The sequence below is a fragment of the Bartonella sp. AA16NXGY genome (assembly GCF_042197325.1).
Classification (GTDB): domain Bacteria; phylum Pseudomonadota; class Alphaproteobacteria; order Rhizobiales; family Rhizobiaceae; genus Bartonella.
This window is the reverse complement of sequence record NZ_JBHIRR010000009.1, coordinates 1-57,671: the sequence shown is the minus strand read 5'-3', so window position 1 is coordinate 57,671 and position 57,671 is coordinate 1. Positions and strand designations below refer to the sequence as shown.

Genomic DNA, 57,671 nt, shown 5'->3' with positions numbered 1-57,671 from the left:
CACCCAGAGATGATCCTGTACCCGCCATACTTGTTTAACCCCCTAATGCAATTTTCAAAAGAGAAAAAATAATGATACCACCTATGAGAAAACAAAATAAAATATTTAACGTCAAAAAGAATATCCGAAAACCTTCACGTGGAATATAATCTTCAATCACTACCTGCATACCAAGTTTCATATGATAAAGGACCGAAAAAGTCATCAATCCCATCAAAATAGCAACAATAGGATGTGCAAGTCTTGCACGCACAATACTATAATCCTTTCCCACAAGCGAAAGAATAAGAACAATAAAAAATATCAAAAGTGGTAGATTGATAAACCCCGTCAAACGTTCTAGCCAAAAATGCTCTGTTCCTTCATGAGCACTGCCACGCCCCCGTACTTTTCCAAGTTCCGTTCGAAAATCTTTTTTCATGTCTCTTTTCACCCCCAGCTAAACAACGGTATATCCAATAATCCAAATCGCAAAAGTAACAATAAGAGAAATAAACACTGTCGCCCAAGCAGTGACTGTTGCCTTTTCTTTTGCCAAAAGGCAAGGCTTCAGATCCCAAACAATGTGGCGAACACCACCAACCATGTGATGAACCCCTGCCAAAGTATAAAGAAACAAAATACACAATCCAAACCAAGAACTATAAATTTCGTAAACTGTTCTAAATGTCTCCTCGCCACACGCAATAGCAATTAACCAAACAGCAAGAAAAACCGTTCCAACATAAAGTGCCATACCCGTAATGCGGTGTGCAATGGACATGGCCATAGTAATTGTCCAACGATAAATACTTATATGAGGGGAACGAGGGCGCTCTTTTATCCTAGTTGTCTCTATCATAAAATATCCTGACCTGGTTTATCATAAAATATCCTGACCTGGTTTTTGCAACCGCAATGAACGAGAAAGTTCGCGCAAAACGACTAAACATACTCTCTCGTTTTTACTTGTTTGGCATCTCAAGATACCGATATTACAGGTCGGTTGTCTCAAATAACGGATTAAAGGTCACGCATAAAAAAACCGATTACTCTCCGGATATGATCCGCAAAACTCGCCTTAATCTAATACACTTTTATCTTCACGTCAAAGGTCTAAAATCTTTTCCAAATATAAACAGACATTTTTTCAGATTAAACTTATCCTTTTGAGTATTCACGATATATGCAATAGTCTCTTAAACTGCACCCATAATTAAGAATAAAAAGAGGAAAAATTGATAGATTGAACATTTTTATGTCCACTCCAAGCCTTTTAAAAGGCAAAACGAATCAAGAAAGACACAAATAAGCGGCATAAAAGCCGCTTTTGCATAAAGTTTAGCCGATATAATCTTTACTCAGAAACTTGCTTTTCAACATCTGTGCTGACAGATGCTGCTTCTACTTTCTCAACAACCTTTTCAGCTTTTTTCCGATAATCTCTCTTTTCAGCGATACGTGCAGCTTTACCTCTCAAGCCACGTAGATAATAGAGTTTTGCACGGCGCACTTTACCACGGCGCACCAGCTCAACACCTTCAATCAAAGGAGAATAAACAGGAAATACCCTCTCCACCCCTTCACCATAAGAAATCTTGCGTACTGTAAAGGTCTCATTCAACCCACCGCCTGAACGCGCAATACAGACACCTTCATAAGCCTGAACACGCGTCCGTGTACCTTCTGTCACACGCACCATAACACGGACTGTATCTCCTGGCTGAAATGCTGGAAATTGGCGCTTTTCTTCAATTTTTGCACATTGTTCAGCTTCAAGCTGTGCGATAATATTCATTTCTTTTATCCTTCATGTTCTTTATCGAACAGTCAGAGCGCTCAACTCTTACCAAAAAAGCCTTTATTAAGAATAAGGAGCTCTTTAGGCTATGTCTTACACAGGAGCGAATACACCATTCCTTCATTTTAATTTTGGAACTACAGAAAACCTTTTATAAAAAACTCTCTAAAAAGAGAGCCATGCAATACACCACCTTATCATATGAATCAAGTTTTCTGATGATTTTTATTATAACGCGCATAAAGATCAGGGCGACGTTGACGTGTTAACAATTCGGCTTGGCTTTGACGCCAATCTGCGATCGCTTTGTGATGACCTGAGAGCAATACAGGCGGAATACCCCGCCCTTCGAAAAGAGAAGGGCGGGTATATTGCGGATGTTCCAGCAAGTCATTTTCAAAACTTTCACACCTTGCAGAAGCTGCATTCCCCATCACTCCAGGCAGAAGACGTATAATAGCATCTAAGATAACCAATGCAGCTGTTTCACCCCCTGAAAGAATATAATCACCAATAGAAACTTCTTCTAATTCTCGTGCTTCTATGACTCGCTCATCAACCCCTTCAAAACGTCCACAAACTAACGTTACACCCGTATCACGAGCCAAGCTATGCGCGTAAGCTTGGTCAAAAGGACGCCCACGTGGACTCATCAACAATCTTGGCGAATCCTGTGGACAGCAGTCAAGAGCAGCCGCCAATACATCCGCCCGCATTACCATACCAGCTCCCCCACCAGCAGGTTTATCATCAACGCTATGGTGTTTGTCTAAAGCAAAATCCCTAATCTGTACCGTCTCCAGTGACCAAATTCCACGCTCTAAAGCTTGCCCTGCTAAAGAATACCCTAAAAAACCAGGAAACATTTCAGGATAAAGGGTTAAAACGCGCGCCTGAAATTTCATTTTATTTCTTATCCTTATTTTCTTAAACAGACTCTTAATAGCAAAAATAGCACAAACAAGACTTTTAACGCCATAGCGTTAATCTGAGTCTTCTTGATCTGCGCCATATTCAATACGATCCTTCTAAATACTTGCACTAAAAAAGACTCTAAAAATTCAGGACTATTTCGAGATAAAGTGCTTACAATATCTGCTCAAAAGAGCATTTTTAATATTTTCACACATTCCACTTTTTATTGACGAAATTCATCTGTTGTTTTTTACCTTCATCTTTATTTTAGATTCAAGCTATTTCCTTTTTCTCATTGTCTCCCCCATCAATTAAACCAGCGGCCATGGGATCAACAACAAGAAAACCAGAATCCATACAAATTTCTGGTACCGCCGCCTTACTAAAGGGAATAAGAACTCTTTTACCTGTATTCAAACGTATTTCAAGCAAATCACCAGCCCCGAAATTAAAAAAACCACACACTTCACCTAAGATTTTCCCCCCACAATCTTGGACACACAAGCCTATTAAATCGACTTGATAAAACTCATCCTCCATCAAATCATCAATTAATTGATCACGCGTCACATAAAGGCGAATACCTTTTAAAGACTCAGCCGCATTACGATTTTCTACCCCTTTAAAACGTACAATCGCCTTATTTTTTTGTATGCGAAGAGTTACAATTTCATAAGAACGCCCCATATCATCATAAAGAGTGCTGTAAAACTTGAAACGCTGTGGCTCAGCACTTAGAATTTTAACAAAAACATCTCCTTTTATACCATGAGGCATACCAATAATGGCAAGATAGACTTTATTTTTAAGCTTTTCTTTATTATACTTCATGCAAAAATATTATCTCTCAAAAATGAACCCTTCAATCTTATAGTTTTCTATTCAATCTTGTTGCCATATGAGACAATCTTCTAAAAGACCTTTCTTGGTAACAAAAAACAAATTAATAAAGGAGAAAGTCTTATGGCAAATATTATGCTATTTTACAAAGATATCACACCAATCAACAAAATTTCCCATAAAAATCTAAAATTTGCTCCTCCAACTGATATGTCTTTTGCCAAGGATACTCATTGGGTTCCTTTAGCAAGTACTGAATATTTTCAAGCAGCGCTAGACTATCCTATTTTATTTATGTGCGCCGAAGATGAACAAAAAAAACGGCACTACACATCCGCAGCTCTTGTCGGTCTTTCTAATGACGAAAATGACTATATCGCTTCTGATAAAAGTTGGAAAAACAATACTTATGTTCCAGCTTTTGTCCGTCGCTATCCTTTTGTTTTGGCACAAATTAGCAATGAAAAAGAACTTTCTGTCTGCTTTGATCAACAGTCCGGTATGTTTAATGAAGTTGCAGGAACAGAACTTTTTAATTCCGATGGCTCTATTTCTCCTTTTATGGAAGAACGTATTCGCTTTCTTGAAAGTTTTAAAATCGCTATGGAGAAAACCTCTGAGTTTATTGATGCTCTTGTAGAAATGGATCTTCTAAGCCAAAAATCCATCAATGTGAAAAACGATAAAGGTCTCTCAGCGCAATTGGAACATTTTTGGGTTGTTGATGAAGAAAAATTGAATAAATTATCAGCAAGCCAACTTGCCAAACTTCATAAAAATGGCTTTTTAGGATTAATTTTTGCGCATTTGATGTCAACACACAATCTTGTGAAAATACTCTCTCTCAAAGGTGAAAAGCAACTTATCAATCGTGAAGAGCAACCCCAAAACAAGAATGGTCATTCTAACGATGAAAAATCTAAAAAGAAAGAAACTCTCAACTAGATAATGCCCATCAAAAACGACAAGAGAAAAGATGAAAATATTCCTCTCATTCCAGCAGACCATGCAATTTTAAACGCAAGGAAAAATTGGTTAGAGTGTCTTACCCAAACACGTCGTATGTCAGCACAAACAGTGCAAGCCTATGAACGTGATACGCGGCAATTTTTGTCTTTTCTCTGTCAACACTTAAGCCATACACCAACCCTTACAGATCTTGCTCATTTACGCATCAGTGACTTGCGTGCTTATCTTGCTTATCGGCGTACAAACAATGTAAGTGCGCGCTCTTTAAGCCGCGGAGTAGCAGGCATCCGTTCTTTTTTCAAATACTTATCACGTGAAGGAATCGTCAATGTTCCCGCAGCTCAACTTATCCGAAGCCCCAAACACCCCAAATTGCTCCCAAAACCTTTAGCGATAAAATCAGCACTTCACATAGTCAAACAAGAAAATCAACTGGAAAATGAACCTTGGATTAGCGCTCGTAATGCTGCTGTCCTCATGCTTCTTTATGGCTGTGGAATGCGAATATCAGAAGCCTTAAGCCTCACACCAGAACAATTTTCTGATCCTAAAAAAACAAGTTTATTTATAACAGGAAAAGGCGGCAAAACACGCCTTGTTCCTCTCATCAAAATTGTTTACGAAGCTGTACAAAATTATCTCAAATGTTGCCCATATCCTTTATTGGATAACCAACCCATATTTCGTGGGGCGCGAGGCGGTCCCCTACAGCCTGCCATTATTCAAAAAGCTGTCCGTAATTTACGTGCAAGCCTTGGTTTACCAGAAACTGCAACGCCTCATACACTGCGCCATTCTTTTGCCACCCATCTTTTATCACGGGGGGGAGATTTGCGCACGATTCAAGAACTTCTTGGGCACGCTAGTCTTTCCACCACACAAATCTATACCCACGTCGATACAGACCATTTGTTAAAAATCTATCAAAAGGCCCATCCCCGTTCCTAAAAACGTCTCATCAAAAAATTAGAGTGTTTCAACCTCAAGTGCCAAAGCATGAACACAAGTAGCTAACTCTTCTTGTAAAACTTTATAAATCGCTCGATGTATTTCTACGCGTGTCATATTAGAAAAAGAAGAAGATAAAATTTTCACTCGAAAATGTGTTTCTCCTTTACCATCAAAAGCATGTTCATTATGAGGATGCCCCTCATGAAGATGACTTTCGTTAATCACTTCAAGCTTTTGCGGATGAAAAGCATCCTGAAGCTTTCTCTGAATTATTGTTTCTATAAACATTTTTCATTCCTCAAACAAAATGAACGTGCAAAGATACACCTTTTTCATAATAGAATAAGTGTGAAAACAAATTTTTCAAAAGTCAATTCTTGTAAAATTAATCAATTTTGCATAAACCAATAATATGACAATAACATCTAAATTATTCGATTCAATTCGCATAAGCTCAAATAAAAAACAAAAAGCTGAGCCAGAAGCACAACAGTGTCAGTGGGAAGGTTGTGAAAAAACAGGGTCCCATAAAGCACCAGCAGGTCGAAATCACGAAGGACAATATTTATATTTTTGTATTGAACACGTACGCGCCTATAATAAAAATTTTAATTACTTCTCTGGTCTTAGCAATAAAGATATCGCAAAATTTCAAAAGGATGCTCTCACAGGACATCGTCCGACATGGCCTACAGATCTGAGCAATGGTACATCGAAAAAAACAGCCGCGAATTATGCAAAGATTCGCTCTGGAACAGCTGCCTATCAAAATCGCATGCGCGATCCCTTCACGCTTTTTACTGGGCAGCATTCAAACAATAAGTTCTCACGAAAATTAAAGCCCTTAGAAGCAAAAGCTTTTGATACACTGGGACTACAGGCAAACGCTTCAGCAGAAGACATCAAAATGAAATATAAAGAGTTGGTAAAAAAGCACCATCCTGATTCCAATGGTGGTAATCGTGCTTCAGAAGAGCGCTTTCGTGATGTTTTACATGCTTACAATTTGCTAAAAAAGTCTGGTTTGTGCTGAAAACATGCGCTTATATGAGTCTATTTTCATTTAGACCATCATTATTTGCGCAAAATGTTACTTTTTTTGCAAAACATTATAGAATATGTAAAAAAATCTTTCTTCAATATCTAAGGCTCTCATTATAGAGCATTGCATAAATACTTTAACTCTTGTATCGTTTCTAATGAATAAATAGCGTCCTCTCCCTTCCAGAAACATAATGACAAATCTTACCGTTGAAAATTTGCCCGATATTACACTTTGTGCTCGCGATCTATTTCATATTGAAACAGATCTGAAAGTCCCTGCTTTTAGCACAAAAAGTCCCCATGTTCCTGATATCGATCCTGATTATCTTTTTGATCAGCAAACAACTTTAGCGATTCTCGCAGGTTTTACCTTTAACCGCCGTGTAATGGTTTCTGGCTATCACGGTACAGGGAAATCAACGCATATTGAACAAGTTGCTGCACGTCTTAACTGGCCTTGTCTTCGCATTAATCTCGATAGTCATGTAAGTCGTATCGATCTTGTAGGAAAAGATGCTATCGTTTTAAAAGATGGCTTACAAATCACTGAATTTAAAGAGGGCATTTTGCCATGGGCTTATCAAAATAATATTGCTCTTGTTTTCGACGAATATGATGCGGGGCGTCCCGATGTTATGTTTGTCATCCAACGCGTTCTTGAAACCTCTGGAAAACTAAGCTTACTTGATCAAAGCCGTGTCATCTCTCCACACCCAGCATTTCGTCTTTTTGCAACGGCAAACACCATTGGTCTTGGTGATACAACCGGTCTCTATCATGGTACCCAACAGATCAATCAAGCTCAAATGGACCGCTGGTCTATTGTTACGATACTCAATTATTTACCCCATGATAAAGAGGTTAATATCATTTGTTCAAAGGTCAAATCTTTTCAAACGGCTGAGGGAAAAAAGACAATTTCACAAATGGTTCATGTTGCTGATATGGTACGCCAATCTTTTATCAATGGAGATCTTTCAACTGTCATGAGTCCACGTACCGTCATTACTTGGGCAGAAAATACAACAATTTTTCAAGATGTCGGCTTTGCCTTCCGATTAACCTTTCTCAATAAATGTGATGAACTCGAACGTGCCACTGTTGCAGAATTTTATCAACGCGCCTTTGGACAAGAGCTTCCCGAATCACTCATTCATGGTGTTTCGCCTTAAGGAATCTGTCACTCATGGCTACCGATATTGGCGACAACAAAAATCCGGCAAAAGATTCTTCCAACAACACTCTTAATGCTGAAGCTTTTAAAAAAGCACTTTCCACCTGTATGCGTGCGATTGCAGGCACAAACAACCTTGAAGTTTCCTTTAGTCATAACCGACCATCTTTAAGCGAAAGTTGCGCGCGTTTACCAGAATTACCTCAATACGCAACAAATAAAGACATCACTATTACCCGCGGACTAGGTGATTCCATGGCTCTGCGCAAAGCATGGCATGACAACCGCATTCACATGCAATTTTCTCCACTAGAATCAGAAGCACGTGCTGTCTTTGATGCCCTCGAACAAACACGTGTTGAAGCAATTGGTACTTTAGCCATGGAGGGACTTGCAAAAAATCTTGATGTCATGCTCGCCGATAAATACAAAAGAGCCCATTATCATAAAATTAGCAACCAAAGTGAAGCCCCCATCCAAGAAGCGATTGCACTTTTATTGCGTGAAAAAATAACAAAGCGCGCAGCTCCAAGAGAAGCGGGTTCTGTCTTAGAATTGTGGCGTAAAGAACTCGAACAAAAAGCAGCATCACAACTCAATGAACTCCCACATCATATTTACAACCAACAAGCTTTTGCACAGATTGTTCGCCAAATGCTTGTTACACTCAAAATGACAGTGCAACAAGCTGAAGCTTCTAACAGTGAAAACAATAAAAAATTAAAAAATGCGTGTGAACCTCAAGACCAAAGAGAAGAAGAGAGTAAAAACAAAAAACACGCTCAAAGTGAAGAACAAACCAGCACTGAACAAGAAAGTGATGTGCAAGATGATGGAAAAACACAAGCGACACAATCAAACAACAATGATCAAGCTGACGGCGAGCAAAAAAATGGACCTTGGCAAGAAAAGCCGAGCAAACCCAAACACCTTTTTTCTGATTCGGAACAAATGCAAAGACTTGGCAATTATAAAATCTTCACCCGTCAATTTGATGAAATTTTGGAAGCAACAGATTTTTGTTCTGAAAACGAGTTAGATCACTTACGCCGTTATCTTGATAAGCAAATCAATCATCTGCAAAACATCGTTGGACGTTTAGCAAACCGTCTCCAGCGCCGCTTGATGGCGCAACAAAATCGCAACTGGAACTTTGACCTTGAAGAAGGATATCTTGATACAACACGGCTTCCACGTCTAATTATTGACCCCATGCAACCCCTTTCTTTTAAAATGGAAAGCAACACCCAATTTCGGGACACAGTTGTTTCACTCCTCATTGATAATTCTGGCTCAATGCGCGGACGCCCCATTAGCGTTGCTGCAAGTTGTGCTGATATTTTGGCACAAACTCTTGAACGTTGTGGTGTCAAAGTTGAAATTTTAGGTTTTACCACCAAAACTTGGAAAGGGGGAAAATCGCGCGAACAATGGCTTACCCAAAACAAACTCCATAATCCTGGACGCCTCAATGATTTATGCCATATCATCTATAAAAGTGCTGATACCCCATGGCGTCGCGCACGACGCAATTTAGGTTTAATGATGCAAGAAGGATTATTAAAAGAAAATATCGACGGAGAAGCTTTAATTTGGGCTCATCAACGCCTTTTATCACGGCGTGAACAACGTCGTATCCTCATGGTCATTTCTGATGGCGCTCCTGTTGACGATTCGACACTATCGGTCAACTCCAGCAATTATTTAGAAAAACACTTACGCGCAGTGATTCAAGAAATCCAAACACACTCCCCTATTGAACTCATTGCCATTGGAATTGGTCATGACGTCACACGTTATTACCAACGTGCTGTAACAATTATGAATGCTGAAGAACTTGCCGACGCCATAACAAAACAATTAGAAATACTTTTTAGTGATAAAAGAACTCATATTCATAAGAAATAAACCTGCCTTGAATCAGCAACGATTACATTTAAAAAATTATTTCTATCATTAAACCATTGGAATTTGATGGCTAACAACCTGAGAAGATAATCCCACAAATTGAATATCGAATTTTAAAGAAGCTTCTACTTTACTGGATGCATTATGAGCTCTAAAAGAAATGCTCCAACCATCTTCAAAAATTGTAATGAGTTTGTTTTTACTTTCTGGTTATATTGCGACTGATAAAGTTTTGCTTAGAACTTTCCATTTACGACCATATCCCAGAGTACCATTCAAATTCAAAGACTGAATAATCACCCATTTTTGTCTCGATCTTGTGTTATTTCATTATATTGAAATACACGTATATAGAAAAATATCTCCACTAGACATAGCTCTAAAATGCTGCTCTCACAGAAAATATAATACCTAAACTTTCACCTTCAGTAATACAAAAAGATAAAAGTTGTATTTATTATACGAAAAAAAAGAGGATATTTTAAACACTAAGAATTTCTTTATAAAAGAATCGGCATAAATGGATTCATAGCAATTTTTCGGCAAAAATTGCTAAAGCAAGCGAAAGCCAACCTGTCCCCTAACCTTCCCAAAACAGTACTCACCACGGGTGATCTATCAACATAAGCTCCCATCTCATGGATAAAAGAAAAAATCTTTACTCACATAAAATATAAGAAAAACACGAAAAAAAATATTACTTCATTCACGAAAAAGAACACACCATTATATATCTTATCCGCACTCCTACATTCTTCCTTGCTTCCAAGCTTATTTCACAACAGCGCCCATATATGGCATAATGCAAAATCCAGAATCATCCTTTACTTTACAAGCTACAAGCCAAAAGCAGAATCCTACTTTCAAGTTTCCAATGTTTTTAAGATAAATCAATATACTTTCAGCGCCTAATATTGCACTTTTATTGCATTAAAGCTCTTCATAAGAAGTATTTCTTTCTCAAATGACGTTGTCCGCACGCCAATTCCTCTTATAACATAGGCAAGCAAATGATTTTTATTAACTCAATATAAGAGTATTTAAAACGCGTAAAATTTTATGATATTGGGCTCTTTCACTCAAATGAAAAATATAAGTTATCATTTTAAATCAATCTATTAATAAACATCAGTTGCAATTTCTGTCACATTGAATCATTTGTAAAAGCATATTTAGCCCCTTCTCAAACAAATGACTTTATCTTTTCCTCACAAGAGAATTTTGAAATAAAAAAGCGTTTTGTGTTGGAGTTCTTACTTAAGTTGGTAAATGATAAAGTATCCATTATAACTAACGTGTCACACCAAGCATAGCGTACAATTTTCTTGGCTTCAGGAAAACAAAAAGACAAAAATCCTTATTTGTGACAAACAAAAGAGGAATCATCTTTTGAATGACATTGATAAAGAGGAAGCTTTACGATGTTAAGAATTGTCCCATAAGGAATCAACATCAACAGACTCATAATAATTTTTACCGAAAAATCACCAAAAGCAAGCGATAGCCAAACTGGCATGCCTATCCCTCCCAAAACAGTACTCTCCACCAGTGAACTATCTGCATACCCTGTTATCTTATCAAAAACAGCAAACGAGCTAGAAAAAGCAAGAGCAAAAAACAGCACTGTATCCAAAGCTGAACCAACCAACGCTGCTGCTAAAGGTGCTTTCCACCATGTTTTACGTCGCAAAGGAGTAAAAACCACAATATCAAGGAGTTGCCCAAATAAAAATGCAAAACTAGAAGCAAGTGCAAGCCGTGGTGTCGCCAATATCCAAGAAACAAAGACACCCGTAAAAAAACCAGCATAAACCACACGCCGCGCAGCAGATGGACCATAAAAACGATTGGTCAAATCATTGATTAGAAAAGCAAATGGATAGGTAAAAGCCCCGTAAGTCAACAGCTCATTCAAATCAAACCAATAGACAGGATATTGAACTAAAATATTAGAAGCCGTGACAGCAAGGCACATTGCAAAAATAGAAAAAACAACATACCTTTTCTTTTGCTGTTCTAATAAAAGACCGCTTGAAGACATTTTTTTTAACCTGGGATATGGAACCAATAAAATGAAACGATCAACCTGCAAAAAACTTAACTTCTAGAACAGAAAACCGAAATCAAAGCATTAATAAACCAAAAAGAATGGCGCTAACAATTATGCTGCCTGTTCAGCCTTTTGCTCACCTTCTTGCTCAGCTTTTTTCTTAATGATTTGGCGTTTTAGCAAACGCGCACGTTGCGACAACTCTTTATCGTCTGCTTTAATCAAAAAACCATCAAGACCACCGCGGTGCTCAACAGAACGCAATGCATTTGCTGAAATACGCAAGCGATAACTTTGCTGTAACACCTCTGAAATCAATGTCACATTGCAAAGATTTGGTAAAAAACGACGCCGAGTCTTATTATTCGCATGGCTAACATTATTACCATACAGAACCGTCTTCCCTGTCAATTCACATGCACGAGACATAAACTTCACCCTTAAACTCTAAGAAACTTTCAAATCCCCATACCCAAAGGACACAATGAACGCAAAACACGCGCAATGCAACCTTGAACGGGCATCATTGGGAAGTTTCTTTCTAATAGGGGGTCGACAACAAAAGGTCAAGTCTTTTATAAAACCTTTTTCATCTCTTGTTGGCTCATTTTTCATCTTTTTCCTCAATAAGGCGTGCAAATTCTGCCAAAAAGCGTACAAAATGTTTCTTTTAATATATACCATGTTAGAATAAAAGCCTATTGTCCCGAAAGGAAGCACAAATCATGAGCAAAAAAGACCCCCCCATGACAAAGCTTCAGGGAAATTCTTGCCGTTTTTCTTCTTTTTTATTTGGAACTTTATGTATTTGTTTTTTTCTTCTCTTCAGTGCATTAGGTATATGGCAAGTACAACGGTTAAACTGGAAAACAAATCTTATCACCAGTACCAATCAGCGCATTCATTTACCCCCCATAAAAGCCCCTCCAAAAAATCAATGGTCAGATGTTACTTTTGAAAAATATGAATATCAACCTGTTATTATCACAGGAAAATTTTTAACAGATAAAAATATTTTAGTCACTGCTGCCGCTCAAAATACTACAGGCTATTGGGTTTTGACTCCCTTACAAACTGCTGATAATATACTGATCTTTATCAACCGTGGCTTTATCCCTATGGATGAACGTAACAATTTTCAAAACACAGAGCAATCGCATACAAATGCCTTATCTCAGCAAAATTCTACCACGGACACAGAACAAACAACGATTATAGGTTTATTACGCATGAGTGAAAAAAATGGATTTTTCCCGCGTAAAAATAATCCTGACAAAAATTTATGGTATACGCGCGATCTCCCCGCTATGGCACAAAAACTTGGTTTGTCCACTGTTGCCCCTTATTTCATTGATGCCAGAAAAACATCTCCACAAGCAAAACTTCCCGTCGTTGGTCTTACGATTATCCATTTTCGAAATAATCATCTCGTTTATGCAATCACGTGGTTTATTTTAGCTGCTGGTGTGTTAGGAGGTTTTCTTTTTCTGCTACGGCAAAAAAACTAAAAAAATACCTCTTCCATCTCAAGTAACAAAAATTTTTAGAATCTTGAAAACTGATAAAGAGAATAAAATCTACCAACTTGCGCCTTTGTTAAATAAAGATCATAGGCATACAATAGATCTTTATACCATCCACAAAAGATTTACGCGACACTCTTTAAAAAATCATCATAAAACGAGGGTTTATTCATTAAAAATGTAATGCCCAAAAATGTGAAGCAATGCATTATCTCCACTCTATAAAAAATTCACTCTTAAAAAACATTGTCATAAACGCTTTTGAAAAATATAAAGTTAAATTTAAAAATGATAGGAAAGATGAGCACTCATTTTTGCCTTTATAATTTTATATTCTTGCTTCATTAGATTATTTCCCATTTCAGAGATTACTCCAATTGATATACGCAATACTTTCGCCTTCATCTAGTATAAAGGCTAATATAGCAGAGAACATACGGATGCATTTTTTGTTTCAAAACTGCTATGAAGATGAGATATTGAGTTATAAGCAACAAAAAAATATTTAATGTCTCAATGAGACTTTTATACCTATCACCACACCTCAAATGAGAGGTTTTTACAGGATAATAGAAAAAGGTGAATCATCCTATATTCTAAAAAGACAGTTTATCCTTTCAGTGTATTTTGCTAAAGGCTTATGCTATAAACGTATAAGCGTGTTTTACTAGAATTTTAACTCTTTCATTTTTAAGGCTTCTGTTATGGGTGTTGTTGCCAAAAATTTTCCCATACCTGATCTTCATCGGGTTCGTCGTGTTCTCTTTTCTGTGTCTGATAAAACGGGTGTGGTTGCTTTTGCACAAGCCCTTCATGCTACTTACAATGTTGAATTAATTTCAACAGGAGGAACAGCAAAAACCCTCATAGCAGCTGGTTTACCCGTAAAAGATGTTGCTGAAGTTACCGGATTTCCTGAAATAATGGATGGGCGTGTAAAAACACTCCATCCTTTGATTCATGGTGCTTTGTTAGGGGTAAGAGAAGATCCTAACCATAGGGAAGCTATGGAAAAGAACAGCATTCATGGAATTGATCTTTTAGTGGTGAATCTTTACCCTTTTGAAGAGACGATCCTTTCGGGAGCTGATGGGCAAACGACTCTTGAAAATATTGATATCGGTGGACCGGCGATGATTCGCGCTGCGGCAAAAAATTATGCTTATACCGGTGTTGTAACAGCGATAAAAGATTATGATTCGATTCTAGCTGAATTAAAGCAGCATAATGGATGTTTAAGCTTATCTATGCGTCATCAGCTAGCAATGCGCGCTTATGCACACACCGCTGCCTATGATACGGCAATAGCATCGTGGTTTGCACGGGATTTAAAAATTGAAACTCCATCATGGCAGAGTTTTTCCGGTCATCTTGAAAGTGTTATGCGCTATGGGGAAAATCCACATCAACAGGCAGCATTTTATCGCAATAATGAAAAACGTTTTGGTATTGCAACAGCAAAACTTTTACAAGGCAAAGCGCTTTCTTATAACAATCTGAATGATACAGATGCAGCCTTTGAACTTGTGGCAGAATTTGATCCGCAAAAAACCGCTGCTGTCGCTCTTATTAAACATGCCAATCCTTGTGGTGTTGCGGAAGGAGAAAATTTGAAAGACGCTTATTTGAAAGCTCTTATGTGTGATAATGTATCGGCATTTGGTGGAATTGTTGCTTTAAATCAAACCCTTGATGAGGAATGTGCTGAAGAAATTGTTAAAATTTTCACAGAAGTGATTATTGCTCCTGATGCCACAATGGCGGCACGTGAAATTATTGCCAAGAAAAAAAATCTTCGTTTGCTCATTACAGGTGGAGTTCCTGATCCACGCTGTGGAGGACTTCTTGCGAAAACACTTGCAGGAGGCATTTTAGTACAATCACGTGATAACGTGGTAGTCGATGATCTTAAATTGCAAGTAGTGACAAAGCGGGCACCAACTCAAGATGAAATGCGTGATCTTCAATTTGCTTTTCGTGTAGCAAAGCACGTTAAATCAAATGCTATTGTGTACGCGAAAAATAGCGCAACAGTTGGAATTGGAGCCGGACAAATGAGCCGCATCGATTCAGCAAAAATTGCTGCAAGTAAAGCAGCAGAAAGTGCGCAAAGAGCAGGCTTAACAGAAACTCTCACAAAAGGATCTGTTGTTGCATCAGATGCATTTTTTCCTTTTGCTGATGGTTTATTAGCAGCAGCTGAAGCAGGAGCAACAGCAGTTATTCAACCAGGAGGCTCCATGCGTGATGAAGAAGTTATCGCCGCTGCTGATGCACAGGGGTTAGCGATGGTTTTTACAGGAACACGTCACTTCCGCCATTAATAATTTTGCTGCTTTTCTTTTCGTATGAGACAAATGTTTCAAGGAATTTTTCATAATTATCGTATGACTATTGATAACTGTTGAAATGGAAGCAGTTATTCAATCCAAAGAAGCTACACGTGAAGAAGTTTATCACCGCAGAAAATGCACATAATTTAGCCATTGGTTAGGGATAAGATGTTCTTGTTGATATTTTTAATGGTTACCCTTTCGCATGAGGAAAATGTTAAAGGGACATTATCTTGTATGTAGATGCATACCTGCTATGATATTATAACACAACTCTTTTTAGTAATATACTCTATTCTTAAACTAAAGAGTGTAATGAAAAGTTTGAGTAGGGGATATGAATATTCTACGTTTTTATAGTAATTGGCGCCGTTATCGTCGAACCGTTAATGCGTTAAGTCGTCTTTCAACATATGAACTTAGTGATCTTGGAATTTGTCGAGGTGATATTGATTCAATTGCACGACGTTATTCGCGTAAATCTTTATGAAAATTGTTTAAGATATTTGAGAGAATGCTTTGCTATAAAAAAGCGCGCATTTTGTGGTTTGTTATTATAACTTCATTTTTAGTATAATAACAAAGAGCAGAAGAGTTATTTTTCTCGGCCATTGTTATGTATTGTTTCTCGAATTTTCAATGCTTCTGTGATGTACAACATTTGATTTGTAATAATAATTTAGCGTTATTCATATTAAATTAGAACCCCGAATACCGTAAGATTCTCTCATTTCAAATCTGTGTATGTTGAATCAACAAAAACCATTCGCCTGCACGTTACAAGCGGGGAGAGCTGTATGGATAAAAGCTATTAAGAAAAGGCTAAAAATGCCTCTTATGAACCATCTCTAGTGCCAAGAACTGTTACAAACATTGGGCACTGATAAATAGTGTGATAGTGCCGAACTGCTCCTTCATAAGCATAAAGATGGGGGGTGCTTAATGGATTTACCGTTATACCCATCACGGGCATCGTCGCAAAATAGGCTTGGAAGCGTTAAGGGATTTTTCTTTAAAATAAGTCCGTGAATACAATACAATAGCGCTCTGTTTTTCGTGAAGAGCGTAATCCTATTAATGCAACTCTCTCAGAGAGAAATATTGATCCCAACAGCACACTTAAAAACTTATAGAAGATAAGCAACGGCTTAATTTTCTCTCCATATCTTTAAAGGATCAAAATCCTTAACTAGTACTCATCTGTCAACAATGGTCTTTCAAAAAACCTTTTTTCTGGAGCCAATCCCTTTTAGCATCACCTCATGAGATTCTATGAGCAAACCTTGCCTAAAAACATCCAACCCATACTCTAACAAAACTCTTCGTGTATAAAATTGATATGATCTTCAAATTTTGAGAATATTACCACAATAAACGATGATGTTTTGCGACACGCAAGATAAAACGCAATATACTATGGGTTGGAACAATGTTCTAATTTTTTATCAAACGCTTTACGGATAAAACGCCAACGAACTTTTTCCTGAAATGCAGGACGAAAATATAAAACAATCTGTTGTGTCCGTTGTGGACCTGTTAATTCTGCAAAATCAATCGAATCTTCAAGACAAATATCTGCGTCAGGCGATATAAAATACCATATTTGTTCACTCTTCACGTTCTCATTCTTTACGGCTAAACACACACGTTTGCCATCATAGTTAACTTCAACTTGTGGATGAAGATGAAACCGAACAGCAACATGATTTTGTTCATTTTGCACACTCTTGTGTCTCTTTCCCCCTTTATTTGGCATAAAAAAGCGATCAAAACCTTCAATCGTATCTCCATTTGTCGCCAAAATAAGACCACGCTCATGAATAAGATTAAAGGGTCGCATATAACCATTATGACTCGCAATAAAACCCGTCTTCTCTGAATCCTCTATACGGCACACTTGAACGTCTGTTGGTCCATCAAACAAAAATGGCGCGCCATTTTTGTTTTTATGATAAAAAGCACCCACTGAACAATCATTAAGCGTAGCTGTTGAATGTGCTGCAGTAACACGCCCTAAATGTCGATACTCTTCCCGCCCATCAGGATTAACACCGGCATTGATAATAAAACGGTGCCCTTGTGAAGACATTTCAAAAGACAAACACCCCGAACAAGCCTGCTGTGCTACAGAGCGAGGTGGAAACTTTCCTGTATCTGCAAGCACTGTTGTTTGATTGGCTTTTAAGCGCTGAAATCCTGAATAACGGGCATAACTAAAAGGATGTCCTCCTGTTTCATCAAGCTCCAAAAGTGATGATAACCGTTCCGATACAAGGGGACCAACCCCATTAAAATGGGCCAACGTTTGATCCTCATGGATAAAGAATCGTAAAGCTGGCAACATACGCTCAACAGAATCAATCAAAATACGGGGTGCTGTTTCATTGCTACGCATAAAAAGATGCCGTAACGACAATAAATCCGATAACAAATTCAGCAAAATAACAGGACTACGGGAAATATGCCCACCATCAACTAGGATTTGACGGGAAAGCTCCTCTATAAGTGTGGTTTGTACCTTTTTTTTCACTGCCGCAGAAACAGGCAAAGCAAGAGATGCAAACGTCAAAGCTACAGCTGCTTGTAAACGTTGATCATTGTGCTCCATACTACAAATTGTTACGCGCAAATAACGAAATTGCAAACCAAGTGCACACAAAAAGCGTTTTTCAAACCGCTCACTTGCCCCTTCTAACAACATTTTCGAATGACAAATCCATGAAATCAAACGCCGCGCCACAACAGGACCACTCCAAGCAAGTCCTTTTACCTTCTTGCCAGCATGGTCAAACCAATCTTCTAAAAGAGAGCGTGCATGTGCAGAAGCTAAATCACTTCCTGCTGCCTCCATATGGCGCAACCAATGAAAATCATGTAGAGCCGCTTCCCATTCTAGCGTTGGTGGAACCAATGAAAACGGCGAAACAGCACCAGAATGAACAATGTGACCAGCAAAAGCAAAACGACCATGATAAAATTCATGCGCCATCATCGGATCAGCTACATGCAAATCTATGGGATGCGCTAAAATTTTATGAGGACGAAACCCTGAAAACCGCCAACGAAACAATGGTCCAACCCATAAACGCCGCATAACATTCTGTATCGTATCGATACAGGCTGCCACTTTTACCTGAGGAGCTTTTACCGCAACCGCCAAAATTTCATCTCCATTTATGCTGAATCAAATACAATTTCGACCATTTTTGTAAATGAAGCGTTAATTAAGCAATTTTTCGTAAGCGCGCAGCAAAAAAACCATCCATTCCTAAAAATACGGTTTTCTCAGCATCAAAATTTTTATGACAAAAATCCGCAGGCGTTGTCCGTAACATCCCCCCACAAAGCAAATGTTCCAGTGCTCCCATTTCCTCTGGATAAATAGGGTCTAAAACAATGTCATTGCGTATCGATAAAATTTTCTCAATAAGATCTTCACCTTCTTCTCTTGCCAATGAACAATTGGAAAAAACAATCCGCCCCCCCTCCTTTACCAAAGAAATTGCTGCGACAAGCAAATCATATTGCAACGCCGCTAACTTGACGATATCTTCCCTCGATTTCGTCCATAAAATATCTGGATGACGACGGATTGTTCCTGTAGAAGAACAAGGAGCATCAAGAAGAACCGCATCAAAAAGCTGTGTTGAATGGAAATTTTTCACATCGCCCTGCCAAATATGAACTGAAAAATGAAGCCGTTCCATATTTTCTTTTAAACGCTTTATGCGGTTAGCAGAAAGCTCAATTGCAGTCACCTCAGCCCCTTGCAAAGCCAATTGTGCTGTTTTTCCTCCAGGGCTCGCACAAAGATCAGCAACGCGTTTACCCTCAATACTCCCAAGTAAACAAGCAGGCAAAGCTGCTGCAAAATCTTGGACCCACCAAGACCCTTCACGATAGCCTGGTAAATCAGAAACAGAACACTCCAGACGCTTCAATCGAACAGAACCATTGGGCAATACCACACCGCCAAGCCTTTCAGCCCATCCACCACTATCAGATTTCACTGTCAAATCGAAAGGAGGTTCCACACTTTGAATTGCGATAATCTGATGTACCTTTTCTGTTCCATAAGCTGATATTAAAAGCTGTCCAAACCACGCTGGCACACCTTCAATGGTAGGAACTTGTTGGCGTAAAGGCTCTGCCTCACGTGCAACATTGCGCAAAAGAGCATTCACCACCCCTGAAAAACGGCGCATTCGAGGATCAAGTTTCGCCACACGCACAGCTAAATCAATAGCCGCATGATCGGGAATATCAAGATAAAGAATTTGTGCAACACTGATATGCAAAAGATGCTGAAGTGAAAGTGCTTGTGAAGGCAAAGGACGCGCCAAAAAGCGTGAGAGAGCCGCCATAATCTGCCCTCGATGACGCAATGAAGCTGTTAAAATAGCCCGACATAACAAACGATCTCGTTGTGAAAGCTTCAAATATTGTGGATGTCCGTGTTCATTATCCGTCAAACCAGACAGAGGCGTGTACTTATCAACTACCGCCCCCAAAAGACGCACACACACCTGTCGAACAGCTAATCCTGGAACATTTTTTTCAGACACATGCCCCGCTTTTTTGTGTTTCAAAACACCACCTTTATATCACAGTTTTCTCAAGAGCTCTCTCAATAATTCTATGAACGAGATCTTTTTGAATTTTCATAACGAAGCCAAGAAGGACGTTTTGTAACACGCTGAAAAGAACTGTTTTCTTGCTCACCTAATGCATGAGCCTGACCACTATGAAAATCTCCATAGTTCATCCCGCTGCTTTTTTCATGTATAGCGTCTTCTTTATTCCATCCCACACTTTTGGCAAGAGCCCCTTTCATCTCTTCTGCTTGCTGATAAAGAGCAGCGATACGATTTGCAGTTGCTGGATGTGTCGAAAAAAGACTATCCGCTCCCTCACCGCTCAAAGGATTAATAATAAACAGATGCGCGGTTGCTGGATTATGCTCTGCTTCTTCATTATATACCCCACGTCCTCCATCAGCAATCTTACGCAATGCCGAAGCCAACCATAAAGGATTACCACATATTTCAGCCCCTCTACGATCCGCAGCATATTCCCGTGTACGGCTAATCGCCATTTGCACCAGCATCGCTGCAAAAGGCGCCACGAGCAATGCAATAAATCCTCCAATTGCCCCAGCGCCATGAGAATCTTCTGAAGAATTACGCTGTCCTCCCATAAAGAAAGCAAAATTACCAAGCATCGAAATTGCCCCTGCAATCGTTGCGGTTAGAGTCATTGTTAACGTATCACGATGCTCAATATGTGCGAGCTCATGCGCCATAACGCCGGCAATTTCCTCAGCGCTTAACCGCTCTAACAACCCAGTACTTGCAGCAACAGCTGCATTTTGCGGATTACGTCCCGTCGCAAAAGCATTTGGCTGTGCATTCTCAATAACATAAACCTTTGGTTGAGGAAGAGAAGCTTTTTTAGCTAAATCGCTTACAATCTTATAATAAACTGGTGCTGAATGCTGATCAACTTCACGCGCCCCGTACATGCGTAAAACGATTTTATCTGAATTCCAATAAGAAAAAAAGTTTAAACCACTTGCCATCAAAAGAGCAATGACCATGCCACCGCCCCCTCCAACAAGATAACCAACTCCCATAAAGAGAGCAGTTAAAAAAGCCAAAAGCATAGCTGTACGCATTATATTCATTACTCAAAAAACTCCATGATAAAAGTCAATCAATACTATATGATGGTGTTTTCTTTCTGCTTCTTCAATGGAATAGGTGTAAAATGAATAAAAAAGATGAGAAAACAAGCAAAAAAAATGCAACTGTCGTTAAACAGCAATCTCTTTCTCCCGCAGCACAACGCGCCCTTAAAGAAGCTGAAGAAAGACGAAAACGCGCAGCAAAAAAGGAACAACCTTTAGAAAACGGCGGACGCGGCGGCAAAGACCCTTCCCGCTATGGAGACTGGGAAATTAAAGGCCGCGCCATTGATTTTTAAAACCATTGATTTAAAAAAAAAAACGGCGCAATTTAAACAAGCAGCTTTTTAATGAAAATCCGTTTTTGATAGACAAAAACGGATAATATTTATTTTTCTAAAGCTTTTAAAACACATTGATTAAACAACCATGCTTCTTATGCTGAAGCAGATTCTGCTTCAGCCGCTGCCGCTGCTTCTTCTGCTGCTTGCTTTGCTGCTGCTATACGTTCTTGTGCTTTTTTACCCGGTTCACCTTTATGTGGATTATTACGAGTTGGACGCTTTTTCAAGCCAGCTGCATCTAAAAACCGTAAAACGCGATCTGTTGGTTGAGCCCCTTGCCCAAGCCAATATTGGATACGTTCTTCATTAAGTTTCACCCTCGGTCCATCTTTAGGCAACATTGGATCCCATGCACCAACACGTTCAAGAAACCGCCCATCGCGCGGACTACGAACATCTGCAACGACGATATGATAGTAAGGACGTTTTTTTGAACCTCCACGGGACAAACGAATTTTCAATGCCATATTTTATCTCCTATTGTCAGCTCTGGCTTTCGTTTAAATTGACTTTTTTTATTTTTTGCTCTTCAGCAATAACTTCATGATGACTCACAACTTCTTTAATAATAAATTTTAAAAATCTTTCAGCAAAATCAGGATCAAGATCACTATCCATAGCCAATTGCCGCAAACGCGCTACCTGATATTGCTCACGCAGAGGATCTACTTTAGGCAAATCATAACGCGCTTTTAAGCGCCCAACAGCTTTCGTACAACGAAACCGCTCTGCTAAGATATGAATCAAGGTTGCATCAAAATTATCAATGGATGCTCGTAAATGTGCCAATTCGTTTAATACTGTTTCCTGCATTATATTCCTTTCCCTCTTTACATCTTATTTTTTCTTAGGATGCTGAGGAAAATTTCCCCCATCGACAATGCCATTGGAAAGACCAGGAAATGTAGGTCCACGCTTAGGAAGTCCGGGCAAGAGCTTCCCTCCATTACCATTTTCAATTTGCTTTTGAAGCATTGAGAATTGCTTTGGATCCAATCCCGACAAATCCGGCATAGCTGGAGAATCCCCTCCCAAGTTTCCCATACCACCCAAACCCATTTTGGAACCAAGGCCTCCCAACATTTTTCCCATAAAACCACTTTTTCCTTTACCACCCATGGCTTTCATCATATCAGCCATTTGGCGATACATCTTCAAAAGTTTATTAATATCAGCCGCTGTCGTACCAGACCCCTTAGCAATTCGTTGTTTGCGGCTATGTTTTAAAAGCTCTGGATTCGCCCGCTCTTTGGGTGTCATAGATGAAATAATGGCCAATTGACGATCAAACAAACGATCATCAAACCCCGCAGCCGCAATCTGCTCTTTGACCTTCCCCATTCCTGGCAACATGCCCATAATACCGCCCATTCCACCCAGTTTTTTCATTTTCTGCAACTGTTCTGCAAGATCATTCAGATCAAATTTTCCAGCTTGCATTTTTTTTGCAAAAGCAGCAGCTTTCTCGTGATCCATTGTTTCAGCAGCTTTTTCAACCAAAGAAACAATATCCCCCATTCCGAGAATACGATCAGCAATACGACTGGGATGAAATTCTTCTAAAGCATCTATTTTTTCACCAGTTCCAATTGCTTTAATTGGTTTACCTGTAACAGCACGCATAGAAAGAGCAGCGCCACCACGCCCATCACTATCCATCCGTGTTAAAATAATCCCCGTAATCCCTACACGCTCATCAAAAGAACGAGCAAGATGAACGGCATCTTGCCCCGTCAAACTATCAGCCACCAACATAATCTCATGAGGAAGGGAACATGCTTTAATTTCAGCCAATTCGAGCATCAAAGCTTCATCAATATGATTACGTCCTGCTGTGTCAAGAAGAAGCACGTCATAACCACCCAATTTAGCAGCCTGTACGGCACGTGATGCAATATCAACAGGCAGCTGACCCGCAATAATAGGCAAGCTTGCAAGTTTTGCCTGTTCTCCCAATTGGCGCAATTGCTCCTGTGCAGCGGGACGGCGTGTATCTAATGACGCCATGAGAACTTTTTTATTGTGCTTATCAGTAAAACGTTTTGCAAGCTTTGCTGTTGTAGTTGTTTTTCCAGAACCTTGCAAACCAGTCATCATGATAACAACTGGAGCTGGTGCATTTAAATCACTCAGAACGCTTTCATTTCCAAGAATATGAACCAATTCATCATGAACAATTTTAACCACCATTTGGCCTGGTTTAATTGATTTAACGATTTCGGCCCCAACAGCTTTTTCCCGAACTCTATCGGTAAAAGAGCGCACAACATCAAGAGCAACATCAGCTTCCAATAAAGCGCGACGAATTTCACGCAGCGCCTCTACAACATCCTGATCCGATAAAGCGCCACGTCCCGTCAAATGAGACAGGATAGAACCAAGTCGCTCTTGCAAGGATTCAAACATCATTTACCTCATTGTTGCATAACAAACAAACCAAAATAGCATCCGAGAACGCATCGCGCCGTCGGATGTTGACCTCTGAGATCTCTTTATACCCTTAAACTGGGGTCTCAGTCGGTGGCTCCAAGTTAATTTTGTCACTGAAAGCTTGCTCCTTCAAACAATAAAACCCCAGCTTTGTCAAGTTTTATCATAAAATATCTTTTTATACGAAGAAATAAAAACAACAAATACTATACTTCAAAACTTTCAACTTCAACACGCATAAAACAACCTGTTTCCTGTTCCATGCTCCATAATTTTCCGCTAGAGATATCAAACCAAACCCCATGCAATGTCAAAAAACCTTGATCTTTGCGAAGCTTTATCCACGGAAACGTCTCTAAATTTCTCAACGAATGGCGAATAGAAAGCTGCTCTAATGCCGTCTGTTTTTCTGGCCAAGACAACGACTTATTATTCAAAACGATTTCTGCTGCTGGTGCTAAGAGACTTATCCATTGACCGATAAAATCATTTGATAATAAAGATTTATATGTCTCATTAAGAGCAGTACGAATGCCTCCACAATGGGCATGACCAAAAACGACAATATGTCTCACCTCAAGCAATTGCACAGCATATTCAAGAGCTGCTGATGTTGCGTGATATTGGTCATCAGGAGAAAAAGGAGGAACCACATTGGCCACGTTGCGCAGGGTGAAAATTTCCCCTGGCTTAGCATCAAAAATCATTTCTGGTACTGCACGCGAATCACAACAAGCAATGACCAAAACTTCAGGTTTCTGCCCCTCAATCGCCAATTGCTGATAATCTGCTATTTTATATAAAAAATGATTGTTTATAAAGTTTTGGTAACCACTTAAAAGTCTTTCTGGTAAATGCGCCATTCTCTCTTTACTTTTGCTTATTTTTTTACTTTTATTTTGTATATTTAAAAAAACAAACTATTAACATACAAAAATACTAAAAGTGCCCTTTCCTTGAAGCAAAATATTTCTTTAAAGTACAAAATATTACTAAAAAATAGCAAAAACAAACTCATTCTTTCCAAATAAAGAGCTATTTTCTTTAGAAAGAAGGTGTTACAGTATATAAAAAATATAATGGTCTGCTTTTAATAAAGACCCCTTAAGAGCAAAAAGGGAGAGTGAATGTGTTGCAACAAAAAAAAACAGAGACAAAAAACACCCAAGATAAAATAGAACAAATCCTTTTTGCCCAAACCGATAAAGAAGATATTGCTTATTACGAAAATGAAGAACTTCAAAAAGCCACAGCCATCGCGGTAAAAGCTTTTAATCTCCATCAGACGGGAAAAAATACCATCTGCTTTGAGCAAAATTTAACCCGTAGTAACAGACCTATAACCGTTATCACGCTTGTCAATGATAACAAACCCTTCCTTCTCGATTCTATTTTAAATGTTTTTAATCAACACAAAAACCATATCTATTTGATTGCACACCCCATTATTGATTGTGCTTCTGGAAAACGCATCAGTCTGATGCAAATTCACATCGAGTCATTAAACAAACAGCAAATACAAAAACTTGAAAATGAACTCACCTTAGTTCTTGAACAGGTTAATGCTGCTGTACAAGACTGGAAACCTATGCTTGAAGAAGTTGAAAAGCAGATTCATGCCTACCAAATAAGTCTTCCCCCACACTACAAACAAGAAGGCGAAAAAGCTATTGAATTTCTTCACTGGCTAATGGATGATAATTTCATTTTCCTTGGTATGCGCACTTACAACTTCATCAAAGACCAAAAACCCCTAAAATCCTTTACAGCGAGTAATATTGAGCTTGGTATACTCACGGATGCTTCTATTCATATTGTTGACGATAAAAGCATGAAAGAACCTCCTCAAGAAGTTTTATCCTTCATGGAAAGCGATAATCTGTTTATCGTGACAAAAGCGAACAGCCGCTCCAAAATTCACCGTTCTGTTTGGCTCGATTATATTGGTCTTAAAATCTTTGATAAAGAAAACCAACTCTGTGGAGAATTACGCATTGTAGGGCTTTTTACCTCCTCAGCTTATACACGTTCTATTTTGCAAATTCCTTTCTTAAAAGAAAAAGCCCGAACTATTATTCAACGTCTTGGACACAATCACGCCGATTATTCAGGTAAAGCACTCATCAGTGCTTTAGAAACCTATCCAAGAGATGAAATGTTTCGCTCTGATGTTGATACATTGACAGAAAACACTAAGCTTATTCTACAATTAGATGAGCGCCCACGTTTACGAGTTCTTGCCCACACTGATTCTTTTGGACGCTTTGTTTCTATCCTTGTCTACGTACCGCGTGACCAATATAGCAGCAGCCTGCGTGAAAAAGTTGGCGAACATTTTGTTGAGCTTTATAAAGGTGACTTTTTTGAATCTTATCCGCTATTTTTGGAAAGCCCCCTTATACGTGTCTATTATATCATCCATCGCAAAGGAAACGAAACTGTTCCCCTTCATGAGCGCTCCACACTTGAACAACATGTACGTTCGATTGCACGAAGTTGGGAAGACAGGGTTCAAGCCATCGCTCTTACCCAGAAAATAACAGAGCAACAAACACGTCTAGCCAGCGAATTCCCCAACAGCTATCGTGATTTATTTTCAGCTGAAGACGCTATTAACGATGCCGGACATATTCTAAGTCTTCATGATGAAAAGCCGCTTTTCGTGATCTTTTATCACGCACAAAACAAAGAAAAACAGTACATTTCTCTTCGGCTTTTTCACCGCCACGAAGCTCTTGCCCTTTCCAAACGTGTACCACTCCTTGAAAATATGGGGTTTCGCGTTATTGCTGAACAAACCCTTGAATTACCAGATGGCAATGGGCGCTCTGTGTATCTTCATGATATGCAGCTGGAAAGTACTTTCCAACGCTGTATCAATTTTGAAAAAGACGGTCAAAAACACGCCGAAACCTTTGAAGCCATTTGGGCACAAAATGCTGATAATGACGGCTTTAATGCTCTCACCCAAACAGCTGAGCTTGATTGGCATGAAATTGTTATTTTGCGCCATTATGGGCGCTATCTCCAACAAGCTGGAATTCCTTATTCGCAAGATCGCGTTGCCCAAACTTTAAATGCTTATCCTGACATTACCCAAGATCTTTATGCTTTATTTCATTTAAAATTTCATCAAAGCCATACAGAAAAAGAACGAAAAAAAAACCAACAAGTTATTCAAAAGCGCATTGAAGAAAAATTACGGAAAGTCTCTGGTTTAGATGATGATCTCATTTTACGCCGTTATTGTAACCTTATCGAGGCGAGTTTACGAACGAATGCCTTTACGCCTCTTCCTGATGGAAGTCCACGGCGTATTTTAGCCACCAAATTAAATCCACGCCAGATTGAAGGTTTGCCTGAACCGCGCCCTTACCGAGAAATTTTTGTTTATGGACCAGAAGTTGAAGGGGTCCATTTGCGTTTTGGACCTATCGCTCGTGGCGGCATTCGTTGGTCTGACCGTGCATTAGATTACCGCACCGAAGTGCTTAGCTTAGTCAAAGCCCAACAAGTTAAAAATGCGGTTATCGTTCCTGCAGGTGCAAAAGGTGGATTCTATCCCCATCGGCTTCCCCAAACAAATGACCGTGCTGTCATCATAGAAGCAGCACGACAAGCTTATACAGACTTTATAACAGCTTTGCTCTCCATTACAGACAATCTGATTAACGGCAAAATAAGTTCTCCCCACAATGTCATCTGTCATGATGACCCTGACCCCTATTTTGTTGTTGCAGCGGACAAAGGAACAGCAACTTTTTCTGATACAGCCAACGCCATCAGCCAAGCAAACCACTTTTGGCTTGATGATGCTTTTGCCTCTGGAGGTTCAGCAGGTTACGACCACAAAGACATTGGTATTACAGCTAAAGGTGCATGGGAAGCCGTCAAAAGACATTTTAGAGAATCATTTAATCACGATATTCAAACAACGCCCTTCACCTGTGTCGGTGTTGGCGATATGTCTGGTGATGTCTTTGGCAATGGAATGCTGCTTTCCAAACAAACAAAATTGATTGCCGCTTTTGATCACCGCGATATCTTTATTGATCCAGATCCGAACATAGACGAAAGCTATGTAGAGCGTACGCGTCTCTTCAGACTACCTCGCTCAAGCTGGCAGGATTACGATAAAACCAAATTATCAAAGGGCGGTGGTATCTTCTCACGAAAAGAAAAAACCATTACCCTCTCACCTGAAGCAGCACAAGCCATTGGTTTCGAAAAACAAACAGGAACACCCTTTGAAATTATCTCTGCTCTTCTCAAAGCCCCTGTTGATCTTTTATGGTTCGGTGGCATTGGTACTTATATCCGTGCTGCAACAGAAAATGATGCCCAAGTAGGTGATCGCGCAAATGATGCAATACGCATTACCGGAGAACAAGTGCGTGCAAAAATTATTGGTGAAGGAGCTAATCTTGGTGTTACACAACGTGGACGGATTGAATATGTCTTAAATGGTGGTCGATGCAATACGGATGCCATTGACAATTCTGCTGGTGTGAATTGTTCTGATATTGAGGTCAATCTCAAAATTGTTCTTGCATCAGCACTACGTGCCAAAACGTTAACTCGCGAAGAACGCAATAAGCTCTTGAAAAAAATGACGCCTCAAGTCGAGCAACTCGTCTTGCGCAACAATTATCTACAACCTCTTGCGCTTTCTTTGGCGGAAAACCAGAGCACTGCTGATTTGCCCTATCAAATACGCTTTATGCACGACTTGGAACAAAAAAAGCTTCTAGATCGCAGAGTTGAAATACTCCCTGATGAGCAAATTTTACGACAAAGAACAACCCAAGGCAAAGGTCTTCTCCGTCCAGAACTCGCCGTTATTTTTGCCTATGCTAAATTGACCTTAAAAGAAGAAATTGCTAATAGCCCCATTGTTGATGATCACTATTTCAATACAGCCCTGCTGAACTATTTTCCAACCCAAATTCAAGAAAATTTTAAGAAGGAAGTTATTAACCATCAATTGCGTCGTAATATTATCGCAACGCTGATTGCCAACGATATTGTAAATCGTGGAGGCCCCACTTTTGTTAATAGACTACACGATGCAACAGAACAAAAGACTGAAAATATTATTCGCGTTTTTATTGCCATCCGCGATGGTTTCGAAATTCCTCAATTGTCTGAGCAAATTGATAAGCTTGATAATAAAATACCCGGTCTTGTCCAAAATAAATTCTACGCAACAATGACCCCAATGCTCTTTGAAACAACCAATTGGGGTTTGCATAACATAGATCTCTCACGTCCATTAGAAGAAATTGTAAAAACAATAAAGCAAGCCCGTAGCATTATTGAAAAAGAGCTTATGCATTCTCACGACAACGATATTAAGCAAAAGATTGAAGAAAAAGCATTACACTACAGCGAAGAGGGAGCACCAAAAGCATTAGCGAAACAATTAGCTCTCTTGGAAGCTGCTTCAACAATCTGTGATATTTCTTTAATTGCAAAAAAAAGCAACAGTGATCTTATTAAAACCGCAGAGATCTACTTTTCACTTGCGCAAATCATTCGTATAAACCGTATTAACGAAGCAATTCGTATAATCCCTGTAGTAGATTATTATGATAGTATGGCTTTAAGCCAAGCCAAAGAAAATGTTTCTGAAAGCTTTCGGCAAATCGTTATGAAAATTCTCAAAAATTATGGAAAGAAAAAAGATCCTTTTGACACTTGGAAAAAAACAGAAGAAGATCATATTCACAACATTACAAACCGCATTAGCGCCCTTATTGAAAATGATCTCAATATTTCTCGTTTTACTTTTGCAGCAGGATTGATTTCTCAGCTTCAAAATATTGGCTTTCAAACCTAAAGTAAATACAAAATGACCCACTCAATCTCCCGTTCTATCCCACCACCACAACAAACTAACAAAAATAGAGAGCGGGAGTTTGCATTTTTAGGCAAGGTTCCAAAAATAAAAATCTCGCTATCTATCATAATAGAATTGTTTGCAACAATTTCAAAAAAACAACAGGATTGATTTTTCACCCTAAAACATAAACTTTCAGACTTAAAAGCAGTACAAAACAGCTAAGCTTTTGCTCTGTTCTATCCATCCGTGACTAATCAGCAAGGGAAGAACGGAAACCCTATCCCGCATTTTTAGACAGAACACTCAAAATAAAAAATAAATTCAAATTTTACTGTCAAATATCCTTCATCATAAAAATATAATATATTGATTTACAATCATAATTTTATCATTTTTATGATAACTGATATTCTAAATTTGTCTCATTTAAAATCTATTTATATTCAATTAATTAACCCCATTTCCCCTTGCATATTGCAAATGGGAAAGCCGAATAGATAAAAACAGTAAAGAAAGGACTAAAAATGCCCCTCATAAACCGCCTCAAGTGCCAAAAGCTGCAGTAACATTGGGAGTTAGCAAATATAATATGATGATGTTTTCCCCTAGCTTGTTACTCCGTAACCGAAAAGATGATGGTGCTTAATGGCTTTATCCTTATACCATTCATAGGCGACATCGTGAAATAAGAAGCACTGAGAAATATTGTTTTAATAAATACGTAAATATGCAATACAAATATATTCTGTTTTACGTGGAAGACATATGGCTTCATTAAAAAATATCAGAAATAAAAGGATAAGCTTAATCCATTATTTAAAAGATATAACTATAACTGCTTTTGAAATGCGTAAAATCGAATAAAAAATGACAGTAAAGATGGATGTTGATTTTCCCCTTTACAACTTCATATCTTCCTCCAACTAGGCTATTTACTTGTTTTAAGAGGTTACACCCAAACAGATATATGCAATATGCTCATTCCATATATAAAGAAAAAGGTTCCTAACAAGTACCACACCACCTGTATAAAAAGGCAATTCAGCATACTTTAAAATGCCACTTTTTCCATAGAAACACTGTTGCTATATGTAGTTTGACATAAGATTTTGTACTAAGTGAAAAGAGGTTGGACGAGTTAGGAGTAAGTGGTAATTTTTTATTTTTATAGCTATTTTTTTACCATTAAATACGCATTTTGTTAAAATAGATTTTGACACTCTAAAATTGCAAAAAAGTGTGAAAATCAGAAAAAGTCGAAATTTGATAGTAAAGATGAAAAAAGGCTTTGGTACAACACCTAAAGTGGAGCAAGACGACCAAGTTTTAAAAATCCCAGTTTTACCCACCCATTGTTAATGAGCAAAGAAAGAACGGGAGCGCCGTCCGCATTTTTAGGCAAAGCACTCAAAATAAAAAATAACGCTTGAAGATTATTGGCTTGCGTGGGAAATAAGCGCTGCAGAGTGTCAAGAAGCTTCATGGACTGAATAAGGACAAGTTCAAATTTTGCTGTCAAATATCCTTCATCATCAAAAGAAAAAGGTCCACTAATACGCACTGCACCACCTGTATGAAAAGTCAATTCACCTTGCTTTAAAAGTCCACTTTTTCCATACAGTCGCTGTTTCCAATTTTTTTCTTCATCTTCAGACAAAAAAGAAATGTCATTTAAAATCCATTTCAAATTGCCATCAATTTTAGGAATATCAACAAAAGAAGATTTTAAAAAAGGAGAAGCATCAAAACCGTCAAAAGTTATATGTCCCGATAAATCATTCTTTTCATGTTTTAGATCAAAACGCAAAAATTCTGCCGTTATTTTTGGGGAAGCTTCTTTTGGCTCTAACGGCTGAATAATCACGTCATGCGTATTTTGCAAAGATGCCGGATCTTCAATATTTTCTTGTGTCGTTTTTTTATCTATCGTTTGTGCTCTTAATGCTTCTTGAAGCTTTTGATCTTCAGGGGAAGAGGAAAAAGATGAAATCTCAAGCCCTTCAGCTATAAACTTCAATGTTTTACCCGTTTTCCAATAAGGCTCTGTTTCAATCACCAAATTGCGCCAATGCGATACTATGGGAGTTTTTCCGGAAAAAACAATTAATGCAGGAGAATGAACATTAAACTCGACCAAATGAGGTGCGTAAATTGGTGCACCAGCTGTCAAACGCCCCGTCGATAAAGAAAACCCATGTAAAGGCCAAGAAAATTGAAACTTGTCACAAACAACACCGACACGTAAAGGATAACCATCCTTGTGCACATTCTCACATACCGCCGCCATATTATGGGAAGATACTTTTGTGAATATATCAGAAACATAGTCTTCTATTTTACGTGAAAAAAAAACCAGAGTGCGCTATAAATAAATATCAGAGCAAGACAAAAGAGCCCACAAATTAAATAACTCAAAGAAAAACTTTTTTGTGATGATGGTATTTGAAAGGATTTAGACAATATTCAAACTTTCTTTATCTCTTAACTTCCTCCCCACCCTAAAAAGGATAAAGATTCCCAACCACGTTCAGTTTATACACAATCCAACTTCTTAATCGACCGGATTTTATCTACTGATCACTTCAAGAAGTCCCTATACATCGTTCTAAAGTACAGTATCTCATAAGCTCAATAAACAAGATTTTCTTAAAAAAAAACCCATTACACCCTTTAACAAAAAACACCTCATGTGTAAAGTTTTACATAGATTTTCTACCTCTAGCTTAAACCATACTGTTTTACAGCACAACAAAAATGATAATGAATAGTGTTTCTTAACGATAAAGCCATTGAGCCCCCCATCTTTACGCTTATGGAGACCCCAAAGCCAGCACCATCATTATATTTGGCTAGCCCCCAAATGTTGCGACAGCCCTTGGCACTTAAGACAGTTCATAAGAAGCATTTTTAGTCTTTTCTTATACAGTTTTTGCCCACACGCCAGCCCTACTTGTGACATGCAAACAAGAGGTTTTTATTGAGTCAACATACACAGGTTTGGAATGAAAAAACCTTACTATATTCGGGGTTCTCATTCAATATACAAAACCGTGAATTACCTATATAAATCAATTCGTTGTCAACAATCACACAAGTACGGGCGGTGTACAAAAAATCCGGTGTAATGCGCTTTCAAACCATTGGCTCAAAGCTCGATCATAGATTAAACGACCTTTCAAATGTGCACAAGCAGGTTGAGCACCTTTTTCAGTCAATTTATGTGCCGAACGCACGACCAAACGCCGCATCATAGCGCGTGTAAATTCAGCATGGAACTGCAAGCCCCATGCATTGTTTCCATAACGAAAAGCTTGTGTAGGATATGTATTCCCTGTTGCCAAAAGCATTGCCTCTTTCGGTAAATCATAAATACCTTCATCATGGAAATGGTAGACCATCTCTGGCCAATTCATCAATTCCTTCCCTTGTGGGGTTGCTTCTAGTGGATACCAGCCGACTTCAACAGTCCCATCACTTCTTGTACCAACGCGCCCCCCTAGATTTCGCGCTAACATTTGTGCTCCAAGACAAATACCCAAAAAAGGCTTATTTTCCTTTAGTGATAACGAAATCCAATCAATTTCCTCACCAATATAGGCTTCGCTGTCATTCACACTCATCGGTCCCCCTAAAATAACAACGCCGGCATAATGCTCTAATGTATCAGGGAGTTTTTGTCCAAAAATAGGACGATAAATATCAAGAACAAAACCATTTTGTTGTAAAAATTTTCCCAACCGACCAGTATAGGTAGAGCGCCGATGAATAACGACAGCAATCCTTGGTTTGTTATTTTTTTGTTTTTTATCAAGACATCTCTGATTTAAAAACATTTTTTAACCAATCACCTCTGCTACCAAGCAAAACTTTATTTTTAAAGCATAAGAGAATAATTTTATTGGACAAGACTAACGATATTTTTTCTTCTAGGTCAATTGTTTCTTCTGAGAAAACATTCGTATTATCACATTGGTGCAATTTAAAATAAACGAAATTTTTTCCTCAATAAAGATGTTTCTTCTTCTGTTTTAACCCCTGGATCATCAACATTTAAGTGAGTTTGACTGAACATTTTTACATCTTTTTCTTTTATATCTTGTTTCTCCACCTGCACATTATGCAAACGAGAATCATCTATAGGTGTTAATTTTTTAAGCTTCTTATCTCCAACATCATCACTTTTTCCCATAACATACTCTTTGTCTTGCCTTTTCGACACAATATTGTCCGCCTCTAATGTGAGAGAAGGCATACAAGGAGGCGCCTTCCATTCAAAACAGCCCAAACGTCCACTGATTGGAGAAACCACTGACCAAGAAGAAAAAATGGCCCCATCACACATCCACACTGGATCACGTTCAGCACGAAGTGCTAAAGAAAGCCATTGACGCACAGCACCTTGATTGTTTCCCTGTGCCTCTTCAATATCTGCCAACAATAAATAAACACTTTCCCGTGGATGACATTGTAATGCTTTTTGTGCCTTCTCTCTTGCTAATGCTGTTTCACCAGCATCCAAAGCTGCTTTAGCAATAAGGAAAGCCGACTCAAATGCATCTTTATTATAAGAAGCAAGTGTCTTAGCCCTTTTCAATCGCCCAATGGCTCCTTCTTCTCTTTCAAGATAAAGCGCTCCCAAGTCAGGATGAGGCTCCTTTTGCCAAGCCGCTATAATCATTTTATCCGCTTTACGCGTTTCGTTTAATTTATAAAGAATATCAGCAGCAATAACTATTATTGGAACAAAATCAGGCGCCAATTTATGGGCTTTCAAAATAGCTTCACGTGCTTGTACAGGATGTGTATCAAACAAAGAAAGTGCCTGCCCACTTAGTAGTAAAACCTGTATATGCTGCCGCTCTGGAATCGCGCGAATAGAACGCGGGAGAGCTTTTTGCGTTCTTTCAAAAATAGTAAGTGCCTTATCCCATTTACCCTCAGTACTTAACCGATCAAGCACCGCCTGATGCGCCCATAAAAGTGCTGGCGATAAAGTCAGTGCCTCTTCAGCATATTGTTGCGCTGCCTCATAAGCTTTACTCTTCATTGCTTCACGAAACAAACCATAAAGTCCAACCAGTTTTGTCGGATCTTCCTTTCTCATCTCTTCATAAAGACCGATGGCGCGAACAGAGTCATTTTGTAAAGACAAGGTTTGCGCTTGTAAGAGTTTTACCAATGGCTCTTGTTTCCCTGCAAGATATTTAGCAACACGTGCTTCCATTTTTTGCGCAACCATACTATCACCAGCAAAAGTTGCAAGAATCCCCTTTGAAAGAGCTTCGTAACCACGCTTTTGATGGCGTTTATAAAAATAATTGGAAAGAGCATTCGGTATGGAAAAAAAGAAAGACAATAACCACCATAAAAGCACCAGCGTTACAAAAAATAAAATAAGCACACTTAACACTGTAAGAAATGAAGCAGAAAATCTGAAATGCAAAAATGTGAGAACAAAAATACCATTGTGATTAGCAACCCACGTGAAAGCTAAACCGAGGATACAAACAACAAAAATATAAATAAAAACACGTATCATCTTGGGCCTATTTACATCTTTGTTGCTTTAAAAGATCCTTGTTGCACAGACAATAACAATTGCTGCAACAACTGTTGAATAGCAATATGTCTTTCAAGCTGCTTAACAAAATCCATTGAAACATCTTTTGCACTTTGGGGCAATGATTGCCATTCGCTCAAAGCCTTTTCGTAATCACCAGCTTGAATGGCAACTTCCATGCGTGCCGCAATAGCCCCCAGCGTTGTCCCTTCAACATTTCCAATCGGTCGCGAAACAATGAGCCCTTTTATCCACGCTAAAATTCGGTCAAAAAAACCAGCATCTGACGCAACAAGATTTTGCGTACCAACAATTGCATCAGCAACATGAGCAAAATCAACTGAAAGTTGTGCTGAACTTGGAAGACCCACAGTAGCTGTTTTTTGCAACACATCAAGTCCATTAATCGAAGGCGATAATTGTTGTAACAGCTTTAATTCATTATTATAAGATCCACCACGCTCTACAGCATTTTTTAATGAACTAATTGCAGTAAAGAGCGCGGTATCTATTTCTTTTTTCTCACTATTTTTAACAGCAGTTTCTTCCTGTAGTGCTTCTAACTGTTGTTTTAACGCAGCAAGATCATTTGCATTGCTCTGCCCAACAGACAAAGCCGTCTCTATCTCTTTCGACTTTCTAACAAAAGTTTGTACAGTTTCTTCAAGAGCTTTTACTTTTTCCTCTAAAATCGCAAAAGCTTTTTTGCTTTCTTCTTTCGATAGTTCATCATTTTTCGTTGTTTTAAACTGTTGTGATGAAAAAGAAGAAAACTCTGTTTTTAACGTATCAATTTCTTGAAAGACCCGCCTCAATTGTTCCTTTGTGTCTTCACCTTGACTTTTTGCGGCTTCAGCAATCTGCAAAGCTTTTTCTCCTCTAGCAGAATTTTCCACAAAAGGAGAAGGAAAAAAACCAGCCCATTGAAGCCCCATAAAAATTCCCAAAGCAATGAATCCCCCCAAAATCCCAGAAAGGGATAAGAAAAGCCAAGTTGTACTAGAGATACTTTTATCCTGACCTTGCATATTCTGTTCTTCTCGCGCTTGAGATTCTACAGAATTATGGATTTTTTCCTCTGAATCATGGGGAACAGCTTCATGTTCAATAACTGGTTTCTTACGGCGCGTACCAGCATAATGTGGTTTAACTTTTGGTTTTGAAGAATCGACCATCTCTGTCACTTTTCGTGCACACTTTTTTTAATGATAAAATAATAAAATGAAAAAAGTTTTAAAAACGCAGCTTTTCTCAATAATATTTACAAGTATCGCCTTTAATAGACAAGTTTTTAAAAAACATTTGCATTTTATACTCGAAAATACAGCTTTATTTTTTAATCAACGATATCATAAAATTCAAAGAAAATGCCAAAACACATATTTTTCATAGAAAAAACAATTCTAAGAGAAATACTTTGCATCTTTTTCTGTTCATGGTACGCACGCAGGAAAGAAGCTTCAATATAAGGTTTTGTTTAAAATGCGTCTGCTGGGAATAGAAACAAGTTGTGATGAAACGGCAGCGGCTGTCATTGAATATAACAACGAATCAAACAGCCAAATTCTTTCCAATGTTGTTTGGAGTCAAATTGATCACCATGCACCTTACGGCGGTGTTGTTCCTGAAATTGCTGCTCGTGCCCATGTTGAAGTTCTTGATCATTTAATTCTGCAAGCACTAACAGAAGCAAACACAAAATTAAAAGATATTGATGGCATTGCAGCCACCAGTGGGCCTGGTTTGATAGGAGGATTGTTGGTAGGCGTTATGAGCGCAAAAGCACTCTCTCTTGCCACTGGCAAACCATTTATTGCGGTAAATCACTTAGAGGGACATGCTTTAACAGCCGTGTTAACGCACAACGTCAGCTTTCCTTATTTATTACTTTTAGTTTCAGGAGGTCATACACAAACAATCATTGTTCATGGAGTAGGCAACTACCAACGTTTAGGAACCACTATTGATGATGCATTAGGAGAAGCCTTTGATAAAACAGCAAAACTTTTAGGTCTTCCTTATCCTGGTGGATCAGCACTTGAAAAAGCAGCTTTATTTGGTGATAAAAATCGCATCCCTCTTCCACGTCCTTTAAAAGGTGAAAAACGATTAGATTTTTCTTTTTCAGGACTCAAAACTGCTGTTCGACAAGCCGCAACAGCCATAGCTCCTCTTACAGAAAATGATATTGCTGACATTGCCGCAAGTTTTCAAGCCGCCGTAACCGATACAGTACGTGATCGCGTTCACCTCGCTCTACAACACTTTGCCCACCAATATCCTCTCTCTCATGATCAAGAAAAGCGTTCTCCTGCTTTGGTTGTCGCAGGCGGTGTTGCCGCAAACCAAGCCATTCGCTCTACATTACAAGAACTTGCCCATCAACATGGCTTTGAATTTATAGCCCCTCCTCTTTCCTTGTGTACCGATAATGCTGCAATGATTGCTTTTGCCGGTGCACAAAAGCTTGCACGAGGAGAAACAAGCCCTCTTGATATTGCCCCTCGCTCACGCTGGCCATTAGATGAAAAAGCCCCCCCCTTGATTGGGATGGGTCGCCGTGGAACAAAAGCATAATAAAATTGACGTCCTACACACATCTTAAAGAACGAAGATTTCTACTCAATCCGGTCTATAGATAGTCCGAATTCTCTATCGAGCAGATTCCACCTGCTTCCCACTCACACAATTCACTTAACCCAAAGATCGATACGTAAACCTAAATATTCACCACACATTCTTAAAAACTTCATGTTTCAAAAAACTGCCTTATATCATTACACTTCAAATGACGGTATTTTACAGCATAATAAGACGCACTCTATCCCACAAAGCATAGATATGAATGCCATTCGTTGACCTCATCATCTTTGACCATTTATTCGTTTCATTGTCATTGTAATTTTAAAGCTTTTTAGAACCAATTTTCTTGCTAAATTCTCTCCAACGCAATGCTCCAATGATCCTATAGTAACTACATTTCAAACAGCAGCTGAAAAGATGATTAAGCTTCCACATGGCTGAGCAATTTTAAGTCTATTACTTCGATACACTGATATATTTTTCTGCTACAAGATAAGCAAAATACCTTTATACAACATAAAATATCAATGGAGCGCATTTTTCTATATACAAGTTATTTTGAAATAAGAAATTCTTTACCCCATTTTTAAAATTATCGTTAAGGATATTACGAAAATACTTATAAAAATCCGTATGATAAATACATAACAGTCTATGAAAAAGGAGAACTCATGGCTTATTGGCTTTTTAAATCTGAACCCCATAAATGGTCATGGGAGATGCAAAAGAAAAAAGGAGCTGATGGCGAACAATGGGATGGTGTACGCAATTATCAAGCTCGTAATAATATGCGCACTATGAAATATGGTGATAAAGGTTTTTTTTATCATTCAAATAAAGGTTTAGAAATTGTAGGAATTGTAGAAATATGTGCTGAAGCACACCCTGATTCTACAAGCTCTGATCCACGCTGGGAATGTGTGGACATCCGTGCACTTTGTGACATGCCAACACCTGTTTCATTAAAACAAATTAAAGCTAATCCCAAACTAGCAAATATGGTGCTGGTCAAAGCCAGCCGCTTATCAGTGCAACCCGTGACAGAAGATGAATGGAAAGAAGTCTGTTTGATGGGCAACCTTAAGAGGGAAATGCTTTTATCTTAAAACAATAATTTTTATTCATTAACTCATATAAAAAGATGCTTCATAGCGCAGAAGAATAAGCACAACACCTCCTTCTGTTGAGGTATTCTCATGCTAAATGCATAAATATGATATTTTTTTGTCATTTTTTATCCTGCACTCTTTCTCAATACAGTCTCCTTCCAAATTACACAAAAAACCTCTTTATGATGCATCTTTTCGGCATTGCTAAAAGCAAGGCTTACTCAACAATTATAATAAGCAACACCATGAACATAACACACAGCCCCTTCGCACACAAATGCAACGAAAAAACAAAACTGAACGTGGATAAAAAACAATAAAAATGATCGTGAAATTCTCCTAAACAGTGCATATGTGCTAGGTGTTGCACAATTCTCTTCACACTTAAAAAACGCATCATATTGCGTGTTTATTGTTTTGCATGTTGGACGAGTGCGCCTCATACCGCAGGATTCTCTCATTCCCAACCTGTTTTATATTGAATCAATCAAAAGCTATTTGCTTGCACATTCTAAGCGGAGAAAGTCCCATATAGATAAAAACGTGAAAGAAAGGACTTAAAATTCCTCCTATGAATCGTCTCAAGTGCCAAGAACTGTCCGCAACACCCACAAGCTGGCAAAGTGAATGATAGTGCCAGCTTGTTTCTCCATAAGCGTAAAGATGATGACACTCAATAGCTAAAACACCTTCTAGAACATAAAAAACGCTTCCAACCAATACGTAAAATACCCTGCAGACGGAATACCTTCTTTTCAGCAAGCAACCATTAGAAATTATAAAAGTTTATTTTTTAGAAGCACTCTTTTTTAATTTTTCTTGCATGAAATCTCATTTTTCATGAAACTATATCAATCAGTGCATCAACATGCCTATAAGGAAAAACATGAACCACTATACTCTTTTAATCGTTGAAGACGATGATCTACGCCCTATTTTAGTAGAACAATTGCAAATGCATCAAGAGTTTAAAATTTTCCAAGCAAAAACAGCAGAAGCGGGAATGAGAATAATCCAAGAAGAAAATATTGATCTCACTATTTTGGGATTTCAACTTCCTGATCTTGATGGCTACAAAGCCGTTAAACAATTACGCACCCAAGGATTTCGTGCCCCCATTATCATGATAATAAATTATGATACAGACTGTGATAATATTTTAGATCTTGAAACAGGCGCCAATGATTATGTAACAAAACCCTTTCGCTTTGCGGTGTTATTGGCGAGAATTCGAGCACAGTTGCGCCAATATGAACAAAATGAAGACGCAACCTTTCATATTGGTCCCTATACTTTTAAACTAAGACAAAAACTTCTTCTTGATCAATGCAACAATAAAATCTGTCTCACAGAAAAAGAAGCAGCGATCCTTAAATGTCTCTATCATGCCAATGATAAAATTGTCAGCCGTGAAACATTGTTAGAACAAGTTTGGGGATATAATGAAAATATTATCACCCATACTTTAGAAACCCATATCTATCGTTTGCGACAAAAAATCGAAAACGATCCCTCCAATGCGCAAATTCTCATAACAGATCAAAATGGTTACCGTTTAAATCTTTAATTCGAGATTTTCTGTTTCAAAAATAATTTTAATATTCTAAATGAAAACAGAAACGAGATGAAAAAACCTTCGCATATAATTCGAATGCTATTACATAGAACTTACTCTTATGACAAAATATATAACATTATGAATAAAAAACGAAATATTCCAACATGAGAACCAAAAACAAAAATGCTTTCAACCCTCACGATATACTTTGTAACTTCTGTTTCACATGCTTTTGTTCTTTCTAAAGTTTTTAATATGTTTCGCATATAAATAATCGTGATATCTTTTAGCAACATTCTTGATCATAACTATCATCTTTAGATGAGTGCTATTTATGATTATTTTTTTCAGAAAAACCGCTCCACGCACTGCTTTATCTCACATTCACTAACCTAACTTGAGAGATGTTTTTTATCTTTATAGTTTTCCTCCATTCTTTATGACTTTATCTCCTCTTAAGAGGTTATATAATTCATGATATAACGCTAAATGTTTATCCTAACGATAAAGCCACTGGGCATCACCATCTTTACGCTTATAAAAGAACAAGCCAGCACCATCACACACTTATGTTAGATCTCGATGTTGCAGAGGAGCCCTTGATACTTGAGATGGTTTATAAGAAGCATTGTAATCCTTCCTTGTACAGTTTTTAACCACCATAAACCATATTATGTAAGATCTCTTGGACTCTGCTATTTTTACGTTTACGAAGATACCAGCATTTTTTTCTTTTAAAATGTTTCCACTATTCATGAAATATGGTTCGGTATATAGATACTTGAGATTTTTATTCACATACCAATTCCACATATTAATGTACAAAAGAATATTTTTTAATTGTAAATGCAAAAAATTGAAATAAGAGAATGCCTCTATATTTGCGATTCTTATGACAATGACAAAATGATTAATTATCTTTATAAATTAAAATATTTCTTGTCTGTGGTGATAAAGCAGGAATAAAAATACGTCGCGACTGACGACGCTGTACGAGCAAACCCTGATAAACACGTTTTTGTGCCTGACACATTAAGAGTCCACCAAAATAAGGCAAAAGATAGCGAGCAAATGGCTCGTAAAAAAATGAGAGCAACCGCGAAAAATACCCCGTAGAGGGCATATAGTGTACAATTTCTTGTATTGGTCCAGAAACAAAATTTGTTTTTTCGAACAAACGAGTAATTTGTTGCCGACTATAGGGTTCGCCATAACCAAAGGGCGTAGTAATATTGCGCGCCCAAAAGCCAGAGCGATTAGGTACAATAACGATCAAGTGGCCATTGGGTGCTAAAACACGCCATATTTCATTCAACGTTTCAAATGAATTTTCTGTATATTCTAATGCATGTACCAATAAAATACAGTCAACTGACGCATCCGGAAGCGGCAAATCTTCTTCAAAAACAAGCGCTGTAGCAACTTGCTCAGAACAAGGCCAAGGCGAAACACCCTGAGAAGCTGGCATAAAAGCAAAACATTGTTGGGCACGTTCACGCAATGTAGAAAGATAAGGAAGTGCATAACCCAATCCCATAATCCGTTTATCCGTAAGATCAGGCCACCATAAATTCAATTGGTCACACAGCGTTTTTTGCACACGCAGTCCAAGTGCAGAAGCATAAAAATCTTTCAGCGTAACGATATCCAACTCAACATACCATGTAGAAACAAATTTCAAACATTACAGATTTTCATATACCAAACCTATATGGACTTCTGCTTTTTTTCCGCAATAGCGAACATTTCAATATTGCATATATTAAACTTAAATGATTAAAAAATCAGTACAACAGGATGATTATTGCCTTACAAGCACTTTAATCATTTTTTTGGAGATAAACCCCATAGAGGTTCTTCATATACTGTTTTTGACATCAATTAAGAAAAAAGCCAACACTGGTTAATTAAAATGAAGCAATCTTTCAAGATAGTTTTTTTCTTCTTCTGAAAGATGCTCTTTACCAAGACGTTTGCGAATTTCATCCAAAATCTGCCGCGTACGCATTTGATCACTTTCTTGTGGTAGTGCCTCGCCTTCTTGTTCTTCATCTGTTGTTGAAGAAAGTGGACGTCCTAACGGATCTTTAGGACCAAAATCAGCATTTTGATCATCTCCCGTTTCTTTAAGTGTTTCGCGCATTTTTTTCAAAACATTTTGTGCACCTTGCCTCAAAGATTCCAAAGCATCAGACTGATTTTGTATAGATACCTGATGATTTCCATTATCAAGCGCATTTTCCGCAGAATTCATTTTTTCTTCTGCCCTTTTCAATGCGCCCCCTGTTTCAAATCCTTGTTCTGATAATTCTTTTTCTAATGTTGATAATTCAGATTGCAATTCAGCTTGACGTTTTTTTAAAGATTTTTTTTGTGTTTCCGGTACATTTTCTCCGCGTTTTTGTTCCATCTCTAACTGATGTGTTTCATTGAGAATTTCTTGCTGACGACGCATTAAATCTCCAAGCTGGTCCATCTTTTCTTTCATTTGTGCAGATTGGCTTTTTTCTCCCTCATTTTGATTGCCTTTTTGCACATGCAAATGATCAAGCGTCTGTTCAACTTCCGCCAAGAGTTGTTCAGCTGCTAAAGAAGAGCCTGTTTTAGCCATTTCCTCAATTAAATTTAGCTTTTCTTGTAATGTAGCTTCAGAAAGATTAGGACTTTTTGAGCTTTTAGAAACTTGACTATCCGGTGCTTTTTCAGCCAAAGCACGAATATACTCATCCATAGCTTGACGTAAATCTGCCATAAGCCGTTCAATTTCTGCCGCTGAAGCACCGTAACGCAATGCATCACGTAAAGCAGCTTGTGCTTGTTTTAACTTTTTTTGCACGGATTCAAGTTGATTGTCTTCAATACCCAAAGCAATTTGCCATAAATAATCCACCACATCGCGCAAATCCTCGTCTGTTTGTGCTAAAGAAAGTCTTGTCCACGCACTTTGTAGAACAATAAAATGCGATGCATTTTGCAACCCCTTTTCTGGACGTACAAGCAAAGCAGAAAGCATATCAAGTACCCGCTCTCGCGCTAAAGGATTAAGAGCTAATAAACGACGCAGTTCAACCACTGCGCGTGCAACAGGATTCGAAAAAACACGCTGTGGTAATATCATAACAAAAGTTTTGCTACGCCCTTTCTGCCCCGCACCATCTTCTGCCACCAAAGTAATTTTGACTTGCGAACCCGCCCATGGATGCGCTGATATATCCTGTACCATTCGCATTTTCCCCTTTCCACCACGCGGAAGAAGAAGTTCTATTTCCGGAGCATTATAAAGAGAAGAAGCACTTTTATTCTGAGGAAGAAAAGGCTCTATTTCAACAAAAGCCTTTGTCACACCATAATCATCATCCACCACATATCGTAACTCCAATGATCCCGTTAAAATCCTCCCTGGTTTTTCCAACCAATGAATTGTTGGAAGCGTGTCCTTAATTATCTGCAAATGCCATTGCTGTTTTTTACGACGTGATGATACAAATAAATTTATTGGATGCTTTAAATGTGTTTCAAAATGAACAATTGGATCATTCAAAGCTGTTTGTTCCGTTTTCTCTGAAAACGAAACTTCCCTCCCATCTTCTACAGACTTTGCTTTTACTGTAATGCCAGCCCCATTGACAACACGCACAACAACATTACTCCCTTCAGGGATTTCTAGTTGTGTTTTCTCATCTTTTGTCAAATAAATCGGTGCCACACCGGTATAAGCAGGTGGTGTTACCCAAGCATCAATCCGCATGAGTTTTTCATCAACGATAGGACGAAAATCAAAGGCATCAGCCAAACGCCCCCCTTGTGAACCAAAAGAAAAACTAAAAGCGCACACAAAAAGAAGAGCACACAAAGCCCTCAAAGCTAAAGGATCATAATCCGCACTATTAAGAGAGATAAATCCAGTTTTTAAATGGTATAATTGCTTTGCCATTCGGCGTTGATGTTCACGCCAAATAACAGCACTAAAATCTTCATCATTTTCAGAACATAAACGATCTGTCTGAATATTCAAAGGCTGGTGTCTAAGATCATTGACGCGTTCAAGGCGGCAATTTACTTCCCGCATTGTGGGAAACCGAAAACGAATAAGAAAAAATAAACTCGCCCCAGCACAAATAAGTATAACCCCAAGTAAGAGCAAATGTGACCAATAGCCCAAAATACCAAAAAGTCCCAACCAGCTAAACGAACAAAAGAGACTAAGAACGAGGAAAAATGGCAACAACCGTACCCACATCCGTTCAAATGAAAGGATCCCCCACATCAAAATGCGCACACACAAAAGCTTCATTGCAAAACCTTTGATGTTTTTATTTTTCATAAACAAGCATTTATCCCCTTTTATCGTGGTGCATTAAGATCATAAACCCCATACAAAACAATTTCTAGAAAATAAATTGTTTCATCAAAGTTTAGTAAAAATAAGACCCAAAATATTTAATAATGCTCAATCTAATTTGGGCTCAATCCAATCTGGAATATGATCACAGCCTATCAATTGTGCATAATCAAGGCGTGGACGAATGACTGCATAACGCGTATCCTGAACCAGAACTTCCGGCACCAAAAGTCGACTATTATAAGTGCTTGCCATCACTGCGCCATAAGCCCCTGCTCCTGTTAACATCAAAACATCACCCGCTTTTAACACTGGTAAAGAACGTTCCAAACCTAAATAATCACCAGTTTCACAAATAGGACCGACAATATCAGCATTAATCAGAGGGGCATCTATTGGTGTTTTTTTCACTGGCATTACATTTTGCCACGCATCATAAAGCGTTGGACGCATGAAATCATTCATCGCCGCATCAACAATAACAAAATTTCGTCCTTCCCCCTTTTTAAAATACACAACCGATGTCACCAACACACCGGCTTCACCAACAATACTACGCCCAGGTTCTAGGATAATATTGATCCCTAAAGGCGCAATATGTTTCTTTACCAGTGCTGCATACTCAAAAGGAGAAGGTACTGGATGCTTCTCATAACCATAAGGAATACCAAGCCCGCCCCCAATATCGATATGGGTTATCGCATAACCATTATTCCATAATTGACGCACAAAATCTGCAACAATAACAAATGCATCTTCAAACGGTTTTAAATCACAAATTTGACTGCCAATATGGAGATCAACACCACACACATGAAGACCAGGCAATTGAGCTGCTTTTTTATATACATCACCCGCCAAAGACAGTGGAATACCAAATTTATTCTCAGACTTACCTGTTGTAATTTTCTTGTGAGTCTTAGCATCCACATCAGGATTAATGCGTAAAGAAATACGAGCCGTTTTTGAAAGCGCAGCAGCCCGCGCCGATAATTGTTCAAGTTCTGGCTCTGATTCAACGTTAAAACAATAAATATCTTGTGCAAGAGCAAAATCTATTTCTCTCACTGTTTTACCAACACCAGAATAAACAATATTCTGCGCAGGAATACCAACAGCAAGTGCACGCCGTAATTCCCCTTCTGAGACCACATCAGCTCCCGCTCCATTGTTAGCTAAAAGTTGTAAAACTGCTTGATTGGAATTCGCTTTAACCGCATAAGCAATTAAACTCGGCATATCATGAAATGCATTCTGATAATCTTTAAAATGTGCAACGATTGCGCTAGCTGAATAACAATAAAAAGGTGTTTCAACTTCTCGCGCAAGTTCCAAAAGAGAAAGACCTTCAGCGTGAAGCACACCCTGATGATAAGAAAAAAAACGCATAAAAATTCCTATTGTATTAACCGATCAAGAATAAAAGGTTTATCTGTTTTACCTTGAGAAACAAAAGTTCCTTGTGAAGAATTCACTCCTGTTGAAGGAGGTAACTCTAATGACCCTTTACGCCCACACCCAACGATACCCAAGCCCCCAAAAAGGACAATTATCAACCCCTTTAATATAATTTTCATCTGTCCTCTTTCCTCATCTCGATCTCTTTGTTACCTTTAAAATACAATCACTCAAGCGCTCACGAGACGCTTTTTCCAATACGCAATTTGCCGAAGAACCTCTGAAGGCGCTGTTCCCCCAAAGCTTTTACGACTTTCAACAGATTTTTCAACGGTCAAAACATCAAAAAGTGTCGCATTGATATCAGGACAAATTGCTTGAAGTTCATCTAATGATAAATCATGAAGGCGACACTGTTTTTTTTCTGCCAATGCCACAGCACACCCTGTGATGTGATGTGCTTCGCGAAAAGGAATCCCTAAATTGCGTACAAGCCAATCCGCAAAATCTGTAGCTGTTGCATACCCTAAATCCGCTGCTTGTTTCATGGCTTTTTTATTCACTTTCAAATCAGCAATCATCCCTGTCATTGCTGCTAGTGATAATTCCAAACTCAAAGCCCCATCAAACACATATTCCTTATCTTCTTGCATATCCTTTGAATAAGCAAGCGGTAATCCTTTCATCACCGTTAACAATCCCATAAGTGCACCATTCAATCGACCTGCTTTCGCTCGTACTAACTCTGCCGCATCAGGATTTCTCTTTTGTGGCATAATGGAAGACCCTGTTGAAAAAGCATCTGATAAATGAATAAAACAAAACTGTTCACTTGACCAAAGAATTATTTCTTCTGCTAAACGTGAAAGATGTGTTGCACAAAGAGCGCCAGCGCTTAAAAATTCCAATGCAAAGTCACGATCTGAAACACTATCAATTGAATTGCGTGTAGGTTCGCGAAAGCCTAGCGCTTTTGCTGTCATAAAACGGTCAATTGGAAAGCCTGTCCCCGCTAAAGCAGCCGCCCCTAAAGGCGATTCATTCATTCGCTCAAGAGCATCACGCATCCGCGATAAATCTCGACCAAACATTTCAACATAAGCCATCATATAATGACTCAATGTTACGGGTTGAGCCAATTGTAAATGCGTAAAGCCTGGCATAAAGGTATCAACATGTTGTTCTGCGCGAATAAGTAATTGCTCTATCAATCCTTTTAAAGCTTGTGCTATCTTTTGCGTTGCTTCACGTACCCACAAGCGAAAATCAACAGCAACTTGATCATTGCGTGAACGCGCCGTATGCAAACGCCCAGCTACAGGACCTATCAATTCGCTCAGCCGCGCTTCAATATTCATATGAATATCTTCAAGCTTTCGTGAAAAAACAAATTTACCGTCTTCAATTTCTTGGCGAATAAGTTTCAAACCATGAACAATTTTTTCATAATCTGATTGTGAAATGATTTTCGTTTGCGCTAACATAGCTGCATGAGAAAGAGAACCTTCAATATCTTGTCGATAAAGTTTTTGATCAAAATCAATAGAAGCATTAATTTCTTCCATAATTGCAGCAGGGCCTGCCGCAAACCGACCACCCCACATTTGGTTCTTTAACTTCTCATCTGTCATATTCTGAAAACACCCATCCAAAGGACAAAATTATGATTTTTCAAATTTTCATCAGCAAAAAAAACAATAAAAAAAGGCAACTTTCCCTTGCATTCTTTATCATTGCATTGAGTTTATACGCAACCATAAACTACGATACCAAAAGAGAGTTTTTTCTTTTCAATTTCATTTCAGCAGCACAAGCACAAGAAATAAATACTGATAAAGCACGAGCAGAAAAAATGATGGCGATACGAAAAGCAGCAAAAGGCTTTTTTAGCCACATACGATTTGCTGATACGCCCTCAGATATGAATAAACTCTCTTTCAAGGATATTCTAGGAAAAGAGCACACACTCAGCGAATTTATCGGAAAACCAATGCTGGTCAATCTATGGGCTATTTGGTGTGCACCTTGCCGCACAGAAATGCCTGAACTTGCGCAATTAAAACGTGAATTAGGTGGAGAAAACTTTGATGTCATAGCTATAAATATCGATAAAACTGCTTCTCCTGAAAAAATTCAGCAATTTTTACAGAATATTCATTCAGATAATTTGCTTTACTATCGCGATGAAACAATGGATATTTTCAACAATGTTAGAAAACAGGGGCTCGCTTTAGGACTCCCCATTACATTGCTCATTGATAAAGAGGGATATCTCATTGCTTCCTTCAATGGTGCAGCTCCATGGGCCAATGACGATGCCAAAGCACTTATAAAAGCAGTCATTAAAGAAGCCCTATAACTTTAATAACCGCGTCTTTTTAAACGTTGTATAACAAGATCCAGTGCTGACAAAAAAGCAGAACGGTCTTTACGAGAAAAAGGACGGGGACCACCTATTATACTGCCCTGTCCACGCAAATCTTCCATCAAATTGCGCATCGCCAAAGCCTGACCAATTGAATTTACATCAAAAATACGCCCCGTTGGCGAAAGACAAAAACCCCCAGCTTGCACAACCCGCGCTGCTAAAGGAATATCACTGGTAATAACGATACTTGCCTCATGCACATGTTCTACGATCCAATCATCAGCACCATTGAATTCACCAGCAACGACCACTCTTTCAATGAGTGCTTCATCTGGAAGGGACAAAGAACGATTTGCCACAACAAATGTCTTAAGCTGATAACGATTCATCACACGATAAACTTCATCTTTTACAGGACAAGCATCTGCATCAATCAACAAAGTGATAGCAGGCTTTATTGGGATAATCATACCTTGGCTTTCAAGCAATAATAAGCTCTTTCATTTATCTGAATGTTGCAAATCCTTGCGATAAAACATTATCGCCGCGTTTATTTCTCCTCCCAAAATAAAAATTGCACTCAATATGTACAGAAAAATAATAGCAACCATAATAGATGCCAACCCTGCATAGGTAGAAATATAATCAAACATCGTTAAATATTGCGCAAAAGCGATAGAAGCCATAAACCATATAAACATTGTCACCACTATTCCTGGTAAAATATCTATAATTTTCCGCCGCCCTGCTGGAAGCCATTTATGAACAATCAAAAGACTGATAAACAAAATAACGATTGCAACTGTATAACGCCATACACGAATAACAGCAATATATTCAGTCATAAAAAAAGAATGATTTTGCATAATTTTGATCAACAAAGGCGCCAGAATCAATAAAAAACTAATCACAACAAGACCAACAGCTCCAAGGATTACAAAAAACAGACTTTGAAAACGACAAAATAACAAACTCCGTCGATCAGTAACACGGTAAGCTTTATTTAAAGCCGTACGCAAAGCCTCTATCCCATTAGAAGCAAAATAAGCCGTTCCAATGACAGAAAGCGTCAACACACCTCCTCGATGAATGGTTAAAACATTAACAATTTCCTGAGATAAAGGCTCTGCAATAACATCAGGCAATAACTGCACCAGTGCTTTAATTTTCTGCGGTGTATAAGTAAAAGCACCTAGAAAACGAGCAAACGATGTTCCAAAAATAAAAAAAGGGAAAAATGCTAAAAGCCCCGATAGCGCAACATGGCTTGCAAAAGCACTCCCACTATCACGCCAATAATGACTTACTGCGTCACCAAAAATACGATAGCTATACCAAAAGATATTTTTTAACAAAACTCAATACTTTCTGGTAAAACTCTTCCTCAGTCTATTTCAAGTTTTATAAAAATCATCAAAACTCTGCAAATAAACATTTTGCAATGTTGCAATATAAAGGTTAATAATCAATACGGTCAAGCCCGACTTTATACGAAAACAAAAACAATAACCCACTCTATGAAGTTCTACAACGACCTCATTTTTTTGTTACTTCTACAGATCAGTAACCTCTTCTGTACATCATATGCCCTATAGAGAGCTAAGCAAGATGATCGTGCACACATAAAACCTTTTAAAGTCATGATTATCTGTATCGGAGCAATCGCCCCTCCTTTTTATTGCAATCTATGACTGAAGAAAGAAAAAACTTCTTATTGATTTCTAGAAAAAACCAACGAAATTCAACAAAACCCCCTTGCTTTTATTCACCCTTTTTTAGAAACACTCTGACGTCCAAAATCAGGAGCATCAATTTCCTGGCCAGCATCAATAATATTGCGACGTACAGCACGCGTACGTGTAAAAAAGTTAAACAGTGTCTCACCATCTCCTAAATGAATTGCCCGTTCTAAAAAAGCAAGCCCTTCACTAAAACGACCCAACATTTCTAAAATAGCATCTTTATTATGCAAACAAATATCTCGCCACATAACGGGATCAGAAGAGGCCAAACGCGTAAAATCACGAAAACCAGAAGCGGAATAAGCAATCACTTCCGAATTTGTTACTTTTTCTAAATCACTCGCTGTCCCAACAGTATTATACGCAATCAAATGGGGTAAATGTGAAACAATAGCCAAAACAAGATCATGATGCTTAGGTTCCATCTTTTCGACACGCGCACCACAAGCTTCCCAAAACGCTGTTAATTGTGCGACAGCAGCAGCATCGCTATCCGCAAAAGGCGTTAAAATACACCAACGATTCATAAATAAATCAGCAAAACCAGCATCCGGTCCTGAATATTCCGTTCCAGCAATTGGATGCCCTGGAATAAAATGAACCGTTTTGGGCAATAAAGGTGCCATTTCCGCAATAACCAACGCTTTCGTAGAACCAACATCACTCACAATCGCTCCAAGTTTTAAATGATCACGAATGGTTTTTGCCACTTCTGCACTAGCCCCAACAGGAACAGAAAGAATAACTAAATCTGCTCCTTCAACAGCTTTTGCATTATCTGTCGTATAAAAATCCCCAAGCTCCAATTCACGCGCTCTTTTCAGGGTTTCTGGACGACGTGTTGCAATAGAAATCTGAGTCGCAAGATTTTTCTTTTTAATCACTCTTGCTAAAGAAGACCCAATCAGACCGATCCCAATGAGTGCTATTTTTTCAAACTGAATATGGAGCATCTTTCACCTTCAAAGATTCTTTGCAAATGGCAATAAAGACAATTGTAAAATCACAATTTTCTTGTTTGTTTGTTCAAGAGTTATGCGTAAAACATTAAAAAATGACAACTAGGGAATAAAGAATAACGCAGTTTACCAATTATCACCTGCGCAAGCTGACAACAGATCACTTTACCTAGAAAACACATAAAAAATAAATGACGAGAAATCTAACATCACGCTCTAAAACTCCCTCTTAATTACTGATCAAAGCGCATCACCGAAACAAAATAAAATGCACTCTCAATTAGGATAACAACGACTCTACATAAAATCCCATCAGTTTACTTTATCTTACTAATTTACTCACAAAAAAACACATCAAAAGCGTAAGCAGACACTAACTCTTCTCCAATTATCCCGATACGTTCATTAATTTGTACATTAGACCTATATAAAAACGTATTGCGCCTCCACCTACAAACATCAACATAAGTTTCGCGAATATTGAAAACACCGTAAAACAACGCATACCAACAGATACCATTAAAAACATTTTCCTCTCCCGATTCCGGATACCATAAATCAAATAAATATGAGAAAAACACGCCCTCTCAATAAAGAAAAAGTTTGATAACAAAAACACCGAATATCCCTTTAATGGAATCACACCCCTCACGTAAAACAGAACGCCCTCAACAGAATAAATTTGGATTATAAATTCATGGGTTTGTTTTAAAAAGCATCTCGCTCCCTAGCCTATCTCACGACAGTGTTCGTAAATGTTATAACTATAAATCTATTAAGCACGACCCTCTTCACACTTAATAAAACACTATCATTATATTTTCCTACCCCCAATGTTGCAAAAAACCTTGGAATTTGAGAGCATTCATAAGAGGCATTTTTAGTGCTTTCTTGTACAGCTTTTATCCACACGCCCCCCCCTTATGACGTGCAAAAGACATTGTTCTGATTGATTTAATATGAAAAATAATAAATTATTAATAATAAACAATGGCTAGCTCTGTTTATGAGACACATTCATTGCTAAGATAATCATCTCTGTATCAAACATAAAAGTTTCCCCATAAGTGCTGTCGTTTTCATCATAATCTATTTTGACCTTCTCCTCATCCCACGAAGATTCTTAATTCATACAGATCTGCACACTATTCACTTTCTTGTCTAAAAGATTCCTCTAGCTCACTATTTTATGTGATTCAATTAATCTATAATATATTGATTTATAAAAATAACAATTTTTTTCAATTTAAATCATAACTTCGAATACTGTAAAATTCTTCCATCACAAACCCTCTTATCAATTAAAATCTCTTGTCTACACGTCACAAGAAGACATGTGAGCAAAATGATGAAAAACGCTCTCTAATGCTAAAAACTGTAGCAACATTAGAGGCTAGCAAAGTATATAATGAGTGTCGACTTGCACTTTTATTAAGCGTAAAGATAAAGTTGCTCTATGGGTTTTATATTCTTCACAAGGAACTTTACTTCTACACCATTCATAAACACCGACGCGAAATAGATATGACGCGCATTGAAAAATATTTCTAAGAAAGCGTATGAATCTACCATACAAGTGTCTTCTGTTGTTTGAGATACTCTGTTTTACATGGGGGTGTTACTCCATTAAGACTCTATGAACCAACCTAATATTCACCAAATACCCACACAAAAAACACCGAATGCGTAAAATTTCACCTGAGCCTTATATTACTAACCTAAAGAACAGTGTTTTGCGGCACAATAAGATAATAAAACTGTATCAAGATTGTCTTTTTAAGGAAAGTTTTTATCAAACTTTCAAGCTCTTAAAACGCCTTCTCAAAAATAGCGTTCCTTTAACCTCTACCTGATAACGCAAAAGCTGTAATTGCTGAAAATGCTTCTGTATTGTATTTAAAATAAAAAATCATAATATTTTTAAAACACTAAGCGGCCATCTGGCGTCGTGCAATAATTGTAAGCCCTAACAAAACTTGACGAATGATAGCTTCAGCCAAAAGCGGATTTTTACGGCTGTCTAAAACAGCACTCTGAATTCTTTCCATCGCATAAGAAATTTGCTCTAACTTCCAATATTTTAAAGCTTGTTCAACGATCTTTTTCCGTTGAAAAAAAATGGGAGGACGAGCTTCAGAAACCACCGTAAAAGACGATTTTCCTTCAACCTCTACCTGATAACGCAATAGCTGTAATTGCTGAAAATGCCTTTGAGCTGTACTCAAAATTAAAAAAAGTGCCCCCTGCACTGCTGCATGTCGGTTAAAATGCGCTTCAAAGCCTGATATATCGCCCAATAAAAGAGCATCAATGACTTCATCTTGAGAAAGAACACTTACATCACTTACAACAGCTTTCACATCTTCAAGAGTAATATGAACATTTGCAGCGTAAAGACAAAGCTTTTCTAATTCACCTCGTGATACAAGGCGATCCGCCCCTAAACATTCATGCAACCATCTACGTGCATCTAAAGAAAGAGTCTTCTTAAACTGTCCTAAAACCTCATCAATCAAACCGTCAAGAGACCGCATATCATCGGCAAAACAGGGCAAAGCCATCGCTTTTGATGCTGTTTCAATAGCATTGCGTAACCCTGTTCCTTTTTTTAAATCCCCTGCCTCAATGAGAATAAAACAAGCTTCTGGTGGTTTCTCAATTAAAAGCTTTAAAGCAGCAAGAAAACCTTTTTGGTTAGCCGCATTAGAGATCCATATCAAACGATCTCCCCCAAAAAGCGATAACGTACGCGCTTCATTTTCCAAACGTGCAGGATCTTTATCAATTTCAGCTGCATCCAAACGAACTGTTGAAAATGGATCTTCTATTGCCACCCGTGTAAGCTTAGCAAAATGTTGTGCACGCTCACAAATAAGACCACGATCTGGCCCATAAATGAGAACAATAGGAAAAGCACGTGAAAAACGCATTAGAAACTGATCAACTTCATGTGCTTTTTTCTGAGCCACACTATTAATCCATTAATAGTTCATCATCATCAAGAACTTCCCCGCGAACTTTCTGAAACATGCCAATTAAATCATTGACATCCAAGCCCTTCCGCTCTTCATGACAGACATCCAAAATCACTTTTCCACCATGCAACATCAAGGTACGATCGCCATAATCAAGAGCTTGACGCATAGAATGAGTCACCATGATAGTTGTTAATTTTTTCTCTTCAACGATTTTTTCAGTCAACCGCATCACAAAATCAGCCATTCCAGGATCAAGTGCTGAGGTATGTTCATCAAGCAATAAAACATCCGCATGTGCTAACGTTGCCATCACAAGACAAACTGCTTGGCGTTGCCCACCTGATAAACTATCCATAGGATTATGAATATACGCTTCAAGACCAATGCCTAATTGAGCAATTTTCTCTCGAAAAAATTGCCGTTTCTCATAATTTAACGCCGCACGCAAACCACGACGACTTCCTCGAAGAGCAGCAAGAGCCAAATTTTCTTCAATTGTTAAAGAACCACAACTTCCCTCTAACGAATCTTGAAAAACACAAGCAATTTTTCCAGCGCGTTCACTGACTGATTGCCTAGAAACATTTTGTCCATTGATAACCACTTTCCCTGTTGAAGGAAGCGTTGCACCCGCTAAAACACTGAGCAAAGTTGATTTACCAGCACCATTTGAACCAATAACCGTAACAAAACTACCCTGATCAATTTTCAGGTTAATATCAATTAAAGCCTGTTTTTCCAAAGGTGTTTGCGGTTTAAATGTGACCCCAACATGAAAAAACTCAATCACGTTTATGCCTCCTCCAATAGCGTGGCACAATAAGGGTTAAAATAACCAACAGTGAAGTAATCAACTGAAGATCTGTCGACGTATCAATACCAATGCCATTTGCTTCAAATGCAAATTGCACCGCCACACGATAAAGCACAGACCCTACAATACAGCTGATTATAATCCAAAAAATATTGCGCGTACGAAAGAGAGTTTCACCGATAATCACGGCTGCCAATCCAAAAACAATTGTTCCAATTCCACCGGTAATATCTGTTGCAATCGCAGTTTGAATATAAAGAGAACCACCAAGTGCCACACACGCATTGGAAAGCCCCATTCCAAAATATATCAATGCTGATGTATGAACACCTTGCGCCGTCGCCATACGTGGATTAGCGCCCATTGCACGCATAGCAAGACCAATTTCACTTTCCAAAAAGCGCCAAATCAAAAACGCCATAACGAGCAACACAATACCAACGAAAAGAGGACGCACAAAAATATCAGACAAACCAAACAGATTATAAAAGGGCGTTAACGCCGTATCAGCAAGAGCTAAATTAACATTAGACCCTCCCATAATTCCCATAATACGAAGATTAACCGTATAAAGTGCCGACATTGTTAAAATAGAAGCTAAAAGATTCAAAATGCCAAAACGCAAATTCAACATAGCTGTTAATAAACCAGCCACCATACCTGCACAAAAAGCGCATGCCATAGCTGTCCATGCATTGAAACCCAAGAGAATCAAAACACCACAGACACAGGATCCAAGAAGAAACGATCCATCAACCGTTAAATCAGGAAAATCTAAAACCCGAAATGAAAGATAAACCCCTATAGCAACAAACGCATAAATAAGGCCTAATTCCACAGCACCAGAAAACGCAAATATATTCATGTAAAGACAATCCCCATGAAAACTTAACGTATTTTTATTGTATCAACACTCTATCAATAAAAGTTATTGAATCACTTTTGTTGCACGGTCAATAACTGCCTGCGGAATAATAATCCCTGCTTTTTGGGCTGCTTTCAAATCAATTCGAATGTCATTATTAGCCGCCTGCACAACATCAATATCACCAGGCTTTTCACCCTTTAGAATACGCACAACCAATTTCCCAGCATCAACCCCTACATCATAGAAATTCACACCTTGCGTCATAAAAGGCCCACGCCCGATAGTATTAGCATCAACAGTAAATACAGGCATATTGGCTTCCTCTGAGACCTTTATTGCACCTTCTAAAACAGATAAAATCGTATTATCAGCAGGAACAAAAATAATATCGACCTTACCGATTAAAGCGCGTGCTGCTGCCTGCACATCTGAAGGCTTTGGTGCCGATGAGGGAATAATTTCAATTCCAGCTTTTTTTGCTACATCCTTTAACGTTTTAAGTGTCGAAACAGAATTTGCCTCAGAAGCATTATAAAGATAACCAATTTTTTTCAAATCTGGTTTTACTTCTTGTAAAAGTCTAACACTTTCTGCAACATCTATACGATCAGAACTCCCCGTCATATTACCGCCAGGTTTGGTAAGTGAAGAAACGATTTTAGCTCCGATAGGATCAGAAATTGCTGCAAAGACGATAGGAATTGTTTTTGTTGCCGCAAGCATCGTTTGTGCTGAAGGCGTGGTAATTGCTACAATAACATCGGGTTTATCACCAACAAATTTACGCGCAATTTGCGTTGCTGTTGAAATATTACCCTGCGCTGATAAAAAGGTAAGTTGAAAATTTTCACCTTGCTTATAACCATTTGCTGCAAGCACATCTTCCACACCTTTACGAACAGCATCCGCAGCAGGATGGACCATAATTTGCGTTATTGCAACTTTAACGTGTTTAACTTGGTCATCGGCCTTTGCAACACTGTTCATCATAAAAACAGTTGCAATGATAATCCCTAATATATTTATTCTCTTCAACATTATATTCCACCCCTCTCCATGCAAAAATTAAAAAAGGAATAATCTATTACTGAAGAATTTTCTAAAATCAATCTTTATTTCATTTTATTTAAACATGGACAAAATAAATCAAACTAAAATGATATTTTTTTGTTGCAATTCGTAGAAGCCTACGCCATACAGACAAGACATATATCGAATCGGTAAGCGGGTGTAGCTCAGGGGTAGAGCACAACCTTGCCAAGGTTGGGGTCGTGGGTTCGAATCCCATCGCCCGCTCCATTGAATTTTGTATTTATTCGTTCTTGTATGGAGTTATAGTGTAGCTTGCCAGCGGTTTTTGTATATTTTGCCACTGTAGCTTGCCAGCAGGTTTTGTATATTTTGCCACTAGGTTTTGTACCAATTTATTTTTTTCAAAGAGTTTTTAAGGTGTTCTCAAAGGGTCTTCAAAGACCTTTCAAAGATCATTTAAAGCCTCTTTTTCTTTTCTGCTCAAAATCGCAATTTTTGATGATCAATCATTGAGTTGGAATCGTATTATTTGAGAAGCAGCGTATATAAGATGGTATGACTTCTTTTAGCATAA

General features: G+C 38.3%; 46 protein-coding genes, 1 tRNA gene and 1 pseudogene (1 of these 48 running past the window's edge). 15 read left to right on the top strand and 33 right to left on the bottom strand.

Annotated elements, in window-relative coordinates; genetic code table 11:
* From sdhA to rimM, 6 genes are all read right to left on the bottom strand, one after another.
* A protein-coding gene (gene sdhA, locus ACFINK_RS06460) for a succinate dehydrogenase flavoprotein subunit (RefSeq protein ID WP_375620955.1) crosses the window boundary here: on the bottom strand, window positions 1-28 show its beginning. 1,817 nt of this gene lie to the left of the window's left edge; 28 of the gene's 1,845 nt are visible here — the first part of the coding sequence; it begins with the start codon at window positions 26-28; its stop codon lies off the left edge, out of view.
* Window positions 29-34: 6 nt separating this feature from the next.
* Complete coding sequence (gene sdhD, locus ACFINK_RS06455) at window positions 35-421, bottom strand: succinate dehydrogenase, hydrophobic membrane anchor protein (RefSeq protein ID WP_375612246.1); 387 nt, start codon at window positions 419-421, stop codon at window positions 35-37.
* Window positions 422-439: 18 nt separating this feature from the next.
* The gene (sdhC, locus tag ACFINK_RS06450) at window positions 440-841 is read right to left on the bottom strand and encodes a succinate dehydrogenase, cytochrome b556 subunit (RefSeq protein ID WP_375606014.1); all 402 of its coding nucleotides are present in this window, start codon (window positions 839-841) and stop codon (window positions 440-442) included.
* Window positions 842-1,336: 495 nt separating this feature from the next.
* Window positions 1,337-1,777: a 50S ribosomal protein L19 gene (rplS, locus tag ACFINK_RS06445; RefSeq protein WP_375612245.1), complete on the bottom strand. Its 441-nt coding sequence runs from the start codon at window positions 1,775-1,777 to the stop codon at window positions 1,337-1,339.
* A 209-nt stretch (window positions 1,778-1,986) separates the two neighbouring features.
* Entirely contained in the window at window positions 1,987-2,685 is a 699-nt protein-coding gene (trmD, locus tag ACFINK_RS06440; RefSeq protein ID WP_375612244.1) for a tRNA (guanosine(37)-N1)-methyltransferase TrmD, read from the bottom strand.
* Between the two features lie 283 nt (window positions 2,686-2,968).
* A complete protein-coding gene (gene rimM / locus ACFINK_RS06435; protein ID WP_375612243.1) occupies window positions 2,969-3,526 on the bottom strand; it encodes a ribosome maturation factor RimM in 558 nt (185 codons plus the stop codon).
* A 132-nt stretch (window positions 3,527-3,658) separates the two neighbouring features.
* On the opposite strand from rimM, the gene ACFINK_RS06430 reads away from it, so the two are divergent.
* Together ACFINK_RS06430 and ACFINK_RS06425 are read left to right on the top strand one after the other, a co-directional pair.
* Window positions 3,659-4,480, top strand: coding sequence for a SapC family protein (locus ACFINK_RS06430; protein ID WP_375612242.1), 822 nt, complete (start codon window positions 3,659-3,661; stop codon window positions 4,478-4,480).
* A gap of 3 nt (window positions 4,481-4,483) precedes the next feature.
* Window positions 4,484-5,452 carry a tyrosine recombinase XerC gene (locus tag ACFINK_RS06425; RefSeq protein ID WP_375638443.1) on the top strand — a complete coding sequence of 323 codons (969 nt, stop codon included), beginning with the start codon at window positions 4,484-4,486 and terminating at the stop codon, window positions 5,450-5,452.
* Window positions 5,453-5,470: 18 nt separating this feature from the next.
* On the opposite strand, the gene ACFINK_RS06420 is transcribed toward ACFINK_RS06425, so the two are convergent.
* The gene (locus tag ACFINK_RS06420) at window positions 5,471-5,743 is read right to left on the bottom strand and encodes a BolA family protein (protein WP_375612716.1); all 273 of its coding nucleotides are present in this window, start codon (window positions 5,741-5,743) and stop codon (window positions 5,471-5,473) included.
* A 124-nt stretch (window positions 5,744-5,867) separates the two neighbouring features.
* On the opposite strand from ACFINK_RS06420, the gene ACFINK_RS06415 reads away from it, so the two are divergent.
* From ACFINK_RS06415 to cobT, 3 genes are all read left to right on the top strand, one after another.
* On the top strand, window positions 5,868-6,488 hold the full coding sequence (locus ACFINK_RS06415) for a J domain-containing protein (protein WP_375612239.1): 621 nt from the start codon (window positions 5,868-5,870) through the stop codon (window positions 6,486-6,488).
* Between the two features lie 202 nt (window positions 6,489-6,690).
* Window positions 6,691-7,671 carry a cobaltochelatase subunit CobS gene (gene cobS / locus ACFINK_RS06410; protein ID WP_375612717.1) on the top strand — a complete coding sequence of 327 codons (981 nt, stop codon included), beginning with the start codon at window positions 6,691-6,693 and terminating at the stop codon, window positions 7,669-7,671.
* 14 nt (window positions 7,672-7,685) lie between these two features.
* On the top strand, window positions 7,686-9,581 hold the full coding sequence (gene cobT / locus ACFINK_RS06405) for a cobaltochelatase subunit CobT (protein WP_375628610.1): 1,896 nt from the start codon (window positions 7,686-7,688) through the stop codon (window positions 9,579-9,581).
* A 48-nt stretch (window positions 9,582-9,629) separates the two neighbouring features.
* Here the strand turns inward: cobT and ACFINK_RS06400 are convergent.
* The 3 genes and pseudogenes from ACFINK_RS06400 to rpmB all read right to left on the bottom strand — a co-directional run.
* Window positions 9,630-9,776: pseudogene (locus ACFINK_RS06400) on the bottom strand (HaeIII family restriction endonuclease); the annotation flags it as partial.
* A gap of 1,162 nt (window positions 9,777-10,938) precedes the next feature.
* Window positions 10,939-11,622 carry a VUT family protein gene (locus tag ACFINK_RS06395; protein WP_375612236.1) on the bottom strand — a complete coding sequence of 228 codons (684 nt, stop codon included), beginning with the start codon at window positions 11,620-11,622 and terminating at the stop codon, window positions 10,939-10,941.
* Window positions 11,623-11,742: 120 nt separating this feature from the next.
* Window positions 11,743-12,060, bottom strand: coding sequence for a 50S ribosomal protein L28 (gene rpmB / locus ACFINK_RS06390; protein ID WP_375612235.1), 318 nt, complete (start codon window positions 12,058-12,060; stop codon window positions 11,743-11,745).
* A 296-nt stretch (window positions 12,061-12,356) separates the two neighbouring features.
* On the opposite strand from rpmB, the gene ACFINK_RS06385 reads away from it, so the two are divergent.
* The 3 genes from ACFINK_RS06385 to ACFINK_RS06375 all read left to right on the top strand — a co-directional run bounded on the left by ACFINK_RS06385 (window position 12,357) and on the right by ACFINK_RS06375 (window position 15,977).
* The gene (locus ACFINK_RS06385) at window positions 12,357-13,139 is read left to right on the top strand and encodes an SURF1 family protein (RefSeq protein ID WP_375612234.1); all 783 of its coding nucleotides are present in this window, start codon (window positions 12,357-12,359) and stop codon (window positions 13,137-13,139) included.
* Window positions 13,140-13,858: 719 nt separating this feature from the next.
* The gene (gene purH, locus ACFINK_RS06380; protein ID WP_375638442.1) at window positions 13,859-15,478 is read left to right on the top strand and encodes a bifunctional phosphoribosylaminoimidazolecarboxamide formyltransferase/IMP cyclohydrolase; all 1,620 of its coding nucleotides are present in this window, start codon (window positions 13,859-13,861) and stop codon (window positions 15,476-15,478) included.
* 346 nt (window positions 15,479-15,824) lie between these two features.
* Window positions 15,825-15,977: a DUF1127 domain-containing protein gene (locus ACFINK_RS06375; protein WP_273790070.1), complete on the top strand. Its 153-nt coding sequence runs from the start codon at window positions 15,825-15,827 to the stop codon at window positions 15,975-15,977.
* A gap of 924 nt (window positions 15,978-16,901) precedes the next feature.
* On the opposite strand, the gene ACFINK_RS06370 is transcribed toward ACFINK_RS06375, so the two are convergent.
* The 3 genes from ACFINK_RS06370 to htpX all read right to left on the bottom strand — a co-directional run bounded on the left by ACFINK_RS06370 (window position 16,902) and on the right by htpX (window position 21,170).
* Entirely contained in the window at window positions 16,902-18,647 is a 1,746-nt protein-coding gene (locus tag ACFINK_RS06370; protein ID WP_375638441.1) for a heparinase II/III family protein, read from the bottom strand.
* A gap of 64 nt (window positions 18,648-18,711) precedes the next feature.
* Window positions 18,712-20,076: an RsmB/NOP family class I SAM-dependent RNA methyltransferase gene (locus ACFINK_RS06365; RefSeq protein WP_375612722.1), complete on the bottom strand. Its 1,365-nt coding sequence runs from the start codon at window positions 20,074-20,076 to the stop codon at window positions 18,712-18,714.
* A gap of 47 nt (window positions 20,077-20,123) precedes the next feature.
* Window positions 20,124-21,170: a zinc metalloprotease HtpX gene (gene htpX / locus ACFINK_RS06360; protein ID WP_375638440.1), complete on the bottom strand. Its 1,047-nt coding sequence runs from the start codon at window positions 21,168-21,170 to the stop codon at window positions 20,124-20,126.
* 83 nt (window positions 21,171-21,253) lie between these two features.
* On the opposite strand from htpX, the gene ACFINK_RS06355 reads away from it, so the two are divergent.
* Window positions 21,254-21,469, top strand: coding sequence for a DUF1674 domain-containing protein (locus ACFINK_RS06355; protein WP_273790074.1), 216 nt, complete (start codon window positions 21,254-21,256; stop codon window positions 21,467-21,469).
* 137 nt (window positions 21,470-21,606) lie between these two features.
* Here ACFINK_RS06355 and rpsP read toward each other — a convergent pair whose 3' ends face one another.
* The 4 genes from rpsP to ACFINK_RS06335 form a co-directional block, all read right to left on the bottom strand.
* Entirely contained in the window at window positions 21,607-21,981 is a 375-nt protein-coding gene (gene rpsP / locus ACFINK_RS06350) for a 30S ribosomal protein S16 (protein WP_273787601.1), read from the bottom strand.
* Window positions 21,982-21,997: 16 nt separating this feature from the next.
* Window positions 21,998-22,327 (bottom strand): chorismate mutase, encoded by a 330-nt coding sequence (locus ACFINK_RS06345; RefSeq protein WP_375638439.1) that lies wholly within the window; start codon window positions 22,325-22,327, stop codon window positions 21,998-22,000.
* Window positions 22,328-22,351: 24 nt separating this feature from the next.
* On the bottom strand, window positions 22,352-23,920 hold the full coding sequence (gene ffh / locus ACFINK_RS06340; RefSeq protein WP_375638445.1) for a signal recognition particle protein: 1,569 nt from the start codon (window positions 23,918-23,920) through the stop codon (window positions 22,352-22,354).
* Window positions 23,921-24,150: 230 nt separating this feature from the next.
* Window positions 24,151-24,807 (bottom strand): carbonic anhydrase, encoded by a 657-nt coding sequence (locus tag ACFINK_RS06335; protein WP_375612226.1) that lies wholly within the window; start codon window positions 24,805-24,807, stop codon window positions 24,151-24,153.
* A 266-nt stretch (window positions 24,808-25,073) separates the two neighbouring features.
* On the opposite strand from ACFINK_RS06335, the gene ACFINK_RS06330 reads away from it, so the two are divergent.
* Window positions 25,074-29,783 carry an NAD-glutamate dehydrogenase gene (locus tag ACFINK_RS06330; RefSeq protein WP_375638438.1) on the top strand — a complete coding sequence of 1,570 codons (4,710 nt, stop codon included), beginning with the start codon at window positions 25,074-25,076 and terminating at the stop codon, window positions 29,781-29,783.
* Between the two features lie 1,303 nt (window positions 29,784-31,086).
* On the opposite strand, the gene ACFINK_RS06325 is transcribed toward ACFINK_RS06330, so the two are convergent.
* The 4 genes from ACFINK_RS06325 to ACFINK_RS06310 form a co-directional block, all read right to left on the bottom strand.
* The gene (locus ACFINK_RS06325; protein WP_375638437.1) at window positions 31,087-32,073 is read right to left on the bottom strand and encodes a DUF2125 domain-containing protein; all 987 of its coding nucleotides are present in this window, start codon (window positions 32,071-32,073) and stop codon (window positions 31,087-31,089) included.
* 799 nt (window positions 32,074-32,872) lie between these two features.
* Window positions 32,873-33,619 (bottom strand): glutamine amidotransferase, encoded by a 747-nt coding sequence (locus tag ACFINK_RS06320; protein WP_375638436.1) that lies wholly within the window; start codon window positions 33,617-33,619, stop codon window positions 32,873-32,875.
* Between the two features lie 146 nt (window positions 33,620-33,765).
* Window positions 33,766-35,325: a heme biosynthesis protein HemY gene (locus ACFINK_RS06315; protein ID WP_375638435.1), complete on the bottom strand. Its 1,560-nt coding sequence runs from the start codon at window positions 35,323-35,325 to the stop codon at window positions 33,766-33,768.
* Window positions 35,326-35,336: 11 nt separating this feature from the next.
* Entirely contained in the window at window positions 35,337-36,521 is a 1,185-nt protein-coding gene (locus tag ACFINK_RS06310; RefSeq protein WP_375612223.1) for a hypothetical protein, read from the bottom strand.
* A 307-nt stretch (window positions 36,522-36,828) separates the two neighbouring features.
* Here ACFINK_RS06310 and tsaD point away from each other — a divergent pair, with 307 nt between their 5' ends.
* The 3 genes from tsaD (at window position 36,829) to ACFINK_RS06295 (ending at window position 40,605) form a co-directional block, all read left to right on the top strand.
* Window positions 36,829-37,923 (top strand): tRNA (adenosine(37)-N6)-threonylcarbamoyltransferase complex transferase subunit TsaD, encoded by a 1,095-nt coding sequence (gene tsaD, locus ACFINK_RS06305; protein ID WP_375638434.1) that lies wholly within the window; start codon window positions 36,829-36,831, stop codon window positions 37,921-37,923.
* 677 nt (window positions 37,924-38,600) lie between these two features.
* Window positions 38,601-39,035 (top strand): EVE domain-containing protein, encoded by a 435-nt coding sequence (locus ACFINK_RS06300; RefSeq protein ID WP_375612221.1) that lies wholly within the window; start codon window positions 38,601-38,603, stop codon window positions 39,033-39,035.
* A gap of 889 nt (window positions 39,036-39,924) precedes the next feature.
* Window positions 39,925-40,605 carry a response regulator transcription factor gene (locus tag ACFINK_RS06295; protein WP_375612220.1) on the top strand — a complete coding sequence of 227 codons (681 nt, stop codon included), beginning with the start codon at window positions 39,925-39,927 and terminating at the stop codon, window positions 40,603-40,605.
* 901 nt (window positions 40,606-41,506) lie between these two features.
* Here ACFINK_RS06295 and ACFINK_RS06290 read toward each other — a convergent pair.
* The 5 genes from ACFINK_RS06290 to argH form a co-directional block, all read right to left on the bottom strand.
* Window positions 41,507-42,277 carry a class I SAM-dependent methyltransferase gene (locus ACFINK_RS06290; RefSeq protein WP_375612730.1) on the bottom strand — a complete coding sequence of 257 codons (771 nt, stop codon included), beginning with the start codon at window positions 42,275-42,277 and terminating at the stop codon, window positions 41,507-41,509.
* Window positions 42,278-42,499: 222 nt separating this feature from the next.
* The gene (locus ACFINK_RS06285; protein WP_375638433.1) at window positions 42,500-44,920 is read right to left on the bottom strand and encodes a TIGR02302 family protein; all 2,421 of its coding nucleotides are present in this window, start codon (window positions 44,918-44,920) and stop codon (window positions 42,500-42,502) included.
* Between the two features lie 126 nt (window positions 44,921-45,046).
* On the bottom strand, window positions 45,047-46,327 hold the full coding sequence (gene lysA, locus ACFINK_RS06280; RefSeq protein ID WP_375628585.1) for a diaminopimelate decarboxylase: 1,281 nt from the start codon (window positions 46,325-46,327) through the stop codon (window positions 45,047-45,049).
* Between the two features lie 8 nt (window positions 46,328-46,335).
* A complete protein-coding gene (gene lptM / locus ACFINK_RS06275; protein WP_375622099.1) occupies window positions 46,336-46,515 on the bottom strand; it encodes an LPS translocon maturation chaperone LptM in 180 nt (59 codons plus the stop codon).
* A 51-nt stretch (window positions 46,516-46,566) separates the two neighbouring features.
* Window positions 46,567-47,967, bottom strand: a complete 1,401-nt coding sequence (argH, locus tag ACFINK_RS06270; protein ID WP_375612734.1) for an argininosuccinate lyase — start codon at window positions 47,965-47,967, stop codon at window positions 46,567-46,569.
* A 32-nt stretch (window positions 47,968-47,999) separates the two neighbouring features.
* On the opposite strand from argH, the gene ACFINK_RS06265 reads away from it, so the two are divergent.
* Window positions 48,000-48,695, top strand: coding sequence for a TlpA disulfide reductase family protein (locus tag ACFINK_RS06265; RefSeq protein ID WP_375612735.1), 696 nt, complete (start codon window positions 48,000-48,002; stop codon window positions 48,693-48,695).
* A 2-nt stretch (window positions 48,696-48,697) separates the two neighbouring features.
* Here the strand turns inward: ACFINK_RS06265 and ACFINK_RS06260 are convergent, their stop codons facing one another.
* From ACFINK_RS06260 to ACFINK_RS06230, 7 genes are all read right to left on the bottom strand, one after another.
* A complete protein-coding gene (locus ACFINK_RS06260; protein ID WP_375612882.1) occupies window positions 48,698-49,174 on the bottom strand; it encodes a YaiI/YqxD family protein in 477 nt (158 codons plus the stop codon).
* A gap of 30 nt (window positions 49,175-49,204) precedes the next feature.
* The gene (locus tag ACFINK_RS06255; RefSeq protein WP_375628580.1) at window positions 49,205-50,059 is read right to left on the bottom strand and encodes a YihY/virulence factor BrkB family protein; all 855 of its coding nucleotides are present in this window, start codon (window positions 50,057-50,059) and stop codon (window positions 49,205-49,207) included.
* A gap of 410 nt (window positions 50,060-50,469) precedes the next feature.
* Window positions 50,470-51,399 (bottom strand): prephenate/arogenate dehydrogenase family protein, encoded by a 930-nt coding sequence (locus ACFINK_RS06250; RefSeq protein WP_375628578.1) that lies wholly within the window; start codon window positions 51,397-51,399, stop codon window positions 50,470-50,472.
* A 1,934-nt stretch (window positions 51,400-53,333) separates the two neighbouring features.
* Window positions 53,334-54,374 carry a DNA polymerase III subunit delta gene (gene holA, locus ACFINK_RS06245; protein WP_375628576.1) on the bottom strand — a complete coding sequence of 347 codons (1,041 nt, stop codon included), beginning with the start codon at window positions 54,372-54,374 and terminating at the stop codon, window positions 53,334-53,336.
* A gap of 4 nt (window positions 54,375-54,378) precedes the next feature.
* The gene (locus ACFINK_RS06240) at window positions 54,379-55,173 is read right to left on the bottom strand and encodes an ABC transporter ATP-binding protein (RefSeq protein ID WP_375628574.1); all 795 of its coding nucleotides are present in this window, start codon (window positions 55,171-55,173) and stop codon (window positions 54,379-54,381) included.
* Window positions 55,166-56,062: an ABC transporter permease gene (locus tag ACFINK_RS06235; RefSeq protein ID WP_375612210.1), complete on the bottom strand. Its 897-nt coding sequence runs from the start codon at window positions 56,060-56,062 to the stop codon at window positions 55,166-55,168. The genes ACFINK_RS06240 and ACFINK_RS06235 overlap by 8 nt, the downstream gene beginning before the upstream one ends.
* Before the next feature lie 63 nt (window positions 56,063-56,125).
* Entirely contained in the window at window positions 56,126-57,103 is a 978-nt protein-coding gene (locus ACFINK_RS06230) for an ABC transporter substrate-binding protein (protein WP_375612209.1), read from the bottom strand.
* 186 nt (window positions 57,104-57,289) lie between these two features.
* On the opposite strand from ACFINK_RS06230, the gene ACFINK_RS06225 reads away from it, so the two are divergent.
* A tRNA-Gly gene (locus ACFINK_RS06225) sits at window positions 57,290-57,364 on the top strand.
* Window positions 57,365-57,671: the final 307 nt, after the last annotated feature.

Excerpts from the sequence above, each read along its gene's own strand:
- cobT (WP_375628610.1), top strand. The coding sequence starts at position 7,686 with ATGGCTACCGATATTGGCGACAACAAAAATCCGGCAAAAGATTCTTCC.
- lysA (WP_375628585.1), bottom strand. The coding sequence starts at position 46,327 with ATGCGTTTTTTTTCTTATCATCAGGGTGTGCTTCACGCTGAAGGTCTT.
- rimM (WP_375612243.1), bottom strand. The coding sequence starts at position 3,526 with ATGAAGTATAATAAAGAAAAGCTTAAAAATAAAGTCTATCTTGCCATT.
- rpmB (WP_375612235.1), bottom strand. The coding sequence starts at position 12,060 with ATGTCTCGTGCATGTGAATTGACAGGGAAGACGGTTCTGTATGGTAAT.
- trmD (WP_375612244.1), bottom strand. The coding sequence starts at position 2,685 with ATGAAATTTCAGGCGCGCGTTTTAACCCTTTATCCTGAAATGTTTCCT.
- ACFINK_RS06310 (WP_375612223.1), bottom strand. The coding sequence starts at position 36,521 with ATGGTCGATTCTTCAAAACCAAAAGTTAAACCACATTATGCTGGTACG.
- ACFINK_RS06395 (WP_375612236.1), bottom strand. The coding sequence starts at position 11,622 with ATGTCTTCAAGCGGTCTTTTATTAGAACAGCAAAAGAAAAGGTATGTT.
- ACFINK_RS06375 (WP_273790070.1), top strand. The coding sequence starts at position 15,825 with ATGAATATTCTACGTTTTTATAGTAATTGGCGCCGTTATCGTCGAACC.
- ACFINK_RS06325 (WP_375638437.1), bottom strand. The coding sequence starts at position 32,073 with ATGGCGGCGGTATGTGAGAATGTGCACAAGGATGGTTATCCTTTACGT.
- sdhC (WP_375606014.1), bottom strand. The coding sequence starts at position 841 with ATGATAGAGACAACTAGGATAAAAGAGCGCCCTCGTTCCCCTCATATA.
- ACFINK_RS06285 (WP_375638433.1), bottom strand. The coding sequence starts at position 44,920 with ATGAAAAATAAAAACATCAAAGGTTTTGCAATGAAGCTTTTGTGTGTG.
- ACFINK_RS06415 (WP_375612239.1), top strand. The coding sequence starts at position 5,868 with ATGACAATAACATCTAAATTATTCGATTCAATTCGCATAAGCTCAAAT.
- ACFINK_RS06320 (WP_375638436.1), bottom strand. The coding sequence starts at position 33,619 with ATGTTTTTAAATCAGAGATGTCTTGATAAAAAACAAAAAAATAACAAA.
- ACFINK_RS06335 (WP_375612226.1), bottom strand. The coding sequence starts at position 24,807 with ATGGCGCATTTACCAGAAAGACTTTTAAGTGGTTACCAAAACTTTATA.
- ACFINK_RS06420 (WP_375612716.1), bottom strand. The coding sequence starts at position 5,743 with ATGTTTATAGAAACAATAATTCAGAGAAAGCTTCAGGATGCTTTTCAT.
- argH (WP_375612734.1), bottom strand. The coding sequence starts at position 47,967 with ATGACAGATGAGAAGTTAAAGAACCAAATGTGGGGTGGTCGGTTTGCG.
- ACFINK_RS06260 (WP_375612882.1), bottom strand. The coding sequence starts at position 49,174 with ATGATTATCCCAATAAAGCCTGCTATCACTTTGTTGATTGATGCAGAT.
- ACFINK_RS06250 (WP_375628578.1), bottom strand. The coding sequence starts at position 51,399 with ATGCTCCATATTCAGTTTGAAAAAATAGCACTCATTGGGATCGGTCTG.
- ACFINK_RS06385 (WP_375612234.1), top strand. The coding sequence starts at position 12,357 with ATGAGCAAAAAAGACCCCCCCATGACAAAGCTTCAGGGAAATTCTTGC.
- lptM (WP_375622099.1), bottom strand. The coding sequence starts at position 46,515 with ATGAAAATTATATTAAAGGGGTTGATAATTGTCCTTTTTGGGGGCTTG.
- sdhD (WP_375612246.1), bottom strand. The coding sequence starts at position 421 with ATGAAAAAAGATTTTCGAACGGAACTTGGAAAAGTACGGGGGCGTGGC.
- ACFINK_RS06355 (WP_273790074.1), top strand. The coding sequence starts at position 21,254 with ATGAATAAAAAAGATGAGAAAACAAGCAAAAAAAATGCAACTGTCGTT.
- rpsP (WP_273787601.1), bottom strand. The coding sequence starts at position 21,981 with ATGGCATTGAAAATTCGTTTGTCCCGTGGAGGTTCAAAAAAACGTCCT.
- ACFINK_RS06315 (WP_375638435.1), bottom strand. The coding sequence starts at position 35,325 with ATGATACGTGTTTTTATTTATATTTTTGTTGTTTGTATCCTCGGTTTA.
- tsaD (WP_375638434.1), top strand. The coding sequence starts at position 36,829 with ATGCGTCTGCTGGGAATAGAAACAAGTTGTGATGAAACGGCAGCGGCT.
- ACFINK_RS06430 (WP_375612242.1), top strand. The coding sequence starts at position 3,659 with ATGGCAAATATTATGCTATTTTACAAAGATATCACACCAATCAACAAA.
- rplS (WP_375612245.1), bottom strand. The coding sequence starts at position 1,777 with ATGAATATTATCGCACAGCTTGAAGCTGAACAATGTGCAAAAATTGAA.
- ACFINK_RS06230 (WP_375612209.1), bottom strand. The coding sequence starts at position 57,103 with ATGTTGAAGAGAATAAATATATTAGGGATTATCATTGCAACTGTTTTT.
- cobS (WP_375612717.1), top strand. The coding sequence starts at position 6,691 with ATGACAAATCTTACCGTTGAAAATTTGCCCGATATTACACTTTGTGCT.
- ACFINK_RS06300 (WP_375612221.1), top strand. The coding sequence starts at position 38,601 with ATGGCTTATTGGCTTTTTAAATCTGAACCCCATAAATGGTCATGGGAG.
- ACFINK_RS06425 (WP_375638443.1), top strand. The coding sequence starts at position 4,484 with ATGCCCATCAAAAACGACAAGAGAAAAGATGAAAATATTCCTCTCATT.
- purH (WP_375638442.1), top strand. The coding sequence starts at position 13,859 with ATGGGTGTTGTTGCCAAAAATTTTCCCATACCTGATCTTCATCGGGTT.
- ACFINK_RS06265 (WP_375612735.1), top strand. The coding sequence starts at position 48,000 with ATGATTTTTCAAATTTTCATCAGCAAAAAAAACAATAAAAAAAGGCAA.
- ACFINK_RS06295 (WP_375612220.1), top strand. The coding sequence starts at position 39,925 with ATGAACCACTATACTCTTTTAATCGTTGAAGACGATGATCTACGCCCT.
- htpX (WP_375638440.1), bottom strand. The coding sequence starts at position 21,170 with ATGAATATAATGCGTACAGCTATGCTTTTGGCTTTTTTAACTGCTCTC.
- ACFINK_RS06235 (WP_375612210.1), bottom strand. The coding sequence starts at position 56,062 with ATGAATATATTTGCGTTTTCTGGTGCTGTGGAATTAGGCCTTATTTAT.
- ACFINK_RS06345 (WP_375638439.1), bottom strand. The coding sequence starts at position 22,327 with ATGCAGGAAACAGTATTAAACGAATTGGCACATTTACGAGCATCCATT.
- ffh (WP_375638445.1), bottom strand. The coding sequence starts at position 23,920 with ATGTTTGAATCCTTGCAAGAGCGACTTGGTTCTATCCTGTCTCATTTG.